Here is a 57,671-nt window from a genome sequence, read left to right as displayed (position 1 = left end):
AAATAAAGCAGTTGGGAGATTAGTTTCATTGTTCATCTGTGAGGCATTTTGCTAAATCCTTAAAGTTAAATAGATTACTGCAAATGTCTGACAGCCTGAAATCAGAACAAGCTACTATAAAATGAATTTGAATGGGAATTGACTGGAAAGGATTTGAAGAATGCTGTGAGGTCGATTGCTACAAACGCTAATAAATACAACAAAAACATGAACCATTCAGTATTATCAGCAGGATTATTGCTTTGTACGGGTGTAGCAGCGGTAGCTGCTCCTGCTAATAAAAAGAAGCCCAATGTCATCGTTATTTTAACTGATGATCAGGGAAGTGTCGATGTCAACTGTTATGGAGCCAAAGATTTGACGACTCCTAACATGGATAAGTTGGCGAAAACCGGTATTAAATTTACACAGTTTTATGTGGCGGCACCTGTTTGTTCGCCTTCAAGAGCATCCATGCTCACGGGAATGAATCCGCATGCTGCTGGCTTGCCGGGCAATGCTTCTTCGCAAGAAGGGAGTTCGGGTATGCCAACTGACCGGGTTACCATTGCCGAAGTCATGAAACAAGCTGGCTACGCGACAGCCCACATTGGTAAATGGCACGTTGGCTATACGCCGGAAACCATGCCTTTGGGACAAGGTTTCGACTATTCATTTGGACACATGGGCGGATGTATCGATAACTATTCGCACTTCTTCTACTGGAATGGCCCAAACCGTCATGACCTTTGGGAAAACGGCAAGGAAGTTTACCGTGAAGGAGAATATTTTGGCGATCTGATGGAACAGAAAGCCAAGGATTATATTGAAAATCATCAGGATGAGCCATTCTTTATGTATTATGCGATCAACATGCCGCATTATCCGTTGCAGCCCAAGGCAAAGTGGCGGGAGCATTATAAAGATTTGGATATGCCTCGGAGAGATTATGCCGCTTTTGTTTCAACGGTTGATGACCATATCGGACAGTTGGTAAACAAGCTTGAAGAGTTGAAAATGCGGGACAACACCATCATCATCTTCCAGTCCGATCATGGACACTCGACCGAGGTGAGAACCTTTGGAGGTGGAGGTAGTGCAGGCCCATTCCGTGGCTGTAAATTTTCCTTATTTGAAGGAGGAATCCGTGTTCCGGCTATTATCAGTTGGCCTGGTCACCTTCCTCAAAACGAAGAGCGCCATCAAATGGCTTTCAACATTGACTGGTTGCCAACCATTGCTGAATATTGTGGAATTAAAGAGCTGCCTGAAGGCGTTGAAGGACACAGCCTTTCACGGGTGATTGAAAAGAAGAAAGAATCACCTCATCAGCTTTTCTTTTGGAAGAGTGGCCCCGGTTGGGCCGTCCGGAAAGGCGATTGGAAATTGATCGGTTACCCACAGGATCCATCGAATGAAACAAAGTTGGACTTTGACAAAGATTTGTTGTTCCTGGTGAACCTGAAAATGGATTCTACGGAGATGACCAACCTGGCAACTCAGTATCCAGAGAAAGTAGAAGAATTAAAGAGTGACTATTTGAATTGGGAGTATGCCAGTCCGGAAGACATTCCAACCAAGCGCTTGCAGATAAAGCACAAAGCGAATGGTAAGAAGGTAACAATTGAGTCGGCTCCTCATGCGAAGTATAAAGCCAATGGTGCAGCATCGCTGGTTGATGGCGAAACCGGAATCCGATTTTTTAGCGATGGCTTTTGGTTGGGCTTCGAAGGAAATGACCTTGTTGCAACAATTGATATGGGCAAAACAGAAGTCATCAATGAAATCTCAGTTGGTTCCATTCAGGATGCAGAATCATGGATTTTCTTCCCGGAATACATTGAAGTGGCCTGGTCAGCTGATGGAAAACAGTACAGTAAGCCGGTGCGGAAAATGGTAGAGCCTCTGAAAAGTGCAGGCCAAAAGTCCATCCGGAGAATTACACTTCAGCAAGAGGATATCAACGCTCGCTTTTTGAAAGTGACAGTTAAAAGTTACGGGAAAGTTCCAGAGTGGCATTCCGGAAAAGGTGGAAAAGCCTGGCTGTTTGTCGATGAAATTGCTATTCAATAAAAGCTACAGTAATGAGTTGGCAGTTTACAATTAAGCACCTAGGGTTGATTCAGATTTCAGAGTTGTTTCAACCCTAGGTGACTTATTTAAAGATTAAGGCACTCCAACCATATGAATATCTATTGTCTAACATCTGAAGTTTAAAAAGATAACTTTAAGTTCTGGCTGGTTTATGGTGTACATGAACCAGCTTTTTTATGTTTTAAAACAATTTAATACGATGTACCTTGTAATACTAGGTAATAGTTTTTAAGTTTGTTCAGAGAAGAAAATTGCGAATGGATACCTATTTTATTTCCAGGTGGAAATCTCAGATCAAGAAAGGGCTGTTGGAGTACATTATCATGCTGATTTTGAAAACGAAGCCCTGTTATGGCTATGAGTTGATTGCTGATATAAATCGCTTGGCCGGAATGGAAATAGCAGAGGGGACGATTTACCCACTTTTGAATCGGTTGAAGAAGGAGAATTTGCTGAAATCGGAATGGATTGAAAAAGAAGTGGGCATTCCTCGAAAATACTATCAATTAACTCCGGAAGGAATTGAGCAGCTAAAAGTGATGCAAAACTATATGGAATCGTTGAATGAATCAATCACTCAATTAATGAACATCAAGTAAGTAGGAGAAAAGGCGATCGAAGTTGCAGGAATGATGGAAGGAAGAGAATCGCCGGAAGCGTAAGTCAAATGTAATCTGTTTGAGCGGTTAGCATTCAACTGGTAAAAATAAGAAAAATTGTTTACTAAGTTGATTTGCAATGAATACGGAAAGAGAAAAATATATCCTGGCCCTTGATCTTGGTACTTCGGTAACAAGTGCAATGGTTTTTAATCATGCTGGTGAAATTTTTTCCCAAGCCTCAAAAGAGTTTGAACAGTTTTTCCCAAAACCAGGATGGATTGAACAGGATGCCGAGGAGTTGTGGTTCTCTATCGTTTCTGTTGCTCAAGTAGCTTTGCGCAAAGTTGGCCTGACAGGAAGTGACTTAGCTGGGATCGGAATTACCAATCAACGAGAAACCACAATTCTGTGGAATAAAGAAAGCGGAAAACCAGTTGGAAATGCCATTGTTTGGCAAGATCGGAGAACCTCTCGTATCTGCGACCAGCTCAAGGATAAGGGCTTGCAAGAGAAGATAAAATCTAAAACCGGTTTGGAAATTGATGCTTACTTTTCAGCAACTAAAATTATGTGGTTGCTGGATCATAATGCCGAAGCAAGAGAATTGGCTGATCAGGAAAAACTGGCGTTTGGTACCGTCGATTCCTGGGTATTGTGGAAGTTTACCAAAGGTGCCTGCCATTATACCGATGTGAGCAACGCAAGCCGGACCATGTTGTTCAATATCAATACCCTGACTTGGGATGAAGAACTCTTGGAGCTTTTAAACATTCCTTCCAGTATATTGCCTGAAGTACGTTCATCCAGTGAGATTTACGCTAGGACTCATCCTTCGATATTTGGTTGTGACGTTCCCATCGCTTCTTTGATAGGCGATCAGCAAGCAGCTCTTTTTGGGCAGCAATGCTTTGAACGCGGGACAGTCAAGAACACCTACAACACCGGTTGCTTTATTTTGATGAACACCGGAAAGGAACCCATATTTTCAAATCATAAGCTAATTACAACGATTGCCTGGCAGATTGGAGATGAAGTTACTTATGCCTTGGAGGGTAGTGTGTTTAATGCCGGAACGGTGATTCAGTGGCTTCGGGATGTGTTGAACCTGATTGACTCGCTTGATGAGGTTGAAGAGCTGGCAAAATCGGAGAAAGACAATGGCGGCGTATTTATTGTTCCTTCATTTACCGGCTTGGGAGCTCCTTACTGGGACCAGTATGCCCGTGGAACATTTTGGGGACTGAATATGGGAACGACTCCCGGACATTTGGCGAGAGCTGCTTTGGAGTCAATTGCCATGCGATCGGCCGATGTAATTAAGGCCATGGAGGCTGATCTGGAGATGGAAATTCCGGAAGTAAGAGTTGGTGGAACGATCCTGAATGACACAATGTTGCAGTTTCAGTCTGATATCCTGAACTTACCAGTTGTTCAGCCGGTGCGAATTGAAATGACTTTGTTGGGAGCCGCTTATTTAGCTGGTTTAGCTGTCGGGTTTTGGGAAAATAAAGAAGAGTTACAAGCACAATACAAAATAGCGAAACAGTTTAAGTGTTTGGCTGATCCGAAAGATATAGATCATGTGTTGAAGTATTGGAACCGGGCGGTAAACAGCTCTTTGGCTTGGCTTGATCCGATGGACTAATACCAACGAATGAAAATAGCAATGGATGCGCATGGCTATTTTTTTGCCGCCAATACATCGTATAACAATGTATCTTTTAAAAGAAAGTACATGCTATTATTAAATACATTATAGATCCATTAATCTTAAATTAGTTTAGCGATGCAACGCGAAAAAATGTTAGAACAACTGGAAAACCGGCAAGAAGCATGGGATCTGGTCATTATCGGAGGGGGAGCTACCGGCTTGGGGGCAGCAATCGAGGCGGTTAGCAGGGGATTGAAAACTCTGTTGGTTGAACAGTATGACTATGCCAAAGGAACTTCAAGCAGAAGTACCAAGTTGGTGCACGGAGGCGTGCGGTATTTAGCTCAAGGGAATGTCGCTCTGGTTAAAGAGGCTTTGCGGGAGCGGGGACGTTTAAAGAAGAATGCGCCGCACTTGGTCAAAGATCAGTCTTTTATTATTCCGAATTATTCATGGTGGGGAGTACCTTTCTACACCATTGGCTTGGTGCTTTATGATTTGTTGGCCGGGCGCTTAAGTCTTGGAAAGTCCAGACCATTCTCTAAGTCAAAAACGTTACAAAAGGTACCCACCTTGGTGGCTGACAACTTGTACGGTGGAGTTGTTTATCACGATGGGCAGTTTGATGATTCCAGGCTGGCGATTAATATGGTACAGACTTTCGCAGATATGGGGGGAGTCGCTGTCAATTACATGAAAGTGGATGGATTGCTAAAGCAGGCTGGGCAGGTAAATGGAGTTAAAGTTGTTGATCAGGAAACGGGTAAAACTTATGAAATCCATAGCCGGGCAGTGCTGAATGCCACTGGCGTTTTTGTGGATGACATTTGTAAAATGGATGATCCTCAAGCGCGGGAATTGGTGCGTGTTAGCCAGGGGGTGCACTTGGTATTGGACAAGAGCTTTATTCCTGGCGACTATGCGATCATGATTCCGAAAACACGGGATGGACGTGTCCTTTTTGCTGTTCCTTGGCATGATAAAGTAGTGGTTGGCACAACCGACATTCAGAAAGAAAGAGCGGAGCTGGAACCCATGGCTTTGGATGAAGAGATCGATTTTATATTGGAAACGGCAGGACGTTTTCTGGTTAAACCACCAACACGAAAAGATGTGAAGAGTGTATTTGCTGGCCTACGTCCGCTGGCAGCTCCTCAGCAAGATGGGAAAAATACCAAAGAGATTTCCCGGGGGCATATTATCAAGGTGGCCGACTCTGGTTTGGTAACAATTACCGGAGGAAAATGGACAACTTACCGCCAAATGGCTCAGGATGTTATCGATTTGGTTGGGGCAAAGTTTAATTTCAACCTGCAGGGATCAAAAACAGTGAACTACAAGTTGCATGGCTACAAGGAAAATGTTGATCTGAGCAATCCTTTTTATTATTATGGGGCTGATGAGGAAAGTATGTTGGCTTTGGCTAAAGAGAATAAAGCATTGGCCGAACCAATCAGTTCAAATTTAAGCATTATCAAGGCACAAGTTGTATGGGCAGTACGTCATGAAATGGCCCGGACTGTTGAAGATTTTTTGGCGAGAAGAACCAGGGCTTTGTTACTTGACGCTCGGGAAAGTGTTGAAATCGCTCCGGTTGTTGCCGAACTGATGGCTTCTGAGTTGCATAAAAATGGCGAGTGGACTCAACAGCAGCTCAAGGATTATGAAGAGCTCGCGAAAAACTATATTTTAGACTCAAACTAACAATTGATTAATAAACTTGATTTGTAACCTAACTAATTATACTGATGTCAAATCGTTTTATCTTGTCCTTGGATCAGGGAACGACCAGTTCAAGGTCCATTCTTTTTAATCATGCCGGGCAGATTATTGCTTCAAGTCAGAAAGAGTATACGCAACACTACCCAAAGCCCGGCTGGGTTGAGCATGATCCGATTGAAATTTGGAATACGCAGTTTGAAACAGCCAAGGAGGTTTTGGCTCAGGTTGAGAATGACAATGCCGCTATTGAAGCAATCGGCATTACCAACCAACGGGAAACCGTAGTTGTTTGGGACCGGGCTACCGGAAAGCCGATTTACAATGCCATTGTTTGGCAAGACCGGCGAACTTCAAAGTACTGCGACGAACTTAAGGCCGGAAAGTGGGCAGAAACTATTCAGTACAAAACAGGGCTGGTAATCGATTCTTATTTTTCGGGAACGAAACTGCGCTGGATTCTTAATCAGGTTGATGGGGCGATGGAGAAGGCTCAAAAAGGTGAATTGGCCTTTGGAACCATTGATAGTTGGTTGATTTGGAATCTGACCGGCGGAAAATTGCATGTAACTGACGTGACGAATGCTAGCCGGACCATGTTGTACAATATTCGCACGCTTTCATGGGATGAGGAATTGCTCAATTTGATGGGCATACCTGCCAGCGTTTTACCGGTTGTTAAGTCTTCTTCCGAAGTTTACGGATATAGCAATGGAGAACTTGCTTCAACCCCGATTCCAATTGCGGGGATTGCAGGCGATCAGCAGGCTGCCACCTTTGGGCAAATGTGTCTTGATGTAGGTAGTGTGAAAAATACCTATGGAACAGGCTGTTTCATGCTGTGCAATACGGGGCAAGAGGTCATCGAATCTAAAAACAACATGGTGAGTACCATTGCCTGGCAAATTAATGGTGAAACCACCTATGCGCTTGAGGGAAGTATTTTTACCGCCGGTTCAATTGTTCAGTGGTTGCGTGATGAGCTGGGCATTATCCGGTCATCGGCAGAAGTGGAGGATCTTGCGCGAAAGGTTGAAGATAACGGAGAGGTGTATTTAGTGCCGGCCTTGACGGGTTTGGGAGCTCCGTATTGGGACCAGTATGCTCGTGGTGCTATTATTGGATTGACCCGCGGATCAAACGCCAGCCATATTGCACGGGCGGCGCTGGAGAGTATTGCTTTTCAAACTTATGATGTGCTGAAAGCAATGGAGGCAGATATTGGTCATCCCATCAAAGAGTTGCGAGTGGATGGTGGTGCTGTAGTGAATAATTTGCTCATGCAGTTTCAGGCGGATGTGCTTGGCGTACCGGTTTATCGCCCTACCATTTTGGAAACAACCGCTCTGGGAGCTGCCTACCTGGCAGGTTTAGCTGTTGGTTTTTGGAAAGATGTGGATGAAATCAAAAAGCAATGGGCTGTTGATGAGTGTTTTCAGAAAGAACTGAATCCGGATCGGGTGGAGAAATTGCTGGCCGGATGGGAAAAAGCAATTTCCAGAGCCATGAAATGGGAAGAGGAATAATACGAAACACATTCAAAATCAAACAACATGAACGAATTATTTGCTGAATTCATCGGAACAATGATATTGATCCTTCTCGGAAATGGGGTGGTTGCGAATGTTGTGCTGAACCATACCAAAGGAAGTAATGGCGGCTGGATTGTCATCACACTGGGGTGGGGACTGGCTGTTTTTGCAGGTGTGATTATTGCCGGGCCATATTCTGGAGCTCATATCAACCCCGCGGTAACACTAGGTTTGGCCATTGCCGGAAAATTTGCGTGGATGAAAGTCGTCGGTTTTATTCTTGCCCAATTGGCCGGTGCTGCAACCGGAGCATTACTCGTGTGGCTATTTTATCGCCATCATTACAATGCCACAACAGATCAAGGCGCTATTCTGGCTACTTTTGCCACATCGCCTGCAATCCGGAAATTACCTAACAACTTCTTCAGCGAAGTGGTCGGAACCTTTGTTTTGGTGTTTGTCATTTTATACATCGAAGGGCCAAGCATCTTATCCAACGGTTTACCCGAGATGAAAATTGGCTTGGGGAGCGTTGGAGCTCTGCCGGTTGCCCTGTTGGTTACCGCCATCGGTTTGTCGTTAGGCGGAACAACGGGCTATGCAATCAATCCAGCTCGCGATCTCGGGCCTCGCCTGATGCATGCGATTTTACCCATAAAGGAAAAGGGGACAAGCGACTGGAATTATGCATTTGTTCCGGTAGCTGCGCCTATTGTTGGCGGAGCAATTGCTGCAGTCCTTTTTATGACTTGCTGCTGATATTTATGATTTTTGCCTCAAGTAAAGAGCAAAAAATACTTATGAACTAATCTAAATCAACAGGGAAGAGAAGCTGTTTTGATGGCTTCTGATTCCTTCCTTTAAGTTTCAAACCAGTAATTTGCAAGGTCATTCTGTCTTTTTTGGGCAGAATGACTTTCGTTTTTTATAAGGAGGTGAGTAAATAAATAACAGATGGAAGTACAATCGATTGCACTATTGCTGTAAATTCTCTAGTTTTACACCATTGAATAAAGAATGAATTAGCAACTCTCAGTTTGAAGATGAACTTATGAAGAATCGATTTATAACATTTCTGGCTTTGGCTTCTTTGTTTTCGTCTTGTGTGAAAATGCAAGCGGAAGATGAGCGCAAAGCTTCACCAAACCTGTTATTTATTTTTGCAGACCAGTATCGTCGAGCCTCTTTAGGTTTTTTGAATGAAGATCCGGTCAACACTCCCAACCTGGATGGTTTGGCCTCAAAAGGAGTGTTTTTTAGCAAGGCGGTGGCTAATCATCCCTTGTGCAGTCCTTACCGAGGCATGTTACTTACCGGGAAGTATCCGCTTTCAAATGGCGTTATTTCGAACTGTAATTCTGCAAGAACGGAGTATGGAAATTACCTGAAAAAAGAGGAAACCTGTTTCTCGGATGTGTTGGTCGAAAATGGTTACAGTGCCGGGTATGTGGGTAAGTGGCATTTGGACGGACCAGCTCCGGCAGCCAAAGGTGAACCGGTTATTTGGGATACCTGGTGTCCGCCAGACCATCGGCATGGATTTAGCTTTTGGTATGCTTACGGAACGCATGGGCGGCACAATCAACCGTATTATTGGGCAACCAATTCTCCGGAGGACGAGCCAGTGGTGGTTGATCAGTGGTCGCCAGAACATGAGGCGGATGTTTTGATTAATTATTTGAGGAATAACCAGCAAGAGCGCGATTCGGACAAGCCTTTTGCAATGTTTTGGTCCATTAATCCGCCACATACGCCTTTCGACGAGGTGCCAGAGAATTACAAAAAGGCCTATGGCGAACGGAATTATCGTGAAGTACTGAATCGGGAGAATGTCGAATTTACATCAAATCGCGATGTAAAAGGAGGTGATCGTGGAGTTGAGCAAAAAATTCATTTAGCTCCGGACTATTTTGCCATGGTTGAAGGTGTTGATGACCAAATCGGACGGGTGATTGCAGAGTTGAAACGCTTGGACTTATACGAAAATACCATCATTGTTTTTTCGGCTGATCACGGCGAAATGATGGGCAGCCATGGCTTAATGCACAAAAATGTATGGTTTAAAGAAGCCTACGAAATTCCGCTCATTGTTCATTACCCCAAAGCGCTGAAAGCAAAAACAGACGATTTGCTGATCAGCGTTCCGGATTACATGCCAACCATGCTGGGACTGCTGGGCTTAGGTGAGTCAATTCCAAAGGAGGTTGAAGGTAAAGATTATTCCGGCGTGTTTACCGGTGAAGAGATTTCTCGGCCTGATAAGCAGCTCTATTTTGGTGCCAATCCGGACAATCCGGGAGGTGGCAAAAGAGGATTCCGGAATAAAGAATACACATTTGCGGTATCTAAAGGAAAAGATGGCGAGAAGTACTATTACTTGTATCACGACAAAGAAGATCCGTACCAGTTGACGAATATCTGGGGTCAGAATTCGGAGCTGGATCAACAAATGGAACAAGAACTGGAAGCTTTGCTAAAAGACATGAATGATCCTTGGCTTTAGGGCTAAAACGAGTATGTTAAAATGGAAACAGGCAGTCAACTAAAATGGAGTTGGCTGCCTGTTTTTGTTTGGTTGGGTGTCAAAGTCATTTTCTATTTTGATTTGGATAATTTTTGCAAATTGAACTGGAACAATTTTGTATATTGGCCCTCACAAAATCAGCTAAACATCATCTCTTTGAGCCTGACACTAACCCATAAAAAACTATTCTTCGATGTTTCTTCCGGCAATGAACAAGCTTTTGAAAGTCTGTATAACCTGTATTTCCCTCGTTTATATGCTTTTTCCTTAAAAATTATTGGTGATCAAGGATTAGCAAAAGATATCGTTCAGAATGTTTTTATAAAACTATGGGAAAATCATGCTTCTCTGAAGCACGAAAATCCGGAAGCTTATCTGTATCGCATGGTTCGGAATGCCAGTCTGAATTATATCCGGCACCTTAAGGTTGTGGATAAGCTGAATATGAACTGGAAGGATCAAATGCTTGGCGAAGAGCTTTACTACATTGATATGGTAGGTGATGAACCCTATGTTCTAATTGCTCGTGAACTGCAGGATGAAGTGATCAGGGTGCTTGATTCACTTCCTGATAAATGCCGACAGGTTTTTAAGATGAGTCGAATTGAAGGGAAAAAAAATCAGGAGATTGCGGAATACCTTAATGTAAGTATAAAAACTGTTGAGAAGCACATTTCTAAAGCACTTTCCATTTACCGGACACATTTTTCGGACTATCTTCCGATGCACCTTTTACTGCTGATTCTGAGTGGGATTGAATAGCACTTGTTTTCCAAATTGTTATTTCTGTCAATTTTTTCTCTTCAAAAAGGTAGGGTAGGGTCTGATTCGAGGTGTTATTGAGGTAAACACGGTAATATGAACCCAACAGACTCAATACATCGCAAAATTCTTAGTTACTTCAATGGTCAGCTTACGGATGAGGAAGAGGCCGAACTTTTGGAGTGGATAAAGCAGAGTGAGAAGAACAAGCAGTACTTTTTTAAAGTGAAAGAGGAGCTTGATCCGGACAAGATGTCCAACGAATTTGTGAAAAGCTCTTATGCTGAACTGAAAAGCAGGTTAGTTATCAACAATGAATTTAAACGTTCGGTCTCCAGTGGCTTCCGCCATCTAAGAATTTCCCTGCCCCGAGTTGCGGCAATGTTGGTACTGGCTATTGCTTTGGGCTTTTCCTTGGCTTATCTGCTTACCAATACACAATTTCAGAAAGAAGAGATTGTTTGGTTTGAGTCTCAAACACCACGCGGCGAAAAATCCCGGGTATTGTTACCCGATGGCTCGTTAGTATGGCTTAACTCCGAATCCAGTATTTCATATCCTGCTGATTTCATGAAAGGAAACAGGATCATTAAATTGACCGGAGAAGCTTATTTTGATGTGGCCAAGTTACCTTCTCATGCGCCATTTATTGTACAAACACCAAGTTATGCGATACGGGTGCTTGGAACTCAGTTTAATGTTATGGCTTATGCCGATTTTGACCGGACAGAAACCACCTTGATTGAAGGTAAGATTGAGATTCAATATGCCAACCAAGTCATTGATGTTGCCCCGGGAGAGAGCTTTGTATACAAAAACAATAAGTATCAGTTGAAGAAGACCAATGCCGCACAATCGGCCATGTGGAAAGATGATGTGTTTGATTTTGATCAGATTACATTCGAAGAACTGGTTCGCCGTTTGGAGCGTTGGTACGATGTTGATATTGAAATTAAAAGTGAGCAGTTGAAAAGTACCACCTATTCCGGAGCATTTAAAAATGAAGAAACTCTGGAGGAGGTGTTAACCACTTTTGAACTGAGTATGCCTGTTCGTTTCGAGCGGGAGGATTTCAGAAAATTCAGTATTGATTTGAAAAAATAAGAGATAAACAAATAATGGGGAATGCCCACCATTCCCCATTAAAACAGTTTGTATTAACGCAATATTAATGACAAAACTTAAAACAAAAGTATGAAAAAAAACAGATGCATCAATGGGAGAGGAATGCCTTTCCTGCGATGGAAAATTTTTCTGATTATGAAATTCCAACTGGTTCTTATTTTGGGGCTTTTAATGAACTCCTATGCCTCCGTTTCTCATGCGCAAACGAAGCGATTAAACTTTCAATTTGAAGATAAAACCTTGAAAGAAGTACTCCAAACTTTGGAAGAACAGAGTGAGTTTTCATTTATTTACCAGGATAAATTGGTGAGTACGAAAAGTCGGATCTCTGGAAGTTTTAAAGAGGAGCTGGTTACCGAAATTCTAGGGAAAGTTCTTTACAATGAGGGATTAACTTACACGGTAAAAGGGAAGGCAATCGTAATCCTTTCGGACGACCAGAATGCAGATGCCACTCAGCAGGTCAGAAGGGTCTCGGGTCAGGTAACCGATGCCTCGGGACAGCCACTGCCGGGAGTGACCATCGTTATTGAAGGAACAACCAAAGGAGCCATAACCGACACCGAAGGAAATTTCTCTTTGAATGAGGTTCCATCCAAAGCTCACCTGTTGTTTTCGTTTGTGGGGATGGAAAGCCAGCGTGTTGCTGTTTCAGGGAAAACATCGATCAATGTGGTGTTGAAAGAAGAGGCCATTGGAATTGAAGAGGTGATTGCCGTGGGCTACGGAACCATGAAAAAAAGTGACCTGACGGGAAGTGTTGCTTCCATTAAGGCCGATGATATTAAGGTGACGCCTTCCGGTTCTGTTGAAAAACTTTTGCAGGGGAAAATTGCAGGGGTTCAAATTATCAACCCGTCGGATGATAATCCTCAAGGGGGAGCAACGGTTCGTGTACGTGGAGCCAGTTCAATCAACGGATCCAAAGCGCCATTGGTGGTGGTTGACGGTTTTCCGATGGGCGATGCAGGAAGCCTGAATATGATCAACCCAAACAATATTGCCAGCATTGAAGTTTTGAAAGATGCTTCGGCAACAGCGATCTATGGCTCAAAAGGGGCAAACGGAGTCATTTTGGTTTCAACAAAAAGAGGCCGCGTTGGAGGAACCAATGTCTTTTTCAATACAAAAACAAGTATTTCGCAATTCAGCGATGAGCTGGATTATTGGAAAGACCCGGTGAAAATGGCGAAGCTTGAGAATGAGGCGTTTATCAACCAAGGGCTTGAGCCACTTTATCGTGGTGCGAGAAACACGCTGGGGATTTATTATCCGTCTGTTGAGCAGTTGGAAAGTGGTGCCTGGCCTTATTACACCGATTGGACCGATTACGTTTTTCGTACGCCTTTGAACCAGGAATACAATGTTGGCGTGGAAAGCTCAAACGATAAAACCAGCTTTTTCCTCAATGTTGGGTACTACCAGGGAGAAGGGATGCAGGTAAAAGATGACTACAATAAATTCAGTGCCGATGTGGTGGTCGAGCATCAGTTGCTTGATAATCTAAAAGTTCAAACGAAGTTTGGAATGGTGTCAGGCAATCGGAACCGAAATGGCGGTCTGAATTATGGCCGAAATCCAATCTTCCCGGTTTATACAGGGGATGGTTCTTATTTTAAAAGCTATTCCAAAGATTATGGCAACGTAGTGGCTTTGCTCAATGAGCGCACTAGTTACAATAAGACCAAAGAGCAGTTTGCTCAGCTTAAGTTTGATTGGGAGATCAGTCGAAAATTCCGGCATACCACTCAGCTAAATTACCGTCATGTGAGTTATATGGCAACATCTTTTTACCCGATTATTTATACCGAAGAAGGAGATCAGAATCATGGGCGGGGAACTTTGACTATGACGACAAATGATGCCGTGGTTGGTGATACTTACCTGACTTACGAAGAGGCTATTGGAAAGCACAACTTTTCGGTAATGGCTGGAGTATCGTACGAAAATGATACCTATCGAAGTTCATTTTTAGAGAGCCGCGAATTTACCAACGATATTTTGCGTGAAGAAAACTTGTCGGCCGGGTCAATCAAATACTTGGGCAATGGCTACGGTTCACCTAAACTATTGTCTGGAATCAACCGGATCAACTATTCCTACAACAACAAATACCTGTTTACATTTACTTCTCGATTAGATGGTTCTTCAAAGTTTGGCGGAAACCATCGCTGGGCGTATTTCCCATCGGGGGCTTTTAGTTGGAGAGCTTCAGAGGAGGACATGATTAAAGCATTGGGCGTTTTTGATAACCTGAAGTTTCGTGCAAGCTATGGTATTTCCGGAAACCAGGGAATTCCTTCAGGCTTAACTTATGAGCGTTTTGGAGAGAGTTATTACTACACCGATGGTGAAGAAAAGATCATCAACGGAATCGGTTACATTGCATCGCGCGGGCGTTTTGCCGAGTGGGGCGGAATTGCGAATAAAAGTCTAGGTTGGGAGCAAACAGCTCAGGCAAACCTTGGGGTGGACATGTCCTTTTTCGATCAACGTTTGAATGTGGTGATGGATGTGTACAGCAAGAAAACAACCGACCTTTTGCGGAAGAAGTTTTTGCCACCAAACACCGGGTTCGATGAAATCTGGATAAATGATGGAGAGGTTCAAAACAAAGGGATTGAATTGTCATTGTCCGGCGACATTATTCGTGGAAAAGATTTCAACTTTTCAGCCGATCTGATTTTCTACAAGAACAAGAATAAGGTGGTTAACATAGGAACCAAAGAAGGTGCCGGCTACAATGTTGACGAGTATGGTAATCAATATACATTCTACGGCTCACGAAGAGTGCTCGGAACTGACCAGGTGGTGAATGTGCTGGCTATTGGCAAACCCATCAACGTGTTTTATGGCTATAAGGTCGATGGCATTATTCAGGATGGCACTAAAGAAAGTGAGCTGCTTCAACCCGGAGAATACAACTATGTGGATTTGAATAACGATGGTGAGATTACTTCAGCCGACCGGACGATTATTGGCGATCCGAATCCGGATTTTACGGGAAGTTTAAACCTGAATTTAAGTCATAAGTCGGGACTTTCGTTAAGTATGATGTTCTACGGCGTGTATGGCAATGATATCTTTTCACTTCGTAAATTAACCACTCCAAGATTAGTGGAAGGGCGCTGGACTCCTACTAACCCCAATAACGATCGTCCAAGCTTGCGTTCCGGAAGACAATATAAAATTTCGGACTGGTTTGTTGAGGACGGTTCTTTGTTGCGTCTTCAAAATGTGACGCTGGGCTATGATTTTAAACGGAACTTTCTGGGTTTCTTTAAGGAAGCTAAAATTTATACCAATGCAACCAACTTGTTTACCATTTCAAATACAAGTGAATATGATCCCGAAGTGGGCGAAAATGGTATTGGCGGAAATCCTTATCCAAGGGTAAGTGCTTTTACTTTAGGAATCAATGCTAAATTCTAAAACAACGAAACAATGAGAAATAAAATAGTCATTCTAATTCTTGGAATCGTGTTTTTTTCATCTTGCGAAAGCTGGGTGGAAGAGAATCCCTACGGAGTTTACTCCAACGACAATTTTTTCGAATCGGCAGATGATGCGCTTTCCGCTTTGCTTTATGCGTATGATCCACTGAACTACATTGAATATGGATCGCGGTTCATTTTTGATATTGCCGATGCGACTACCGACCAGATGATTACTTATGGAAAAGGAGAGCAGGCTTATCGTATTGAGATGTTCAACTGGACGTTTACCTCTTCGAATACGGTTATCTCAGGCTTCTTTAAATATTGCTATTTGTCCATTGCCCGGTCCAACTCTGTCTTGGAGAATATTCCAAAAATTGAGTCCATCCAGGATGGTGTAAGGGATCAATACATGGGAGAAGCTTATTTCTTGAGAGCTTTTAACTACTTCTATCTGGTTCGAACTTATGGCGAAGTGCCAGTGAGAACTAAAGTTGTGGCTGACATCAATGACGTTAAAGTTGATTTTTCTTCGATTGAAGAGGTGTATGCTCTCATTATTGAAGACTTGGAAAAAGCCGCTGATTTGATGAGTGTGCGCAAGCAACAGGGGCGGGCCGACCGGGTGGCTGCTCAGGCTTTGCTGACAAAGGTATATGCTACTTTGGCTTCGTCTAAAATGACCGGAGCAGAAGGCTATGACTGGGTTGCGGACTATGAGACCATGTATGCCGAAGCAAAGAAATACGGACAGCTGGTTGTTGAAGGGCAGGGTGATTATCGACTTGACCCGGATTTATTGGGACTGTACGAAGTTGATAACCATGAAACGAGTCCGGAGCATATTTTTATGCTTTCGCAAAAACGGTTTTTAAGTGGTGAAGAAGGCAACTTTTCGCAGATGCCTCAAATGTTTGTCATTAGTTTGCCCAAGGTGTATGTAAGCAGTGAGCTGGATATGGTGGGGAATGTGTACCCCATGGTAAACAATCAAAGCTGGGCCGTTTTCCGGACCGATTCAACCTTTTATAAAAGTTATGCTGAAAACGATAAACGTCAGGATTTGTTCGTATCAAAAATATACGATGCCAATGGTTCATTACTGGCTGAATATCATCCCTCGAATATCGATAGCGAAGATCAGATTTTGAGCGCTTTCTATTATCCGTTTTGCCGGAAGTATTCCGATCCTGAATCAGACGGAACAAAAACCAGTGCCAATCCTTACTTCATTCGTTTTGCTGATGTGGCCTTATTGTATGCCGAGGCTTGTGGCAATACCGAAGAGGGCTACCATTGGGTTAACCAGGTGCGCTCGCGGGCCGGACTCGACGAGTTGGATACGGGTTTGTCGTTGGATGATTTTAGAAAAGCAGTGTGGAACGAACGGAAGTATGAGTTGGCTTTTGAAGGACACCGTTTGTACGATTTGAGACGAACCAACCGCGTGGTTGAAGAAATCACGAATAAGACTGTTGATGCTAACTATGCCAACTTTTTCCCGATACCACAAAGAGAAACTGATTTAAACCAATAACACAAGAACCAATGAAAAACAAGATAATAAGTGGCCTGCTGCTTTTGGCATTTGTGGTGGGGCAATACAGTTGTAAAGAAGATGAATTTTCGCAAGGAACTCAGGTTTCCTTAACCAGTCAGGAAGAGGTGAATAGCTTTAATTATCCTCGGGAGATTGATGTGCTGAAAATATCAGGAGAAGGAATTACCGATCTTTCTGCGGTCTCTGTTCAGGTTGTGAACACGTTAATTGTTGAAAATACAAGTATTACCAATGTTGATTTGCCGAATTTAAGTGCTGTGCGGGTGGCTTTAGTAGTTAAAGATAACCCTGCATTGACTCGGTTTACCGAAGTTCCGTCCTTGAAATTTTTAGGCGGAAGTGTTGAGTTTGATAACAACGACAACCTGGAAGATATCTCAGGATTTGACTCGTTCGAGTTTGTGAAGGGAGAACTGATCATTCGCAATAATGACAAGCTTGGTGAGGATAAAGATTGTGCCATTGAGGAAGGAAGCTTTTGCGGATTGTTGAATCTATACAATGCGGGAGTGCTCGAAGGAAAAGTTACGTTGAGTAACAACCATCCGAGTTCAGTTTCAGATGTCAGCATGATTGGTTCCATTGCTCGTCAGAGCGGTTACATCGATTATGTTTTGACTTCGCAGGCTGCGATTGATCAATTTACACCCGCCAAGGATACCATTGGTAACCTGACCATCCGAGGAATTGATATTGGCTACATCGGCTCGATTGCACAAAAAGTGAAGGTGGTTAAAGGAACAATTACCATTCAAAATACTTCGGTGCCAACAACAGAAGGCTTCTTCGATGTTGTTCGGGCAGATAGCAGTGTTTACCTGTTGGACAACCCGGAACTGAACAACCCGAATGGCTTTAAAAATACCAAGCGAATTAATGGAGATTTGGTGGTGGATAATTGTCCTAAGCTGCCGTTTGCATGGGCTCCTGATGCCTTTACAAAAATCGATTCAGTTTACGGAGACCTGATTATCCGCGACTGTCCTCAGTTTATTTCCGGAGCTATTGGTTTGCAAAGCTTGGTTTATGTGGCTGGCGATTTTGAAATTTCTGGCAGTGGGGGTGATCTTTGGAACTTAGGCTCCATGAATCCTGGAATTAAATACATTGGTGGCGACCTGACTTTCACAGGAAACCAAGTGGTCAATAGCCTCGATGGATTCCAAAATCTGGAGTATTTGGGCGGTGATAGCATTACCATTGTGGACAATGGCGGTATTCCTAATTACTCCGGTGATGATGGCCCCGGCTTCTGCCTGTTGCGAGAAAAGTGGGCTGAAGGCAAGATTGCCGCTTCGGTTATTCAACTGAAACGCTCGGGAGAAGAGAATTACATCGATTTTAATGCCTTGCAAATGTGTGATGGAAGTGATGTGCCTCAGTTTACTTCGTATAGTTTGAGTAGTCAGGGAGAAGTTGATACGTTTCAACCGGCCAATGATACCATTCAGGATTTGATCATTGAGGGAGGAAGCATTGACTACATTGGCTCAATCGCCGAGAAAGTAAAAGTGGTGATGGGGGATGTTCGGATTGAGAATACGGCACTCACGACCACCGAAAATTTCTTTGAGTTAATAGAATTTAAAGGGAATATTGAATTGCGTAACAATGCGAGCATGAATAATCCCAATGGCTTTAAACACATGGACGTGATCCATGGTGACTTGGTTCTTGAAAATTTACCACAAATGCCTTTCAATTGGGCACCTGATGCCTTGACTAAAATTGATTCCGTTTACGGAAGTGTCGTCGTCAAGGACTGTCCTCAGTTTATTGACGGAGGAATTGGTTTGCAAAGCCTGGTTTATGTCGGTGGTGATTTTCATGTTGAAAATAGCGGAAGTGAAGGCAATAAGCTGTGGAATTTTACGACAATGAATCCGGGACTGGATTACATTGGAGGAAACTTGATAATCAAGTATAATCCGTTTGTCAATAGCCTTGGAGGATTGGATCAGCTGAGCTTTATTGGAGGCGACCGGATTGAGATTGTAGAGAATGGATGGATTGCCAATGAAACAAATGGCAATGGGCCTGGAATGTGTAGAATAAGAGAATACTATGATGATGGCGTAATTCAGAATGACGAAGTGGTAATTGTATTAAAACGAAGCAACGAAGATGCCGTTGATTTCGAAAGCTTAGTTCGTTGTAACTGATGAAGTCATTTTCTTTCGATTTTAATGAAAGAGTAGCGTAGTCGATTATGCACCAACACATCTGGTTTGGTGCATAATCTTTAACAAAGACTTGTGGCAGAAGCAAGTCTCAAATGAAAGGTATTTATGAAAAAACATTGGAAATATTTACTGTTGCTGTTATTGGTTCCTGGATTCCTGGCTTGTGGTGACGATCCAAGTCCGCTGCCCGATGATCCGGATGATGAAAATCCAACAACTTTTGAACGAAGCTATGCCTTTTCCGGAAGTATGCCCGAGAATGTGCTTCGAAGTTATTTAAGTCGTTCGATCACCATGGCGGAGTTCCTCACAGCTGATGAGTTTATCTACGACTCTGCAATTCCCCAGCGGGAAGACGATGAACGCATGCTTATTGACATGGGCGCTAAGTTTGTTGGGCGGTCAATATTTATGTGGGGCTCGGAGGATAAAGCAGCCAATCCGGATTTTTTTGCGAAAGCCAAACAGCGTTTGGAGCAGATGCATGCATTGGATGGTGATTTGATTTTCCAGGCTTGTATTTTCGAAATTATTACCACAAAGGTGAATGAAATTGCCATTCCGGCGTGGGTTTTTGAAGCCTTCAATTTGGATGTTGAGGATCGCATGTTTGATTATTCAAAGATGATCAACACATCGGGCAAGTTTGTGAATCAATGGGCTGATGGGGCTAGCGTCCCGGATGTGAGTCGGTTGGAAACCCGGATGTGGTTCTATTTTTTAGCGAAAAACTACATCGATATCGGAATTGAAGCTATTCATTGGGGGCAAGTTGAACTGGATGCCATGGCTGACAAAAACAACAACTACGAAGGTTGGAACGATGTGCTGACCCGTGTACGTGATTACGCATCGGAAAATGCACGTCGAAAGTTTATTCTTTCTGATGGGCATGTGCCAAGTGGTGGGCTTGTTGTAGATGGAAACTTGTTGTTGGACTTTCACAGTTTTCCACTTCGGATGCGGGAGATCTACGGAAAGCCGCAGGAGGCCGAGCTGGTGCTTTACTACGAAGATGCTTTTTATCGCCGAAGCAAAGGAGGAACAACTCCAAGTGGTTGGGAGAGTGAAAACTTGCCCTATTTGGTGGAGTTCGATAATTTTGGAATTTCCAGCTTTCCGGGAGAGGCAAAGTTAAGTTCTACCTGGGTGTGGGGCTACGATGAAATTACCTGGTTTAGCCTCCAGCCAGAAGATTACCGAAATGAATTCTTAAAGTATGCCTGGGATTGGATTGAAGAATATGATCCCATCGGCAACCTGCAAATGCCTGGAAACCGAAAGGTGGTTCCTTATGCCGGTTCATGGAATGAACGTTATCGTGCCAATAGGAAGACGGCCGGTTTTGAGCATGGTTACAGTCAGGAGGAAACAATCAAACAAATTTGGAGTGACGATGAATAAGTTGGTAGGATTGCTGGCGATTTTGCTGTTGATGGGCTGCGCAGGAGCTGAAAAACAGGCTGATCCCTATTTTTTTGAAGGAAGTATTTCTGAACCTGTTCTGCGAAACTACTTAGCCAGAGCAGTAACCATGTCTGAATTTTGTGTAAAAGCAGAGCTGGCACAAGATGGTTATAATCCCTGTAAAGACGATGATGTCCGGTTTTTGGAGAGCATTGGCGCGAAGTTTGTCGGACGGGCTGCTTTTCGCTGGGGAAACGAGGATCAATTAAACAAGCCTGAGTTTCAGAATTACATGAAGGAGACGATTGAGCGGGTTCACGAGAAGGATGGTGATGTCATTTTTCAGGCAGCTATTTTTGAGGCTGTATCCCGGCAAGTGAATCAGGTCCCGATTCCAGTTCGTGTGTTTGAAGCTTTTGGGCATGAAGCTGTGCATCGGAATTTCAATTATGATGCGATGTTGGACGATTCCGGCCGTTATGTCGATTTATGGGGAGCAGGCTGCAGTGTGCCTGATTTAACCAAATTGGAAACTCAATATTGGTTTTACTTTTTAGCAACCATGTATATCGATGCCGGATTTGAAGCGATTCATTGGGGACAGATTGCCTTGATTGGAATGAATGATACGAACCATGCTCAGTTTCAGCAATTGTTGGATCAGGTTCGAACCTATGCGTCGACTCATGCCCGAAGAAAATACCTGTTGTTTGATGCGCACACTCCCAATAAGGGCGTGGTGGTTGATGGTCGTCTGCTACTGGATTTCCATTCTTTTCCGTTACGGGTGAAGGAGCTTGCAGGAAAACCCATGGAAGGCATTTTGGAAGTAGGGCATTTAGATGCTTTGTACACCAAAAGCAAAGGGGGAATAGCGCCCAGTGGTTGGCACTCTGAGAGCTTGCCTTACCTCGTTGAGTTCGATAATTTTGGAATTAGTCGGGCGCCCGGAATTGCGGATACCACGTCGCACTTTGTGTGGGGGTATGACGAAATTACCTGGTTTAGCATGCTGTCGCTTGAAGATCAGTCAGCGTGGATGGCTTATGCTTATCAGTGGCTTCAGAAGAATGCTCCCAATGGTTATTTACAGATGCCCGGCGTTCGAGTGTTGACACCAGGAGATGGTTCCCGACGAATTTTTAAAGCAAATGATCGGGAGTTTTGCCCAAAAGGTGCTAATTTGGAAGCTCCAATAAAGCAAGTCTGGAATAACTAAGCCCAAAGATTAAACCGATGAGAAAAATTTTTAACCTTATAGCCTTGGCCGTTTTGGCCTTTGGTGTGTCGTGTTCAATTCCGAACAATGGGGATGAGTCAGAAAATTCCCCCGTTGACTATGTCAATCCGTACATGGGGAATATCAGTCACCTGTTGGTGCCTACCTTCCCAACCATTCATTTGCCCAACAGTATGCTGCGTGTGTATCCTGAACGTCGTGATTATACCGAAATCAGGTTGAAGGGATTGCCTTTGGTGGTGACCAGCCATCGGGGCAGTTCGGCGTTTAACCTGAGCCCTTTTCAGGGAGAGGAGAAGGATTTAGCTCCGGTGATCAACTTTAGTTACGATCAGGAAAAGCTGACTCCTTATTCTTATTCAGTTTTTTTGGATGAACAGCAAGTACAAGTTGACTTTGGCTTGTCACATCAGTCGGCGGCCTACGAGTTCAAGTTTATGAAGGATGCACCGGCTTATCTGATTCTGAACTCGGGCAATGGAGCTATGAGCTGGGATGGAAAAGCTTTAAGCGGCTATCAACTTATCGAGAATAATACAAAAGTGTATCTCTATTTAGAGCCGGAGGTTATGCCTCAAATAGTGGGATCGCTGGTTGATGGCAGCTTGCATGCCGGGAAAGAAGTGGAAGGCCGGGATGCTTGTTTGGTGCTGAAGTACCCTCGGGGAACCAAGCAGCTTCGAATGCACTATGGAATTTCGTTTATTGATGAAGCGCAGGCTAAGGCCAATTTAACCCGTGAGGTGGCCGGCAAAACGGTGGCTCAATTGCAGGAGCAAGGACGCGACGTTTGGAACAAAGCTCTAGGTAAAATACAGGTTTCCGGGGGCACAGAAGATGATCGGACTGTCTTTTACACGTCGCTGTATTGTTGCTACGAGCGTCCGGTGTGCATTTCAGAAGATGGCCGTTACTACAGTGCTTTTGATGGTGAGGTGCATGCTGATGCCGGTCGGCCATTTTATACCGACGACTGGATTTGGGACTCGTATCGGGCACACCATCCTTTGCGGATTTTGCTCGATCCGAAAGTGGAAGAAGATATTTTGCATTCTTTTGTATTGATGTCGGAGCAGATGGATAACTTTTGGTGGCCTACTTTCCCTGAGATCACGGGTGATAGCCGTCGGATGAATTCAAATCATGGCGTTGCTTCGGTAATTGATGCCTATCAAAAAGGATTGCGGAACTTCGATTTAGAGAAAGCTTACCTGGCCTGCAAAGGAGCAATAACCGAGAAAACTTTGGCTCCGTGGTCGGGCATGCCGGGCGGAGAACTCGACCAGTTTTATAAAGATCACGGCTATATTCCAGCCTTGTACGAAGGGGAGGAGGAAACAATTCCGGAGGTGCATGACTTTGAGAGTCGTCAGCCGGTTGCGGTTACCCTGGGAACTTCGTATGATGAATGGTGTTTGTCTGAGATCGCCCGGATCCTGGGAAAAGAAGAAGATGCCCAAAAATTTAAAGAAGCTTCCTTCAATTACCGTAATCTGTTCAATTCCCAAACCGACTTCTTTCATCCGAAAGATAAGGTTGGGAAGTTTATTGAGCCATTTGATTATAAATTTTCGGGGGGTATGGGAGCCCGGAAGTATTATGGCGAGAATAATGCCTGGGTTTATCGCTGGGATGTTCAGCACAATATCCCCGACTTGATTGAACTGATGGGCGGAAAAACGAATTTCATCAATCGTTTGGATGAAATGTTTACTGAGCCTTTAGGACGAAGTAAGTATGCATTTTATGCGCAATTGCCCGATCATACCGGGAATGTTGGACAGTTTTCGATGGCGAATGAGCCTTCGCTGCATGTTCCTTACCTGTACAACTATGCCGGTGAACCTTGGAAAACCCAAAAGCGCTTGCGTAAGCTGTTGCACGAGTGGTTTCGCAATGACCTGATGGGCGTTCCGGGCGATGAAGATGGGGGAGGCATGTCGGCCTTCGTTGTTTTCTCAGCCATGGGCTTTTATCCGGTAACCCCCGGATTGACTACTTACTCGATTGGTAGCCCGGTGTTTGAACAGGTGACAATTGATTTAGGAAATGGTAAAACATTTGAGATAAGTGCACCTCAGGCATCATCGGAGAATAAGTATATTCAGTCAGCTAGTTTGGATGGGCAGGCCTTGGTGAAGCCCGAAATTCTACACGAGGCTATTTTGAGTGGAGGGAAGTTGGTCTTCGAAATGGGTCCAAAAGCGAACCGTTCGTGGGGAGTTGAATAAACGATTTTATGTCCTTCTGAAGTGTTTTAAATGATAATACTTTTTAAAGTGGCATGCTTTAAATTTTAAAGAGACCGCCTTTCGCGGTCTTTTTACATTTTATGCCTTCCTGCTATTCCGGGACCATCCAGGAGTCGGTTAGGCCAGGCTTTTGGATCCAGGAAGTTGGTATTGGAATATTAACCGAATATAATTAGTTGCTGGCGAGGAGAAGTTATATTCGGTTAATATTTGTTTTAAAATGAGTAAAATACATGGAGTTTTTTTGGGTCGTATATCCTTGTTTTGTTAGTATGAGTGATAAAGACATTTGACACGATTAAAAACTAACGACACCATCTATGAAAAGGCTTAACTCTTTTTTTGGGCATCTTCTTATTGCCGGACTTATAACTTGGGGATTGTTTTCTTGTTCCAGTCCGGAGTATCCACTTACTTCCAAAGTTGAAAACCTCAATGCTAACTGGACCATGCAGTCCAGCGAAAAGTTGACAGAAGCAGATGAAAGCCTGATTTCTCAAAACAACTACGATGACGACAATTGGCTGGAAGCTATTGTGCCAGGAACGGTTTTAGGAAGCATGGCCACAACCGGGAAAATTAAAGATCCTTATTTTGGAATTAATATGCAACAGGTTGATCCGACGCAGTTTCAAAAACCGTGGTGGTTTCGAACTTCGTTTGAGCTGTACGGCGATGATTTGGAAAAGCTGATTTCTCTTCGGTTTAACGGAATCAATTACCGGGCTGATCTTTGGGTGAACGGGCAGAAGGTGGCTGGGAAGGATGAATTTGCCGGCACTTACCGCATGTTTACTTTCAACATAAATGACTATGTGCAGCCGGGAAAAAATACGCTTGCCTTGAAAATGTGGCAACATGCTGATGGTGAATATTCAATTGGCTTTGTTGATTGGAATCCTTTGCCACGCGATCGAAACCTGGGAATTTTCCGTGAGGTTTTTCTGGAAGTGAATGAAGGCGTGAAAATTCGCAGTCCTTTTGTGTATGCCAAGGTTGATAAGGAAAGTTTGGATGCAGCCGATCTTTTCATCCAAGTGGAGCTGGAAAATGGCTCGGAGAAGGATCAGCAAGGCGTTTTGCGGGTTGATTATGAGCTGGGAGTCGTTGAGCAGGCGGTCACGGTTAAGGCGGGTGAAAGTCGTTCGTGCCGTTTTAGCCCGGAAGACTTTCAGCAACTGGCTGTTCAAGATGTAAAGTTGTGGTGGCCCAATGGCATGGGCGATCCCAACTTGTATCGGTTGAAAGTTGATTTTATTTCCGACAAGTCCTTGGTGGATCAGGTGAGTAGTCGTTACGGCATTCGGGAAATTGATAGCTATTTGAATGATGATCAGAACCGGGTGTTTGAGGTGAACGGAAAGTTTGTGTTGCCCAAAGGGGGCGGTTGGGTCGATGACCTTCTGCTGCAAGATACGAAAGAGTCGGTGGAAGCCCAGCTTAAGTATGTTCACCATATGAACCTGAACAGCATTCGTTGCGAAGGTTTCTGGGGAAAGACCGAAGGGCTTTATGACCTATGTGATGAGTATGGTATTTTGGTGATGATTGGCTGGAATTGCCATTGGGAGTGGGAGGAGTACTTGCTTAAACCAACACACGAGAAGTATGGCGGAGCAGTGTCGGATGAGGATATTGAATTGATGGCGGCCATGTGGAAAGATCAACTATTGTGGTTGCGCAATCATCCGAGTATATACGTGTGGATGTTGGGAAGCGATAAGCTACCTGCACCTAAACTGGAACACCAATACATCGAATTATTCAAGAAATATGATCCCTCGCGGACGTATGTCACTTCGGCTGGAGGGGCCGGAACCGAGGATAACAACATTGTTGCTGAAGTCCCCTTGGTGAGTGACATCAGCGGTCCCACAGGCATGAAGATGTTGGGCCCCTATGCGTATACGCCTCCTGTTTATTGGTTTACCGATAGCTTGCTGGGTGGTGGTTATGGGTTCAATTCCGAAACCTGTCCCGGGCCAAGCATTCCGCCTTTGTCTTCTTTAAAAAGAATGTTGCCAGAGGAAAGTTTGTGGCCCATTGACACCACGTACTGGGAATACCATACCGGGCGAAATGCGTTTAAAACGCTGGATCGTTTCCGCAAGGCCATGAACGAGCGCTATGGCGAGTCGCACAGTGTTGAGGAATTCGCATTTAAATCGCAGGTAAGTAACTATGAATTGATGCGGCCGATGTTTGAAGCTTTTATTGCGCACAAACCTAAAAGTACCGGCTTGGTACAGTGGATGTTGAATTCGGCCTGGCCGGAGCTGTACTGGCAATTGTATGATACCTATTTGCAGCCAAATGGTTCGTTTTATGGTGTGCGGAAAGCTTGTAATCCGCTGCATGCCATTTACCGCTATGGTTTCGACGATATTTACCTGGCAAATGAGCAGTTGAATGCCGCTGAAGAGGTGACCGTAAAAATACGCGCCTTTGATATTCAGTCGAAGGAGATTTTCTCCGATAGCTGGACCGGATCCATTGCGACGAATACGTCGAAGCAGATTTACCAGTTGCCGGAAATTAAAAGCCGGACGGACGTTTGGTTCCTTGATCTGCGAGTTTACAACAAGGATCAGGAGGAAGTGGATAACAACTTGTATTGGTTGTCGCTCAAAGAAGATGAGCTGGATTATGAGGCGGCCAAAAAGTTGGAATGGCCTTACTACACGCCTCCCAAAGGCTACGCCGATTTCACTGCGCTTGACCAGCTGGGAAAGGTGCAGCTGAAGTACGATTACCTGTACACCAAAGAGGGCAAAAACGGTGTGGTGAAGCTAACCCTTAAAAATCCGGGCAACACGATTGCTTTCTTTACTTATTTCGATCTGTTGGATCCGCAGTCGGAGCAACCGATACTGCCTGTGTACTGGAGCGACAATTATTGCACCTTGCTTCCGGGAGAAGAACGTACCTACACGGCTCGTTATTCACTGAGCAATTCCAATGCGGGCAAGCCCACTTTAAAGGTGAAGGCGTGGAATGTCGATGAAGTAAGTCTCTAACGCCTTCGGTCTGGAAAGAATATAAATGGATGAAAATCTAACGTCTGAAAGTCTAACGGATCAATAATAAATGGTAAAACCCAAATATTGAAAGATCATGGAACAAAATAGAGCGTATAAAAAGTGGATGTTTATTCTATTGCCGGCCTTGGCCATGTCGCTGGGATGGGGCCTGCGCGGACATATTGGTGGTGGCCCTTATGGAGCAATGATTCCCGGGGCTATGGTAGCCCTCAGCATTTGTTTACTGCTTGAACTGCCCAGAACCTTTTCGGCGTTGGTGGTCGTGTTTGGCGTGGCTGGCGTGGGGATTGGTGGCGAGATGACCTATGGCCAAACACTCGGTTTTTTGCGAAACATGGACACGGTTTGGTGGGGGACCTTTGGCACCACGGTGAAAGGAGCTACCTGGGGATTCCTTGGCGGTATGATCCTTTCCTTGGGATTTTTACACCGGCAAATTCCCTTGAAAACGCTGCTTTATGCCTACCTGTGGCTGTTTGTCGGAATGGTAATTGGCTTTAAACTGATTAACGATCCCATGGTTTTGTATTTTTCTTATCCGGAGAAACCACGCCCCGAGTCGTGGGCTGCCCTGTTGGTGGGTGGAATCGCCATGTTTATTTACCTGCGTTTCAAACTGCCAACGGTAAGCCGTCAGTTGGTAACCCGCTTTAGTTTGTGGGGACTCTTAGGCGGTGGTTTAGGTTTTGGCCTCGGAGGTTTCTGGTTTGTTATTGGTGGCAAGTTGGGAGACACTGTGGTTTACCATGATTGGTGGAAAGCCATGGAGTTTTCGTTTGGTGCTTTGCTTGGGGCAGCTTTGGGCTTTGCAGCTTGGTTAAGTCGCACGATGATTCAGGAGCTTGCCCAGGAAAAGTCAACCTTTGAAAATCAACATGGACGGGTTTACCAGGAGCTGTTGATTGGCTTGGGGGCTGGTTTGCTGATCTATTGGCTGGTGCCTTATACCTTGGAACCCTTTGCAGATGGAGCTTCCAGCACAGATTCTTTTGTGATGGTTGGTTTGAGAACCATCGCCACGATTTTGGTCAACTATGCTTTCTTTGGATTGATTCTGATTCTTATTGCTTTAAAGTTCCCGTGGGCAGCTTGGCAACTCGGAATTACCTTGACCTTTTGCCATGCCGCAATCGACTTGATACGGGACTTTTACCCGGATACCAATATGTGGACGCCATTCACCATGTACTTCTTGTTTGTATTTTTACTGACTGCCAATGTTGGTTTGTTGGTGAGCTATTACAAGCAAAACGAACGACTTGTCCGCAACCTGTTGCTGCTGTTGATCTGGGCGTGTATGCTGATTTCATTTGGACGCTGGGCACTTCATCCTGAACGCTTAAATATTGACGGGCTATCGTTTATGCAGGTTGTGTTTGGACGATTTGCCGTTGACCTGATTTTCTTTTCGGAGGCTGTGGTTTTGACGGTCTTATTGAAAAGGTGGTTTGGTGATGCCAAGCTTGAGCGCTCCAAGGTAGCGAGCTATTCCTAGCGATGACTTTGCTTTTAATTCTTCTTTAATGATTACGCCAAAAACAGGGGTTAACCCTCGCTTTTTATTATTCGTATATCGAATTGGTGTTTAATCGACTCCTTTTTTGGCATGAAGAATTTTTGGGTAAAACGGATGTTTAAGGTGGTACTTACGCTGGTGCTGCTGTTTGTTTTCATGATGAGTTCGCCGCGTTTGTTGGGCTGGCTGTATCCTGATCGAGCGCCGGTTGGTTATCATTTTGAACGACTCGACTACCTGGCCGTAGGGGTTGGTTTGGAAAGTTTGGTTGAACGAAAGCCGACGGTGCCCCATGCCGTTCACGAAATCAAAAACATTGAATACAAGCGGGTGGGAGAGCGCTCATTGCAACTCGACCTGTACTTGCCCAAACAGCTGAACGAGCAAGCTCCGCTCCTGGTCTTTATTCATGGCGGGGGATGGCGCACCGGAAAACGAGCCGATTATTTGCCTTACCTGATCGACTTCGCCGAGAAAGGTTACGCCACGGCAAGCGTTTCTTACCGCTTGGTGAAAGACAGCATTTATCCGGCCTGCGTGGAAGATATTCAGGATGCCATGCAGTGGGTTTTTCAGAATGGGGAAAGCTACGGGTACGATACTTCGCGGGTGGCCTTGATTGGCGGATCGGCTGGTGCCCACCTGGCTATGCTGGCGGCTTATGGCTGGCATCGGGAAGGGGACAAGCCGGCTAAATTTCCGATCAAAGCCGTGGTTGACATCTATGGGCCTGTCGACTTCCGGATTGAGTATGCCCAAACGCAGCCCTTGGTAACCGGTTTTATCGGGCACGCTTATGCCGACAAGCCCGAACTGTATTGGGAGGCATCGCCAGCACGCTACCTGAGTGCCGACGACCCGCCAACCCTTATTTTGCAAGGAACCTCTGATCAGTTGTTACCACCCAGCCAGTCGGACATGCTGAAAGAAGAGCTTGATCGCTTGGGGGTGCCTTGCGAGTACTACCGCTTTCCACTTTGGCCGCACGCCATGGATGTGGTTCAACGCGTAAATGACTATGCGCAACTAAAAATGGACACCTTCTTTGAGAAATACTTGCATTGAAAAGTCAATGATCTGGCTATTGAGCTTCCAGCCCCGCTGTTTGAATGACTTTAGATTATGCCATCAGTGGATGGATGGATGGATGGATGGATGGATGGATGGATGGATGGATGGATGGATGGATGGATGGATGGATGGATGGATGGAAAATACGGCTGTTAACCTCTTCCAATTTTCGTGTTGAAATTACCACAGCCTTCTCCTCGTTTCCGCTGCGCCTAAACAAAAGGTAGGCCGGGGGCTGATTTTTATCGGCACAGGCACAAACAACAAAAGCACCCAGCCCGAAGGAAGGATGCTTCTGTTAACCTTTTAAAACAAAATTTAGAAATGAAATCGTTTTTAATCCACTTCCGATGAGATCGGTTCTTCTTTTTCGCTATCGGCTCTACCTTCACGGGTAGCCAAAGTATGCTCCATGGTTTTAATTTTTTGGTTAAGCTCTTTAATGAAATTCTCAATTTCAGGCGTTTGCATGTTTAAGCTTACCAAGGCGTTTACCCGTTCAACCATCAGTTTATACAGCGGATCAATTTCGAGACGAATTAACTTGGCGCTTCCACTGCTTTTATAGGCCAGCTCCGTATCGCGTTCATTTTGTTTCGCCTTAAAAGCTCCATTTAATTCGTTTAAGCGTGTCACCCAAGTGTCGAGCCCACAGGTGGTCACAAAACCGGCATTTCCCGGCTTGGCCAAATCGCCCAGCAAATTCGTTAAACCTGCTGTTTCTTCGTTATACGAAATGCGGCGAAGGTCGCCATACAGATCAAACAGGCGCCTTAGGCGCTTGGCAGCCTCCACTTCCTCAGCAATGGTGCACAACAAGGTCGCATTGATGCGCATATCGATGGCCCGCCAGATATTGTCGCGGTCCTGATCTATGTTTTGTAATTCTTTGGTTAATACGCTGCCCTGGTCCACCCGCAATTCTTCGTCGAGTTTGGTAAAGGCCGTGTTAAAGTCAGTAAATTCGGCCTCCGAATGGAAGGCTGCGGGGCTAAGTTTCAGGAGCAACTTTTTAAAGTCGCTCATAAATTGAAAGTATTCTCCGTTGCGGAGTTTGTACAATAAAAGTGTTAGAATTTTAGCCATGTGGTTTAATTAAAGGATGAATAGATGGGTTTTAAAAGGTTGTTTAAATTTTGGTGTTGGAAAGCGTTTTGCTAATTCCGGTTTTGTTAAATAAAATTACGGCAAATGGCTACCTGAGTCAATACCTAAAATTATGCTACACAGCATTTTGCTTTACGACACCTTTTAGGCACTATTCGGCATGCTGTACGATTTACACGCAGAGCACTGCGGAAGCCCTGCCAGGAGATTTTCAGCCTTGCCGCACGGCTGCGTCAAGCAATCCACATTAATTTTTCCCATGTCGCAGCGCTGCGGGAGGCAATCCAACAAGTTTGAAAGGGTGTTACACGGCTGCGGCAGGCCAGCCACAACATTCTTTCCTTGTCGCAGTACTGCGGGAAGCTATTCAACAAGTTTGAAAGGCTGTCGCAGGGCTGCACCAAGCCATCCACAACATTTGTTCCCTTGTCGCACGGCTGCGGCAAGCCATCCAACAGGTTTGAAAGGCTGTCGCACGGCTGCGGGAAGGTTTCAAATTAGTCAGTTATGAGTATTTGCCCATGGAGCTGGCTGCGACAAGCCGCTGTTTACGAGGCTTGCAGGCGAAAGCACTTGATTGGGTTCCCTCCGTTTAAGCGTTAGCGGATATCAGGAGTAGCACGATTCAATCCAATCCGAAATTCAGCGGATCAAATGCCTGCTTTAAAACAATAAATTCCTACATTTAAACAAACGTATTTATAAACCGACAAACCAAGGAAAAATGAAAGAACCGGTCTACACGCATTAACCACCCCTAAGCAGTCTATTAACCAACAAACATACATCCAACTAAAGCAAATAGATCCACAAGACTGTGGATATAAGTGTTATGCAAAATATTAAACAAACCAAGAATTAGCTAAAACATATGAGTCAATTAAAAATCTTTCTTAGTTCTACTTGTTATGATTTAAAACAGATTAGGGCAGATTTGTTTGATTATTTCTATAACCAAGGATACACACCTTATTTGTCAGAAAATCACGATTTTCCAATCAATCCACAAAAAGATACTATTGAGAATTGTATTGAAAATGTTAAAAAGAATACAGATATTTTCGTTTTAGTAGTCGGTAATCGTTATGGCTATCAAATTGAAAATGGGAAATCCATAACAAATACTGAATATTTATATGCCAAAAAACTTGGAATACCAATCTATATTTTCATTTACAGACAAATAATTTCAATCTTACCAATTTGGAAAAAGAATCAAAATGGAGATTTTTCTGATAGTGTAGATTCAACCAAAATATTTGAATTTGTTCAAGACTTAAGGGAAACAGATAATAATTGGTGCTTTGAGTTTGAAAAAGCCCAAGATATTATTAAAGTCCTCAAAACACAGTTCTCTTATCTTTTTAAAGAAGCTCTTAATCTAAAGACTCAATTTAAATCTAATCTTCCTGATTTTTATAAAAAGCTATCCACAGATGCTATAAATATTCTTCTAAATCGTGAAGATATGTTTGAAGTTTTATTCTTTGCACAAGCATTGGAGGATGAACTTACAAAATTTGAAGAATTAAAATATGACCTAGAATATCACATTCTATTTAAATCTAAAACTAGAATTGATAATGACATTGAACTTCAGAAGTGGTTAACTCAAAACTTACAGTCCCTAGACAACATTATTGATTCTGGGAATAATCTTTTTAATAAAGCATTTAAAACATATTATGGAGAACCTGGTGTACCATCAGATTTAAAAGGACTATTTTATGTTGCAGGAGCTTTAGCCAGACTATACGGCGAGATGATAAACTGGTACAATGACATAAAATCAACCTCAGTTGAAGACGAATATAAAATACTACGAGACAGTTTTGCTCAATATACAATAAAGGCTGCCGAACAAATATGGAAATATCCAAAAAAAATAAAAGATGACATTCATAATGGACTTGAAAGAATTAAAAATGGAGAAGAATCTGTAAATGTTGAGTCAATATTAAAATTGGAAATAGATGATGATTCGATGGAAATCTTTCATAGAGAAATGGACAAACTAACAAGAAAATACAATTAAAATACTTTGCATAACAAATTGTAAATTGCATTGCGGGGTTCGTGCGGTGTCGTTCGCTGGATTCTCGCAACGACAACTTACAAGTGACCGTTGTGTGGCATATGGAATAACTGCAAATCATAATAATTCAAGCAATTTCCCAAAAAAATGTGAGACAAAATAATCTAAGCATAATGCATGATAAATACGCGCCATATTGGGCAATAGCCCTAATTCTTTTGTTGGGAACTGGTCTATCAACAATTTGGTTTGACCTTGGTGCTTTTTGGAAAGGATATGTACTGGATATGGTAGGCCCTGCTTGGGCATATGTTTTATTTAGGGGTTTATATACAACAACAGTAGATAACATATGGACACGTTTTTTCACACCAAATAGAACTTTGATAATTTTTTTTATCGTATGTTTTGGAATTGAAACCTTGCAGTATTTTAAGATATATGATTCAACCTTTGACTTTTGGGATTTACTGGCCTATATCTCGATTCTTACTCCATTGTTTGTAATTGACAGCAGAATAATTCGAAAAATTAAAAATACGCCACAGAATAATTAAGTGTTCGGCCAGTGCGCAGCATAGTGGCTGAACGCGGTGTTGACGTAACCCCACCTATCCCTCGTCTGAGCGTTAACGGTGGCGAGGGATAAGCTGGCAGTCGTTTTAAACGACAATACTCCAGGCTATGGCATTGAACAAGAATTCTGAATGTCTTCTCCATTAAAAAAATAGCTGCCGGTAATTCATTCATCACCGAGTAAAGCCCTGCTTTTCGGAGTTATAGGGGGGGCTTTTGAGTTTGTAACTCGGTTCACCATGTTGTTTGAGCAGGCCCAAATTAGGATTCTTATTCAATGATTGCCACAACCCTTGCCGGGGCGGCAGAAGCACCAACTATCTTCAAGGGAAAAACAGCCAGTTTAAAGCCCTGGTAAGGAAGCTGATCCAGGTTAACCAATTGCTCCATGTGGCAATACTCTTTGTTGGCACCCACCAAATGCGCTTCCCAAAACAAGTTTGGATTGTTGGTTTCTTTGGCCTTTTGGATCATGTAAGGCAAGGGCAAATCCCATCCCCATGCATCAATGCCCATCACTTTTATACCTTGGTCGATGAGCCACTCGGTGGCCGCGGCACTCATGCCTGTTCCTGTTTTATGGAAATCTTTGGTTCCGTTCAACTTGTCTCTTCCGGTTTTAATAAGCACAATCATTCCCGCTTTTAACTGCAGGTCATTGGTCTCCAGAAAAGCTTGAATGTCTTCCACCGTAATCGGGTCAAAGTCGGCTTTGTGCTTCATGTCAATCACAAGACCATCGCCAAAGCACCATTCCAGAGGAATCTCGTCAATGGTTTTGGCTTTCTTGCCGTTCACAGTGGGGGAGTAATGCCAGGGAGCATCGATATGGGTAGTGGAATGAACCCCTATTTTTTGAATGGTATCGTCAGCCCAACCGGTAAATCCTTTGGGAAACAGGCGTAAAGGAAGTCCCAAAATCCGGAGCAACCATTTGGCTTTTTGATGTGGCTTGTGCTTTATTTTTACTTTCATAAACCACGGATCAGACTCGTTGTACTGAATGGGCTTTGACAAATCAATTATTTTCATGTTTAGGTTTATTTTATTGTTAGCGGTTGGTATATAATGTCGGGGCGGTCAGACGAAAGTCTGAGTGGCCGACCGAATCCGCACAAACCCAGCCATGCCTTATACCACGTGTTGTATACCGTTTTTATTATCTGCTTAATATATTGCCTATGATTTTCATAACCATTTTTACTCGGATTATCTAAATCAATCATTTCTCCTAATCCTGTATCGAAGATCTGCCAACCATGTTTTTTTGCTAATTCAATCAATTCAAAAAGTCCATTCTCACCGTAAAGACTAATCATTGTATTACTCACTCGTTCATTGCCAATGAAAAATTCAATAGAGAAGTCTTTTCCTTTTATTTCTCTATGATTATTATCCTTGATAATCTCACTGAATGAACTCTCAAGAATTTGGGAGAAATCAATTGGTTCGAGTTTGTCTTCGTCCAATTCCTCAATAGATGCAATCGTCTCTTTTGAGTTAAATAATACAATGTCCCAACCCATTTTTCTTGTTTTTAAATTTCCTATAACTAGTTTATATGCTCATCAATTGATTATAGATCTTCCATGTCTTTGGGTTTATGGAATATATCCCTCTAAATATAGAAAATATAGTTAGTTATCATTGGTTTATGGATAACATATTATCAATCTGATTTTTAGATTTTCCCCAGGCTACTCCTAGGCATCGCTAGCATTAAGACGAGGCGGAGCCGTTCGTTTCTCCTTCCGCTGCTCATTGCCTTACCCCCTGCGCCTTTCAGAATAACCACCCAGCTTCAAGATGTGCTAACTTTCTGAATTAGAAAGCTCCCCATTGGCCACTGGCAAGCTTTCAAAACTACCACCTCCCTTTCGCCTTGAGCGAAAGTACTCCTCCTGGCCTGGAGGAGAAAGGGCAATTAGCCGCGCATGAATACATACAACGCAACAGGATATGTCGGTTTCAAAAAATAATTTTACTTTTAAAAACTAACATGATGATATCCTTTAACCGTCAATATGTAGCATTTGCTCTCAATCTGCGAGGAGATGGCGACAAAACAAGTGCATTGACGTAATAGCCATAGGTTGGCAGCGAGAATGAAAACAAAGAAGCAGATATGACAACACAAATAATAATCGTACTAATTCTGGTCTTCCTGATTAACTTGATAACCACTTTATCATATTCTGTAAGAATCGTTGGGATCAGGACCGGGCGCATTGCAGTTTCCTTTGCATTATTCAATATTTTGGTTCTAGTTTCAAGGACTGCTTATGGTTTTCAGGCACCACTACTGGCAAAAACAATTGAAAACAATATTAACTCAGGCGCAGGCGATAATCTGTTTGAATTTCGGCTAATAATTCTTGTGTGTTCAGTGGCTACCATAATTGGTGGTTTTTTGATCCCTACTTTTCAACGAATTCTTTCCATTGCAGTTGACAAATTCAGCATATATAAATCTGTACCATCTTTACTTTTACATAGTTTCTCCAAAGGTGGAATTAGCTCAATTAAAGAAAGTGTTGTAATTCCAAGCTCAAAAAATATTGCAGAAATTGATTTATCAAGGCAGTTCCCCTGGAAAGTTTTCATTATGAATATTGTTGCGGTTGCTATCATCACCGTTGGGGTATTGTCTTCCTTATACGCAGGGTACCTGAACCCGGAATATCGAACAACTGCGAGTAATCTATCTGCAATCATTAATGGAGGAGCAACCATTCTAATGTTCATCTTCATTGACCCCTATTTATCGGTAATGACTGATGATGTGGTTTTAGGCAAAACAAAAGAGAGTTTATTCAGGAAGTATATTGTTTACATGGTTCTAGCCAGATTATTGGGAACAATCTTAGCTCAACTAATATTTTTACCAGCAGCCCAATTCGTTGCATGGACAGCAGAATTGATATAATGAAATACGAATAATCCCGAAGCTGTTTCATAGGATAATACTCCAGGGGAGTGCCGGCCAGCATGGTTCGTGATACTCACCCGGTGCTGGCGCCGATTTGTAATCGGTGTCTTACCTGCAAACTTTTGCTTTTTCAAAGCAAGACACGGGACACAGACCTGCACCAGCGGTCAGGAAACAGGGTTTACTCAAATACGACGGGGATAGTAGCCATATGTGTAACAAGGGGAAGAGTAGAATGGTATTAGTTCGAATAATATTCTCATAAACTACCGGTTAGTTTACTGACAAAAAACATTAACTTTTATTAGTTTAGGGGAGCTTTTTTAACATCAAACCCCGATATGATGAATAGTTGGTTAAGGCAAGCATTAGGAGAATATGTGTCGTTTAAAGATGAGGAATGGGAATTCTTTATGCATCGCTGTAAATGTGTAAAATTGAAACCTAAGGATATTTTTTTTAGATCAGGAGAAATAGCCAATAAGGTTGGTTTTTTAAGAAAAGGAATTTTAAGAGCTTGTCAGGAAAATGAAAAGGGGGAAATAGTGACTTGTTACTTTTATTATTTACCGCACAACAATGTAGTTTCATTACAAACTTCTTTTGCGTTAAAAATACCAAGTGAACACTCTGTTGAAGCGATAACTGATTGTGAAATTCTATATCTTGAAAGAAACCACTTCAATAATTGTTTGCACAAATATCCTGTTTTTGAAACAATGGTTCGGAAAATTGCAGAAAAGCACTATTTGGATAGTTCTAAAAGAATAAATGATTTTCAAACAAAAGATGCTAAAGAAATTTATAATGATTTTGTAAAAGAATGTGGAGATCTTGCTTCCGAAGTTCCACAGTATATGATAGCTAGTTATTTAGGCATGTCCCAATTTACCTTAAGTAAAATAAAAAAAATAACCTTTCAATTGTGACGGCTTTTCCGTTAACTTCTGTTGCCCTATTGGGCTGATTGCAAACCAAAAAACAGGATGATAAGCTAACATACCCAAAAGAACTGCCCTGTAGAACACTACAGGGCAGTTTACAGTCTATTTTAGGGAATACTATTCATTTTCAAGCTCAGCATAAGTTTGACAAAAGATATTTATATGAGAGCCATCTGATACCGTCAAGGGAGAAGACAAATAGGCATCATTCAGAAACAATATATACCTGTTTTCATAGAAAGATTTTAAATTGTCGTATGTGTCTTTAATTTGGTACGTTCCGTTTGGAAGGTTATTGAATATGAAACGTTTTATTTCCCATTGGTAAGATGATTGTGACTGATCCAGATAATGAGCTAAGCTTACACTTACATCCTTTTCTCCAGATGAATACTCTTCACCTGTGTCTTTGTTTACAAGAGTAACTGAAGTCTCTTCGATTATGGAAGGGCCATATGAGGAGTATTGGTCAACAAACCTGATCGTTATGCTATTTTCCCATCCCATTGCCTGACCCACAAGTTCATCTGCAAAAGCGAGGTAATCGGATTGATAAGTAACTAATTTTTTGAGTTTGCCATATTGTGCCAAGTGCCAATCTTCTCTGAAATTAAAATCATTCTCCATATAGTTTGCAAAGTGTGTTATAATACTTTCAGCCTGATTCAGAAATATTGCGGCTTGTTTCAGCATTTCTTTTCGGTATTGAGCTAAGGCAGGTAGCGCTTTTGTATCAGGGTTTTCATACACTTTGTGGGCTTTTTCGATGATAAAGAAAAGAAGGTCGGCCTGAACAAGATAATAGTGCTGGAAATGGTTCATTACAGAAAGGAAACAATCATCGGCATTTGATTTTTTCATGTTTTCAAGAGTAAGTTCACCCCACAGTTTAATTGCGCCATCAAGACTACCTATTGTCATTGAATTTTGTATTGTGGCTAACTGGGTCTCCAGCGTATGTATATCAAGTTCAGTATCTATTTGTTTTGCAAGAACTCCCCAGTCATTTGAAGATGTTGACACCTGAGTGGAAAGATTGATAAAATCATTACGAATTGTTTGAACATTGGCGAAAATCTCTTCCAACCCACTTACCTGCGTTGTGTATTGGTTTTTAATCCCCTGCACATAAATAACTTGTAGCGAATGCTCAACATCCTTTTTGAAATTCTCGATTTGCTTTGATAAGTTGTCAAGTTTTGTTCCTATTTCTTGAATTTCGTCAGCTAGTTCCTCGTTTGAGATACTTGGTTCGCTGGATTCTCCAAAAATATTCTTAAGAACCCAACCTGTTGCTTCGTCGCCAACTTTACCGCCAGCACCCTTGGCAATTCCAAGAACAAAACTTTTTGCAATCTCAGTCTGAAATGAGTGGAGTTGCCCTCCATTGGCGTCATCGAATTCGTCATTTTGTGAGCAACTGATTGGCAAGGCTAACGCAATAAGCAAGGAAAAATAGAATGTTAGTTTTTTCATAGTTGATTTTTAGTAATTAAGATTATCAAATAATAACATAAGAAGACTGAAAGAAAGTAGTATCTCTTTTTTCGATAAAAATAAAGACAGTAATTGGATATGATTTTGGCATTTGCCAAAATAAGTGGATTATACAAATAGTTTATTTGCTGCTATTCGCCTGCATCGATCTGTGATCAGAATATTCAGGGAAATCCCTTAGACTATCACGCTTGTCTCGTTCCTGCAGCCATCTCTCGTTTGAGCGTTAGTGGTGACGATGGATAAACTGAAAGCTGTTTCATAGGACAATGCACCAGGGGAGGAGTGCCTGAACAACATGGTTCGTGATGCTCACGAAAATTCGGAGGGATCAATGACTGTTTTCAATCCGGAAGATTACTTTTGCGGTTTTGTTGGAGAATTGTAGCGGAAAACTGCACTCTGGCGTGAGATAACCGGATGTGGCAACAGGTATAAAATGAATAAAGAACGGATCGAACAGCTGATTAAGTCATTAAAAAAGAATCGAATTGAAGCCAGCTATTTCCTTACGAAACAAGAATTGGTTGATTTCTTTGTGGAGAACTTAAAACCTGACATGATAGTTGGCACGGGTGATTCTCTGACGCTCGAACAAATGGGGATATTCGATCTTTTGAGAACAAGCAACATTCGCTTCTCGATAAATACCGAAAAGACCTGACAAGAGAAGAAAAGGATCAACTCTACCGGGATAATTTTTCGACAGACCTCTTTCTGAGTGGGATTAATGCCATTATGCTGGAAGGTAAAATCTTCAATTTGGATGGAAACGGAAGCCGGGTGGCTCCAATTATTTTTGGCGCTAAAAAAGTGTTTCTTGTCGTTGGAACCAATAAAAATGTTGAGAATGACGAAGAGGCCATCGCGCGAATAAAAAACATTGCGGCTCCGATTGACGCCCAACGACTGAATAAAAAGACACCGTGTACTAAAACTGGGGAATGTATGGATTGCAAATCGGTGGATGAAATCTGTAACTACTACACCATCATCCAGGGGCAATTTGACCAGCAACGAATAAAAGTACTTCTCGTTAATGGTCAATACGGATTTTAGAATGCGCTTCTCAGGGGGATTGACGGATGGAACGGGGCTTAAAAGCAAGCCTTATTTTACGGCTACCAGGCGAATGATATGAGCTGTTCCCTGGTGAAATTCGCCTTCGTCCAGCTCCACTTCGGCTTCGCTGATTTTCAGGCTTGAAAACCCGGCAAAATCGGCTTGCAGTTCTTCTTTCGAGAAGAGCATATCCACATTTTTAGGGCCGCCGGTGTTGTTCTGAATTTGGGCCTTGGAGAAGCCTTCCAGAATCAGGGTGCCACCTTTTTTGAGATACGAGCTTAGCTTGTGGTGGTAGGCCTGCCGGTTAGCCGGAGGCATGTGGGTATAAATCAGGGCCAGGCAATCGAAGGATTCGGTCTGCAGCTCAATGCTGTCATACGAATCAATCCGGTAATCCAGTTCAACCTGTTGGCGGGCCGCCAGCTGTTCCGCCTTCTTTTGGCCTTCACTGCTCGAATCAAAGGCGGTTACCTGCCAGCCCATACGGGCGGCAAAAACAGCGTTTCGGCCTTCGCCCTCACCCGGGAGTACCAATTTCCCGGGTGAAAGCTTTTCCAGTTCCTCGCTGAAAAATTGATTGGGCGCAGTGCCGTAAACATATTCCTTGGTTGCAAAACGTTCGTTCCAAAAATTACTCATACGCTTGTTTTGGCTATTCAAACAGGGTAGGAGCGCAAAAGTTTAGTAACGCCATTTGTTGGCCAGAGCCACCAGGGAAAGCATTACCGGAACTTCGACCAAAACACCGACCACGGTAACCAAAGCCGCTGGCGACTGCAGGCCAAACAGCGCAATGGCTACTGCCACGGCCAGCTCGAAAAAGTTGCTGGCACCAATCATGGCAGCCGGCGAACAGATGGCGTGAGGCAGCTTTAACTTGCGTCCGCCAAGCCAGGCCACAAAAAAGATAAAGTACGTTTGAATGATCAGCGGAATGGCGACCAGCAAAATGATTAGCGGGTTAGCCGTAATGGTTTCTCCCTGAAAAGCAAAAAGCAAAATCAAGGTGAGCAGTAAGGCCACAATGGAAACCGGTTTGAACTGAGGCAGAAGCACCGATTTAAACCAGGCTTCTCCTTTCCGGCGGATGAGAACCTTGTGCGTAAGATAACCGGCAAGCAGCGGAATAACCACAAAGATGAGGACACTGGCTACCAGCGTGTCGTAGGGAACCTGCACATTGGTAATGCCCAGCAAAAAGCCCACAATCGGGACAAAGGCCACCAAAATAATCAGGTCGTTGACCGATACCTGTACCAGGGTGTAGTTGGGATCGCCATCGGTGAGGTAGCTCCACACAAAAACCATGGCGGTGCACGGTGCAGCACCCAGCAAAATGGCTCCGGCAATGTACTCGCCGGCCAGCTCGGGACTGATAAAGGCTGCATAGATTTTGGAAAAGAAAATCCAGGCAAAAAAGGCCATCGTAAAAGGCTTAATCAGCCAGTTGATCACCAATGTCAGCAGCAGGCCCTTGGGGCGTCTCCCCACATTTTTGATGCTCGAAAAGTCCACCTGCAGCATCATGGGGTAAATCATCAGCCAAACCAGGATAGCCACCGGAATATTCACTTTAAACACTTCCCACCGGCTTAAAACAGCCACACTTTCGCCTGCAAAATTTCCAATAAGAATGCCGGCTCCGATGCATAAGGCCACCCAGATGGTGAGGTATTTTTCGAAGAAGCCGATTTGTTTTTTCGTTTGCGTCATGAATGTTGTTCTTGTGCTTTATTTTGAAGCGTTAAGGGTAATGCTGAATATTCCATGGTTGCCCGATTGGTAGTCTTCCAACTCCTCCTTGCTGAGGTATTTCAACAGGACGTCTTCCGGAATTTCAATTTTCTTTTGTTTTTTCACCTCCGGCTGGCTAAAACCTTGCTGGCGGATGATGGTCAGGTAATCGTCGAATGGCAAAGCGCCAGCAACGCAGCCGGCATAAAGCTCAGCGGCTTCCTTTAACTTGTCGGGCAGCGTGCCGGTGATCACCACATCTGAAATGCAGAAATGGCCTCCAGGCTTTAAAACCCGGTAAATTTCGGAGAAGGCTTTAAACTTGTCCGGCACCAGGTTAAGCACACAGTTGCTGATGACCACATCGAAGGTATTGGCTTCCAGTGGCATGTTTTCGATATCGCCCAGGATGAAGTCAATGTTTTTAAATCCGGTTTTGGCCAGGTTCTGACGGGCCTTTTGGATCATGGCTTCCGTGAAGTCGATTCCGGTAACCGTACCTTCTTCGCCCACCAGGCTGCGGGCAACAAAGCAGTCGTTTCCTGCTCCGGAACCCAGGTCGAGCACCCGGTTGCCTTTTTCGATACCGGCAAATTCCGTTGGAAGACCACAGCCCAGGCCCAGGTCTGCCTCCTGGTTGTAGCCGGAAACGTTTTGGTATTCATCCCCAATCATGCTGAATTCGAGTTCGCCACAGCAGCTTGTTCCGCTGCAGCAACCCGTTTGAGTGGTCAGAAGGCTTTGGTTGGCAATGCTGCCGTATTTTTCCTTCACCACGCGTTTTAAATCTTCGGCTTTCATAATCTCAATTTGATAATTTGTCGATTGAAATGTTTTGAAAATGACTTAATCAGCTTCTTTTGCTGCAATTTTCATTTCCCATAATCTTCAAATTATTTCATTTTCAAATTTTCCTCATAAAATTTCCAAAAACGTTCTTTGATCTCATCCCGCACCCGGATAAATTCGCTCCAAATAAATTCGTCGGTGCCCACCGCGTGTGAAGGGTCGTCGAAGCCAATGTGTAGTCGGTGTTTGACTTTGCCCGTAAAGGCCGGGCAGCTTTCGTTGGCGCCACCGCAAACGGTAATGACATAGTCCCACTCATCATTCAGGTATTTTTCAACCGAATCGGACGTGTGGTGACTGATGTCCAGTCCGATCTCTTTCATGGCGGCTACGGCCTGCTGGTTCAGTTTTCCGGAAGCTTCAGTTCCGGCAGAACATACTGTCAGTTCGGGGTTAAACGATTGTAAAAAGCCATGAGCCATTTGGCTCCGGCAGCTATTGCCTGTGCACAGAATTAATACTTTCATACCTTTAAAATTGGACCCTGGATTTATGCGTCAGACCTTGCATTGGGGTTTATCGGCTACGCTTTTGTCCGGGTATTCTACTATTTATCTTTATTGATGTTCGTTTACTTGTTGTATGTTTTTTGTTTATGGCCCTTCCATTGGTGTCGGTTCCTTTGGTTGGCAATTGGGAGCCGAGCAACTGCCAAGTTCGTCAAGAAAGCCATTGAGCTTTTCTCGTACATGTTGAATTTTTTTGGTATTCAGGCAGTAACTGGTTTTTACGCCTTGAATTTCACCTTGAATGAGCCCCAGCTTTTTCAGCTCCTTTAAATGCTGATGAACGGTTGTGCGGCTTAGGGGCAGTTCATCCGAAATATCGCCGGAGATGCATTGCCTCGTTTCGGCCAGATAGTTTAAAATGGCCAAGCGGGCAGGGTGTCCCAGCGCCTTATAGATGGCTGCGGTTTCCTGAAGTTCCTGATCAAACAAAGTAACTTTTGTCATTGCTGCATGATTTTAATGACGCAAATATACGACGTAATGAGGTTGGTCGTATTTTTACGTCATTAAGTTTCGATTAAACTTTTCGGCTTCAGGATTTGATCTTTTCAAACAACCCCACGAGTTTGGTTTGATACATCGATTTGATTGCGGCTTCGTGCTCGCCAAGCGGTTTCACCGGAATCAGATCCATCACTTCTTCGGGCGTCAATCCGGCATCGAAATACAAGCGGAGCGCCTTTTTCAACGAAGCGCGAATAGCCCGGTTGGCTTCCTCTTTCGACAGGCCGGTTTGTTCGGCGATGTCCTGCATGGTTTGCCATTGAAACCAGAAGTAGGTGGGCAGCATGGCCGAAACCACGGCATAACTTTCGAGCTTGCTTTCTTCGGTTATAAAGATTTTCCCGAGGATATTCAGAAATCGCTTGATCTTTTTGCGGTCTGCTTTTTCAAGGGGTTCCTCAAAGGCGATGGGGTTAAACCCATCGTTGTTGTAGGAGGTGGCATTGGGAATCATCCGCGCCAGCAGTCGGGTATTCAGCTTTGAAGCCAGTTGGGCAAGGGTGATTTTGGGAGCCAGCGAAATGACTACCGTGTTCTTGCCAACAACTTCTTTGATTTGCTCCAGGGTTTCCATAATTGCTGGTGGATGAAGGGCGATAAAAACAATGGGCTGACTTGCCGCCTGCAGTAAATCGCCGTCATGAACAAAGTGAAATTGTTCTCTCAATTTCTCGACCGCTTCCGGTTGGGTGTCATAAACGACCACCTCGTCAAAAACTTCGTCGAAATTGGTAAAGGCTCTCAGGATAATGTTGGTGATCCGGCCACCACCGATAAAACCCAATGACTTTGTTTTCATGATGAATTGATTTTATGGTTTTTAAATAACTTACAAAATCCAGTTAAACAGATAGCCAAGTGCAATAATGAATACGGTAATTGTTCCAAAGAAGATGCCAATAAGCTTCCACTTCATGACTTTTTTGAGCAAGGTGGCTTCGGGCAGCGACAGGCCAACCACAGCCATCATAAAGGCAATGCCGGTTCCCAGCGGAACACCTTTGGCCACAAACACCTGAATGACCGGAACAATGCCAGCCGCATTGGCATACATGGGCACCGCAAATATAACGGCTAAGGGCACCGCATACCACTTGTCGGCCGACAGGAATTCGGTGAAGAAATTCTCCGGCACATAACCATGCATGCCGGCTCCAATGGCAATACCAATCAGAACATACACCAGCACCTTGCGCACAATGTCCCAGCCTTCGTGGATAATGCTTGGCAGCCTGTCGATGAAAGGTGTTTGGTCTTCTTCCCACTGGGCTGCTTCCTGCTTCGAAGTGGCTTGAATTTCCCTCACCCAGTCGCTGAGGTAAGCATCCAGCTTGAGTTTGCCCAGGATAAAACCGCCAACCGTTCCCAACAGAATCCCACTGATGGCATAAATCAGGGTGGCTTTAATGCCGAACAGGCCCAAAAACATTGCTACAGCAACTTCGTTGACCAACGGTGAAGTAATTAAAAAAGCCAGGGTAACACCCAGCGGAATGCCTCCCTTTACAAATCCAATGAACAGCGGGATGGAAGAGCAGGAGCAAAAGGGCGTGATGGCTCCAAAAACAGAGGCCAGCAGGTATTGAAGCCCATATAGCTTTTTGGTCGTCAGATAATCGCGCAGGCGTTCGATGGGGAAATAGGCATTGACTAAGCCCATGAGGGAGCTGATCAGAAATAAGAGGATCAGTATTTTGATGGTGTCGTAAATGAAAAAGTTGATGGCTGCCCCAAGGTGCGTTTTAGCCTGCAAGCCGAATAAATCGTAAGTCAGGTAATTGACAAGGGGTTGAAGAAAGTAATACAGCCCTCCCAGCAGCGGCAGGATGAGTACGATAGCAGCAATCAGCTTTATTTTTTTATTTGTTTGCATTGAAATTAACGTATAAGTAGTTCGCCGATCTACGAACAATAGATTCAAATTTTTTTATAGAAACAGTGCCCAGGTATAGTAGCTACCCACGCCAATGAATAAGACGGCTACCAGGCGGCGAAACCAGGTCTCAACGATCTTCATTCTGTTGTAAACACTTCCGAGCGAGCCTATGGAAAAGGCAATGAGCCAGGCAAAGATAATGACCGGAATCCCTGTCCCCAGAGCAAATATTAATGGCAGATACAGCCCGGAGGCACTGCTGATGGTCATGGGAATAAGCATGCCGAAATAAAGCACACCACTGTAAGGACAAAAAGCCAGGGCAAAGACCATTCCGAGCAGCAAAACGCTCCAAAAACCGTTGTGCACTTTGTTTTCCATACGGTCAGAAAGAGCTCCAAGCCCCGGAATACGGATGAAGTTGAACACACCAAGCATCACTAAGCCAATAAGAACGAGCAGGGGACCCAGAAGCTTTTCGCCCCAGCTCTGAAAGAAGCCTTCCAGCTGAAACTGTTCGGCACCAATGAATAAAAGCAGTCCAAGGGCGGAGTAGGAGATGGCTCGTCCAAGGGTGTAGATGAGCCCGTTGTAAAAAACGGTTTTCCGGTTCTCCAAATCCTTACTGATATACCCAATAGCTGTAATGTTTGTCGCCAAAGGGCAGGGGCTGATGGCTGTCATCAGTCCCAACAGAAAGGCCGACAGCAAGGGGAATTGTGCGTTTTCCAGCAGATTTTGCAATAATTCCATGAGCTTAATTCATTGAGTCGATGGTCTCCTTGAGCTTGGCTTTCAGTTTCTCCGGCTTGGTGCGCGCATTCAAAAAAGCCGTGTTGGTCAGGTTTTCCACCTGGTCGCCTTTCACGATCAGCAAGGTTTGTCCGCTTACCTTGTATTTTTTGAGTAAGGGGTTTTTGTTGTCTTTCTCGCGATCGATGGATTGAAGTTTCACCTGGTCGCCATAATAGGCTTTCAATGCTTCCCGGGTAACTTTTTCAACCGCTTCGCAGGTGGCGCATCGCCGGGTAGCATGAAAGTAATAGGCTTTCACTTCGCTTTTGTCAACTTGTGGTGTCACTGCCGTTTGCTGATTGGCTTTTTCAGCCAGTTGAGGTTTGCAACATTGCGCATTGGCGACCAGCAGTCCGCCTCCCAGGGAGATAAGTAGAATAAGGGCTAGTTGTTTCATTTTGTTTGTATTTGTTGTTCCAATAAGGTTTTTAGTTCAGAAACACCGGGCACCTTTCCTTTGATTTTGACGATACCATTAATCATTAAAGCAGGGGTTCTCATGACACCCAGATTCATGATCTCTACAATATCTTCTACTTTGGTTACCGTAGCGTTGATGCCGCTTTCAGCAACGGCTTCGCGGGTTGCTTTTTCCAGGGCTCTGCACTTAGCGCAACCTGTTCCCAGCACTTTAATTTCCAGTTGAACTGGTTTTAAACTTTGAAAATCCATTTGTTCTAATTGTTAATGTCTGGGTTTCGTGGAAATACGAACGATCAGACTAAATTTTTTATCGATTCATTAATTTTTGAAACAAGTCCTGCGCTTTGAGCCAGTTTTCCCGGTTGATGCAATACTTCACCTTGGGTGCTTCGGTTTCGCCTTGAATGAGGCCGGCCTCTTTCAGCTCTTTCAAATGTTGCGAAAGGGTTGATTTGGCAATGGGCAACACTTCGGATAAATCGCCACTGTAACAACAGGCTTGGCTGTTCAGCAATTCCAGTACATAAAGTCTTACCGGATGCCCCATGGCTTTGGCAAAGCGGGCAAGCTGCACTTGCTCATCGGTAAATACCTGGTTCTCTTTCATGATTTCATGTTCGTAGATTGACGAACAAAGGTAATGTGTTTGCTTGAAACGGAAAACCGTTAGACCAAAAAAATCATTGTCGCATCAACTTTTTTGTTATTTGTCAGGTAGCTAGCGTTTGATGTTTTGTCCCACAAAGGGAACGAGGAAACAAGTGATTATGGGTTTGCCAGGCGCAGGAGCGATAGCTGGCAACAGGCTATGACTTTAACCGGACCCTAAAGAATAGCTCTTTCTTTTTTACTCTGAATAATTGTAATATTTTTGTCGATGGCTTTTCTCGGATTAAAATTCTGTTCAAGAGAATTGGACGCTGGGAATTTTGAACGCGATTAAAGCCTGGAAACCAAAAAGAACTCTAATTTTTAGCAGATAATTAAAATGGAAACAAGAAAACTTATTACAAGTGTTGAGATTGCGGTGGGCAGTCTGCTGCTTATTTTTATTGCTTATGGGTATTACCTGGGGCACTTTGTTAGTCATGAAGCTTTCTGGGACTTTGTTCGGGAAGATGGCCCGGTAGAGTATCCTACGGCAATATTTTTGCTTTTCTGCAGCTTCATTGGCATTTACCGCGTTTATCAGTACCGCACGCTGAAAAAACCACTTTGGCTGTTAACCTGGGGAGCAATGGCTTTCTTATTTTTCTTTGCAGCGGGTGAAGAGATTAGCTGGGGACAGCGTATTTTCGGCATTGAAAGCAGTGAGTTCTTTTTAGAGCACAACAAACAGGCAGAAACCAACTTGCACAACCTGATTGTTGGCGGACAAAATATTAACATCCTGATTTTCTCACGCTTGATGTTTGTGGTGCTGATCGTTTACTTTGTTTTCTCGCACCTGTTGGTCAAAAAAGTGGCCTTTGTCAGAAGACTGGTCAACCAGTTTCGTGTACCGCTACCTAAAACACAGCACCTTGTTTTGATGGCTGTATCAACGGTAATGGTTCTTTTAATTGCGCTGAAGAAGGAAAGTGAGTTGCATGAATTGTCGTTCGCTTTTGTATTTTTCCTGATTTTCCTGAATCCGTACAAAGTGAAAGAAGACTAAGAATAGTCACGAATGTGTAAGCATTCTTACAATACTATATCATGCGAAAGCACCTCACAACGAGGTGCTTTTGTGTTTTTAGCAGGTTTGACCCAGCGCTTCAGGCTTTGCGTCTGATCTAAGTGAAGCTTTATCATTCGATTAGGAAGATGCCTTTTCCAGCTGGTGAATAATCTTGTTGATGCAAGCCAGGCACAAGCAACCGTCAAAGCTGGCTGCAATAAAGTCCTGCGCTGTCTCCGGAATCGTTATTTGCTGACACTGGCACGAGAGGCTTCGGGTGCATTCAATCAGCTGCCCACAGTTGGCACATGCGTGTTTTTCGTACTTGTTGTTCATGTTGAGCGTTTCAATGACTATTCGGCCGCAAAAATGCATTAAAAACGAATAGAATGGAAATAAGTTTTCAATTCCGAAAGTTGAAGAAACAAAAAGGCCGGCTCCTTTCGGAATTCCGGCCTTTGTTGTTATTTAATGAAGTTTGAATCGTAGTCCGAAATAGGTTTTCCGGCCAAAGATGGGCCCCCAGACCAGTGAGCTGTCAAAGTACGGACTGAAGGGTTGATCGCTGGCCAGAATCGGGTTGGGCTGTTTGTAGCCCGCCAGATTTTCCATACCCACATAAAGCTCGAATCGCTCATTCCAGGTTTTGCTTATCTGAGCATTCATCAGGAAGAAATCAGGCGAATGGCCCGCCAATCGGTAGTTTTCAGGATTTGAACCGGTGTAGGGAATCCGCTTTTCCCCTTGCCAATTCAGCGTGTAATCCAGCTTCCAGTGGTTTTGGGTTTCATAGCCAAAATTCAGAAAAGCCCGGTGTGTGGCTTGCAAAGGCTTCTGAAGCAACTGATCGCCATAGGTGGTTTGGACATCGAACCAGCGGTAAGCCAGTCGCATATCGAGGCGCCTGAGCACTTCATAGTCCAGTTGCGCCTGAAAACTGTTGGAGTAGGACTCTCCATTCAGCTCGTAAAACAAGGCTTCTTGGGGGCTTTGCTCCAGGTCAAGAATCACCTGCTTGCTAAAGTCAGTCCGGTAAAAGTCAATGCTGACGGCGCCTTCGCGGTAATCCAGCATAAATTTTTGGGTGAGATTAAGCCCCAGGTTCCAGGCTACCTCTGGTCCAAAACCGTAAGGGTTTCCGTTGTTTTGCCCTTGGAAAATCAACTGACGTGAGCTGGCTAAAACCCCGGTATTTTCAGCCAGGATGCTTGCGGTGCGTTGCCCGCGCCCTGCAGCCAAACGAATAACCGTTTGCTCAAACGGAGCATAGCGAATGTGCAGGCGAGGGGTGACAAAAACGCCGAACAGGTTGTGGTAATCGGCGCGCAGTCCGGCCACCACCGTAAGTTGTTCCGAAGGAAGGTAACTGTATTCAAAATAAGCTCCGGGTACCGTTTCTTCTCGATTGAAGGTGGTATCATTCAGCTGCTCATCAAAGTGATCGTACTGAAAGGATAGGCCGGTTTTAAACTCATGCCTGGTGTTTCCCAGAATGCTTTGATACACGAAATTCGCATAGCCTGATTGCTGTCTGGCATCGTAGCGGTTTAAGCCAAGGTAGCTGTCTTGCTTGTGCGTGCTTCCGGCCAGCTGCAGGCCCGCTGACCGCCAGGGATAGGCTTCAAAAACCTTTCCCAGTTTGGCCCAGCCTTCCAGACGACGTATTTTCATGTCCATGCCCCAGGCGTTGGTGGTCAGGGCATCTTCCGGACGAAATTCCATCTGACCGCCCTGGTTGTTCATCGTGGTTCCTTTTACCCCGGCCTGAAAGCGCAATCCGTCATCCCCGAAATATTTCCACCGGTTCAAAAGGGTGTAGGTGTCGCCAATGGGCATATCCATAAACCCATCGTGGTTATGATCCAGCTTGCTGGAGTTGTCTTTACCATGCAACAGCAAGGCCGTTGACCATTTCTCGTTTTTAAACCGGTGCGCCAGGTTCAGGTTGGCTTCCAGCCGGCTTTCGGTGTTGGCAAACAAGTTTAGGTACAGGCGCTCGGCCTCTTCCGGCTTGCGCAACTCTACGTTAATTTGTCCGGCAATGCTTTCATAACCATTCACCACCGATCCGGTTCCCTTGTTCAGCTGAATGCTTTCAATCCAGGTTCCCGGAATAAACTGCAAGCCATACAAGGACGACAAACCCCGCATATCGGGGATGTTCTCGCGGGTCATTTGCACGTAAGGGCCTGCCAGACCCAACATTTGAATTTGACGGGTGCCGGTTACCGCATCGGTAAACGAAACATCAATGCTTGGGCTGGTTTCAAAGCTCTCGCTGAGGTTGCAGCAAGCCGCTTTCAGCAACTCTTTTTCGCCAACCTGCTCTACCTTAATGGAGCTGAGCATGGAAACCGTGGTGGTCTTTTGGCGTTTCACCACATCCACACCAGCCAGCTCCACCGAGGCGCTCAAAACAACCACCGGCTCTTCTCCCGGCACAATGGTCAGGGTATCGTTTTGGTAACCCACATAGCTAAACACCAATTGGTTGGTTTGCGTGGTGCGTTCGAGTTGAAAATGTCCTTCCGCATTCGAACTGGTGCCCATCGTGGTTCCGGCCCAGTATACATTCACACCAACAAGCGGTTCTTTTTTTCCGTCTTCGCTGTTTTCCACTACCTGCCCGCTTACCTGGTTGGGAGCCGCTTGTGCCCATCCCCAGTAAGGAGCGAAAAGTAGCAGAAAAAGCAACCATTTTCTCTGCTTCATGTCCTCTGTTGTTAGTGAATTGCTTGTCCTTCACGATATTTACAGCAATCATGCAGCTTTTGGTAAGCTTCGTCAGTTGCCTTTACCTTTTGGGTGTCGTGTCCCGCTTTGGCAATGGCTTTGTGAATGCTTAACTCATCGGTTTTATCCGGACGATAAATGACTTTAATTTTTTGCTTTTTCTTGTCCCACTGGGCTAGCTTTACCCCTTTGATTAAAGCGGCTTTTTCAATGCGCTTTTCGCACATCTGGCATACGCCGGACACCGTAAATTCCAGAGTGGTTACCTTCTTTTTGGCGGTTTCGTTGGCGGATAAGCTGAGTGTGCACAAAACGGCAACAACGAATAAGGATGTTTTTATGATCAGTTTCATTTATTTTGACTTTGAACCAAGGTATAGACCATCAATTTATCCGATGTATGGGGGCTTTTCAGCAGGGGTGTTACCCGTTTAAAAGCGCCGGCTCGGCTGCCTGGTAACAGAAAATTCTACCTGAAGAAATACCCAATAATTGGATGTTCGATGCCTTGGTTGTTTGTAATACGATTAATTTGAATCCGCTGTCAATCCTTCCGGATGACAGCACGTTGAAGGGTTCAATTTCGAATTACCCGTAGTAAATGAGTGAGCAAAAGAGCAGCCAGGCTGGTTGCTCCAAAGGGGGAGTGGGCGTGAGTGCCCGACTGTGGGTTGGGGCTGGTGCGGTCGTCAATGCCTGATCGGTCTCTTCCGCAGGCAACAGGCTCAATACCAGCGGCTGCATGTCTAATCGCGGGCTGGAAACAAGCCGGAGCTCATTGTCGAGCTTTAAAAATTGGGCCTCGTCCTGGCAGCACGATTGATCGGGGCCGGTATCGCCACAGCAGCATGAATCGTTGGCGGCATATAAATCGACTGATTCCAACGCTCCCTGGCAATAATGCACATTGACCGCCAGCCCTATGGTTAGCGTCAAATAGAAGATGGAGAATACGATGGATACCAGTTTTTTCATGCAATCGCTTTTAGCCTCTAATAACAGAAACTTGCTTTTTATGTTCGCCAAATATATAAATAACACCTCTTTATTCAAGCTTCCCGGAAAGAGGGAATGCTCCGCAGGTATAGAATTGGAGAACCCGAACGGCTTACGTGTTGTTATAGTCAGATAAAAAATACAAATGCCCTTTTGGACATACCCTGTGGTTTGATTTTACTCGTATAGTTTTGGGTGAAGCCGGAAAGGGCGTGTGCGATTAGTTTGAAAGAAGCGATTAATGAGAAATATATATTATCAGTTATCAGATCCCAAAGAGTGGTATGAGCTTTTGGCCCAGAAACTTCCTTCGGTTATCGAGGGGAATCAGATAACCTTGGATCCGAAGATGGGCGATGGCCGGTCAATTTATTTTAAGGTTCAGGAGGGCTTGTGGGCGCAACAAATGGATTTTAAGTTGAATGAAGACCTGCAGTTGAACCGAATTCCTCATCAGAAAAACGAATTGTTTCTGGTTGATTTTTACCTGTCGAACTCACAAATTCAGCATAAATCGAAAGAGCACAACTTTACTTTGGGCTTTGATAACATGAATGTGTTGCTGACTTCGGCAACAACAGAATCGCAAATTCTGGTCAAAGCGCATGAGCCGGTTCGGATTTTCAATTTGCTGTTCACCCATAAATGGTTGGACGAAAATGTTCTGGTAGATGAAACAGGGATGTGCAATTTTTTTGAATGTAACAGCCCCATTTACATCTCTGAAAATCTGGATTACCGTTTTTCAGACCTGATTAAATCAATTGACTTGCGGCATTCTGATCGCTTAACTTCAATTTCTGTCATCTTGCAGATTTTGGATTACCTGTTTGTGAAGCTGAAGCGGAGACGTTTAAATACACCGCCGAAGGCAAACATTCATCACAAAGATTTGGAGCAATTGATGAAAGTGCGTGAGTCGATCGATGCCAACCCGATTACGGAAGTGTCGCTGGAGCAACTTTCGGAGCAGGCCGGCATGAGCCTGACAAAGTTCAAACGACTTTTTAAAGAGGTGTTTGGCACGTCTCCGTATCAATACTACCTGCAAAACAAAATGGGCAAAGCGATGGAAATTTTGACTAAGGGAACCTACACGGTTTCCGAGACCGGGTTCATCTTGGGCTATGCTAACTTAAGTCAGTTTTCCAAAGCGTTTAAAAATCATTTTGGCATCCTCCCAAGCCAGGTTGAGCCTTAGCACAAACTTGATCAACTTTAGCGGGACATCGTTGTTAATCTTCTTTTTAAACAAGGGGTATTCGATGATTTGATCCCTTTGAACGACGAGGAATACGTTAGTCTATCCCATGAAGTATTGGCTCCATTTGAGCTTTTAGGAGTAGCAAGTGGTCTTTCAGGAGTAACAAGATGCATTACCAATGAGGTACTTTTGTCGGGTCGATGAAAGTTCAGTTAATTCGTTAAGCAATGAAAACAATTCAAAACCTATTAGGAACGGCTCCAACACGTAGTGGAGACAACCGGTATACGCCATCCAGCTTAGCCAGGAGGCTGTCGGTTAAGCGTACGACGGATTATCAACCGGTGAGGTATAAAAACCGGAATGAGGATCAGAATCGGAAGATACTGGTAATCGGAACAGAAGAGGGGCTTCTGCCCATGCAGAATGGCAAGCAGTTTGAAACCGGAAATCATCCGGTTGAATTATTTGTTCCTTTGTTGCACTGGGAGCAGGCTGGCTTTGGTTTCGACTTGGCGACGCCAACGGGGAAGCTGTTGCAGCTGGAACACTGGGCCATGCCCGAAGAGGATGAGCATGTGATGCGTATCTATCGGCAAAACAAGGCCCAATTGGCTCGTCCGCTTGACCTGCGCGATGTTGTGGAGTCTGGCTTGTTCGAAGATTCGCCTTACCTGGGCGTATTTATTCCCGGAGGACATGGAGCTGTTTTGGGATTGCCGCAAAATACCGATGTCAAACGGGTCATTGAGTGGGCCTTGGCGGAAGATAAATACCTGATCTCCATTTGTCATGGTTCGGCAGCTTTGTTGGCAGCCGGCATGCAGGAGCCTCAGGGAAACTTTGCCTTAAAGGGATACCAATTGGCTGCTTTCCCGGATTCGATGGATAAACTGTTGCCAGCTTTAGGTTATTTGCCGGGAAAAATGCCCTGGTTGTTTGGCGAAAAGTTAAAGGAACGAGGAATGAAGATAGTCAATCGCACGGCCAGCGGAAAGGTCTGTCAGGATCGCAAGTTGCTGACTGGCGATAGCCCGATGGCTGCGAATAAATTGGGGCAATTAACAGCTGAAGTATTGCTTCAGGAAATTAATTCAAAGTAATTCATTTTAAGAGATGAAACTGGAATCAATCAACAAAATTTTACTGTTTTTTTCGTCAGCTGTATTGCTGCTTATTGCCTTATCATTTGGAGGTAATCCCCAAGCATGGGTACCGCAGTTTTATGGTGTAGAAGTAGCTAACGTGCAGGCTGCCCATACCTTTCGATCGGTGATGGGCTTGCTGCTGGGTGTGATTGGATTTTTACTCTACGGAGCAATCAATAAGCGGTATACCATGGCTGCCTTGCATGTTTTAATGTTTGCCATGTTTGGCTTGGTTGCCGGCCGTGTAATTAGCTTACTCCTTGACGGAACTCAGCTGGGGTTAATCTTCTATGTGTATGTGAGCATGGAGCTGATGACAGGAATAATAACTGCCCTTTTAATACGATATCATATTAACAACAATAGCAATAAATAAAACGATGAAGAATACAGATTTTTTAGACCAATTAAGTACGCGTTATGCTACTAAAGCGATGAACGGGGAGAAAGTAGCAGAAGACAAAATCGAACGCATTTTGGAAGCCGCCCGATTGGCTCCAACTTCCAGCGGATTGCAACCCTTTGAGATATTGGTGATCACCAATGAGGAGATGAAGCAAAAGATTCGGGCGATAGCCTTTGATCAGCCTCAAGTTACTTCGGGCTCACACCTGCTGGTTTTTGCCGCCTGGGACAGCTACACACCCGAACGCATCAATCGTATGTTTGACCTGACGAATGAAGTTCGTGGTACACGCAACGAAGGTTGGGAAAATTACCGCCAGTTCTTGCTAAACATGTATGGCCAGCAAACCGAGGAGCAGCATTTCACACATACGGCTCGTCAAACGTACATTGCCTTTATGGCGGCTATTACCCAGGCCAGCTACGAGCAGGTGGACCACACGCCGATGGAAGGTTTTGATCCGGCGGCCTTGGATGAATTGCTTGGGCTGCGCGAAAAAGGCTTGCGAAGCACGCTTATGCTGCCGCTTGGCTATCGCGATGTAGAAAAGGATTGGTTGGTTAACCTGGTGAAAGTCAGAAAACCGCTAACGGAATTGGTAACTGTTATTGATTAAGGAGCTAAGCATGAAACTCTCCGCATTGGATTTATCCGTTGTTCCACCATCGGGTGATCGGCATCAGGCCTTAATGAACACCCTGGATACGGCAAAGAAGGTGGATGAATGGGGTTACACCCGTTTTTGGATGGCCGAACATCATGCGACAGGGACAGCAGCCGGAAGAAGCCCGGAAGTGCTGATTCCGCTTGTTGCGTCACAAACCAGCCAGCTCAAAGTTGGCTCGGGAGCGGTGCTGTTGAACCATTACAGTCCTTTTAAAGTGGCCGAAGTGTTCAATACCCTGGAGGATTTATTTCCCGGGCGTATTGACATGGGAATTGGCCGGGCAACCACCGGGCCGGTGAGCGATTTGGCTTTGCAGCGACATCGGTCAGCTTACCGGCCCAGTGCCGATGACTCGGCAGAGCAGCTTCAGGAATTAGTGCAATGGATGAACAACAGTTTTGAGGGGGATAGCCCGTTTTCCCAAATTCAGTCGTATAACAATGGGAGTAGCCCGAACTTTTGGCTGCTGGGCTCGAGTTCGTGGAGTGCCATGGCGGCTGCGAAACTGGGCTTGCGCTATGCCTTTTCGGGCTTCATCAATCCTATGCAGTCGTATGGTATTTCACAGATCTACCACCAGCAGTTTACTCCGGCAAAAAAGGCTTCGGGCTTGCAAAAGCCGGAATTAATGTTGGCGCTCAATGTGTTTGTAGCCGAAACGGAAGAAGAAGCCAACCGCTTGTCGGCACCTTTTCAGCTGTTTGAGCATCGCTTGCGCAGTACGGGCGATATTCAGAGCTTGCTGGAGGATGAAGATACGGCCATTCGCCTGCTTGGCGGACTTCGCGAACCGGAAATGCTGACTAATCCACAACAGCCGCCGCGTGTTTTAATTGGAACGCCGGATCAAGTGCACGATTGGTTGATGCAGATCGGTGAAGCGTATGAAACGAACGAGCTAATGGTACACACCTTAAGCTCGAACCACGAAGCACGGCTGCGTTCCTACCAATTGCTGGCAGATGCCTTTAAGCTTAAGTAGCGCAGGAATTGCTGATTGCTAAGGATTCGCTAGCCCGGTACTTTTTGCGCTTTGGGCAAAAGCATCGCAAAAACTTCCCCTTAAGATGGACTCAGCTTTCATCTTAAGGGGATTTTTGTTGTCGCATGTTGACAGCCCGTTCATCGGAGCGGGAAGGGGCTCCTGACTTTTCGGGCCAAAAAAAGCCCCGTTTCCGGAGCTTTTTACCATGAGTTATCTCAATCCTAGTTATTCTGCCGATTCTTCGGCCTCGGTTTCTTCATCTTCTTCAATGGCTTCCTTCGAGCCGTAGATCACGTAGTCGTTGTAATAGGCCTCGTTTCTTTCTTCCCAAATCTTTTTGCCCACCTCGCAAATCTCGGCTATCTGCGTGTAAATGGCATTGGCTTTCTCTTCGCGCTCAAATGTCTTGGCTTCCCGGTTCGAAATCATTTTCTTTTGCTCATCAATGGCATCGTCCAGCTGCCGGGTGGTCGTATCCAGGTTGGTAAGCATCTCTTCGGTAATGTTTGGGCGTTCCAGTTTATCCAGCATCTGGCGGCAGGTGGTACTTACATGGTGTGCAAAAATAATCAGGTCTTGCTCCTTCATGGTTTGGATTTTGCCAAAGCGCAGCGCCCGGTAATCCACCGATTGCTCGCCCAAAGCCAGTTTGGCCCGGAAACGCAGGTTAATCAACTGGTCGGTCAGGCTTTCCAGGGCTTTCTTCTTAGCCTCGGTTTGCAGCATTTGCTGCCCCAGCCAGTAGTCGTCCGAAGGCAACTGGCGAAAGACGTCTACATTGGCCTTCAGATCGGCACGGTAGCTATCCTCGTAGCCCAGCGCGGCAAATTCGGCGGCATCGCGCAGCAGCAGGCTGTCAATGCGGTCGGCACGTTGTGTCAGTGTGCCAAAGCTAAAATTAAATTTGGTGGTCATCGTTGTACGTTTTAATTGTTTAATCAGGTTGATAATTATGATACAAATTACGGCTCTTCACTTAAAATTAAAAGGCATAATTCAATCCCTGAGCCTGTTATCGAACATATTTTATGGCGAGGTAGCCGTGTTGATAGACCGCCATTTAGGGCTTGTAGAAAGCAATTTTGATGGGGTAGCAGCCCATTTGAAGGGGGTAGACCCCCAAAATAACCTATAAAACAGCTTTTTTGCTCTTTTTTTAGTCAAAAACCTCCTTTTCTGACAAGTTTAGTTGGTAAATGACCCTACCAGACAGGTAAATGACCTTACCAGAGAGGTAAATGAGTCTACCAGAGAGGTGGAGTTGCTACATTTGAACGGACAGTAGGTTAAGATATGATTGTTATGAAAATTGTATCTTAGAATTATGAGTAGA

At 44.3% G+C, this 57,671-nt stretch carries 49 protein-coding genes and 2 pseudogenes (1 of these 51 running past the window's edge); 31 read left to right on the top strand and 20 right to left on the bottom strand.

Going from position 1 to position 57,671, the window contains the following annotated elements; genetic code table 11:
* From ACRD6K_RS16500 to ACRD6K_RS16405, 20 genes and pseudogenes are all read left to right on the top strand, one after another.
* Window positions 1-23, top strand: the 3' portion of a protein-coding gene (locus ACRD6K_RS16500) for an arylsulfatase (protein WP_430974166.1). It extends 1,540 nt beyond the left edge of the window; 23 of the gene's 1,563 nt are visible here — the last part of the coding sequence; its start codon lies off the left edge, out of view; it ends in the stop codon at window positions 21-23.
* A gap of 184 nt (window positions 24-207) precedes the next feature.
* On the top strand, window positions 208-2,052 hold the full coding sequence (locus ACRD6K_RS16495; protein WP_430974165.1) for a sulfatase family protein: 1,845 nt from the start codon (window positions 208-210) through the stop codon (window positions 2,050-2,052).
* Between the two features lie 278 nt (window positions 2,053-2,330).
* Window positions 2,331-2,672, top strand: coding sequence for a PadR family transcriptional regulator (locus ACRD6K_RS16490; protein WP_093919379.1), 342 nt, complete (start codon window positions 2,331-2,333; stop codon window positions 2,670-2,672).
* 139 nt (window positions 2,673-2,811) lie between these two features.
* On the top strand, window positions 2,812-4,320 hold the full coding sequence (gene glpK, locus ACRD6K_RS16485; RefSeq protein ID WP_430974164.1) for a glycerol kinase GlpK: 1,509 nt from the start codon (window positions 2,812-2,814) through the stop codon (window positions 4,318-4,320).
* Window positions 4,321-4,461: 141 nt separating this feature from the next.
* On the top strand, window positions 4,462-6,030 hold the full coding sequence (locus ACRD6K_RS16480; protein WP_430974163.1) for a glycerol-3-phosphate dehydrogenase/oxidase: 1,569 nt from the start codon (window positions 4,462-4,464) through the stop codon (window positions 6,028-6,030).
* 44 nt (window positions 6,031-6,074) lie between these two features.
* Window positions 6,075-7,571, top strand: a complete 1,497-nt coding sequence (gene glpK, locus ACRD6K_RS16475) for a glycerol kinase GlpK (RefSeq protein WP_430974162.1) — start codon at window positions 6,075-6,077, stop codon at window positions 7,569-7,571.
* Between the two features lie 24 nt (window positions 7,572-7,595).
* Window positions 7,596-8,336: pseudogene (locus ACRD6K_RS16470) on the top strand (MIP/aquaporin family protein); the annotation flags it as partial.
* Between the two features lie 292 nt (window positions 8,337-8,628).
* Entirely contained in the window at window positions 8,629-10,080 is a 1,452-nt protein-coding gene (locus tag ACRD6K_RS16465) for a sulfatase family protein (protein ID WP_430974161.1), read from the top strand.
* Between the two features lie 177 nt (window positions 10,081-10,257).
* On the top strand, window positions 10,258-10,863 hold the full coding sequence (locus ACRD6K_RS16460) for an RNA polymerase sigma-70 factor (protein WP_430974160.1): 606 nt from the start codon (window positions 10,258-10,260) through the stop codon (window positions 10,861-10,863).
* 96 nt (window positions 10,864-10,959) lie between these two features.
* A complete protein-coding gene (locus tag ACRD6K_RS16455; protein ID WP_299583020.1) occupies window positions 10,960-11,967 on the top strand; it encodes a FecR family protein in 1,008 nt (335 codons plus the stop codon).
* A 90-nt stretch (window positions 11,968-12,057) separates the two neighbouring features.
* Entirely contained in the window at window positions 12,058-15,420 is a 3,363-nt protein-coding gene (locus ACRD6K_RS16450) for a SusC/RagA family TonB-linked outer membrane protein (protein ID WP_430974159.1), read from the top strand.
* Between the two features lie 12 nt (window positions 15,421-15,432).
* The gene (locus ACRD6K_RS16445; protein WP_430974158.1) at window positions 15,433-16,962 is read left to right on the top strand and encodes a RagB/SusD family nutrient uptake outer membrane protein; all 1,530 of its coding nucleotides are present in this window, start codon (window positions 15,433-15,435) and stop codon (window positions 16,960-16,962) included.
* 11 nt (window positions 16,963-16,973) lie between these two features.
* Complete coding sequence (locus ACRD6K_RS16440; RefSeq protein ID WP_430974157.1) at window positions 16,974-19,148, top strand: hypothetical protein; 2,175 nt, start codon at window positions 16,974-16,976, stop codon at window positions 19,146-19,148.
* Between the two features lie 126 nt (window positions 19,149-19,274).
* The gene (locus ACRD6K_RS16435; RefSeq protein ID WP_430974156.1) at window positions 19,275-20,573 is read left to right on the top strand and encodes a hypothetical protein; all 1,299 of its coding nucleotides are present in this window, start codon (window positions 19,275-19,277) and stop codon (window positions 20,571-20,573) included.
* Complete coding sequence (locus ACRD6K_RS16430) at window positions 20,566-21,795, top strand: hypothetical protein (RefSeq protein WP_430974155.1); 1,230 nt, start codon at window positions 20,566-20,568, stop codon at window positions 21,793-21,795. The genes ACRD6K_RS16435 and ACRD6K_RS16430 overlap by 8 nt, the downstream gene beginning before the upstream one ends.
* Window positions 21,796-21,812: 17 nt before the next feature.
* Window positions 21,813-24,047 (top strand): GH92 family glycosyl hydrolase, encoded by a 2,235-nt coding sequence (locus ACRD6K_RS16425; protein ID WP_430974154.1) that lies wholly within the window; start codon window positions 21,813-21,815, stop codon window positions 24,045-24,047.
* 341 nt (window positions 24,048-24,388) lie between these two features.
* Window positions 24,389-27,085, top strand: coding sequence for a glycoside hydrolase family 2 protein (locus tag ACRD6K_RS16420; RefSeq protein ID WP_430974153.1), 2,697 nt, complete (start codon window positions 24,389-24,391; stop codon window positions 27,083-27,085).
* A gap of 97 nt (window positions 27,086-27,182) precedes the next feature.
* Complete coding sequence (locus ACRD6K_RS16415) at window positions 27,183-28,604, top strand: hypothetical protein (protein ID WP_430974152.1); 1,422 nt, start codon at window positions 27,183-27,185, stop codon at window positions 28,602-28,604.
* A 111-nt stretch (window positions 28,605-28,715) separates the two neighbouring features.
* Window positions 28,716-29,690: an alpha/beta hydrolase fold domain-containing protein gene (locus tag ACRD6K_RS16410; RefSeq protein ID WP_430974151.1), complete on the top strand. Its 975-nt coding sequence runs from the start codon at window positions 28,716-28,718 to the stop codon at window positions 29,688-29,690.
* A 44-nt stretch (window positions 29,691-29,734) separates the two neighbouring features.
* Window positions 29,735-29,923: a hypothetical protein gene (locus tag ACRD6K_RS16405; RefSeq protein WP_430974150.1), complete on the top strand. Its 189-nt coding sequence runs from the start codon at window positions 29,735-29,737 to the stop codon at window positions 29,921-29,923.
* A gap of 109 nt (window positions 29,924-30,032) precedes the next feature.
* Here ACRD6K_RS16405 and ACRD6K_RS16400 read toward each other — a convergent pair whose 3' ends face one another.
* Entirely contained in the window at window positions 30,033-30,782 is a 750-nt protein-coding gene (locus ACRD6K_RS16400; protein ID WP_430974149.1) for a DUF6261 family protein, read from the bottom strand.
* An 892-nt stretch (window positions 30,783-31,674) separates the two neighbouring features.
* On the opposite strand from ACRD6K_RS16400, the gene ACRD6K_RS16395 reads away from it, so the two are divergent.
* Window positions 31,675-32,838, top strand: a complete 1,164-nt coding sequence (locus ACRD6K_RS16395; RefSeq protein WP_299582979.1) for a DUF4062 domain-containing protein — start codon at window positions 31,675-31,677, stop codon at window positions 32,836-32,838.
* Between the two features lie 173 nt (window positions 32,839-33,011).
* Window positions 33,012-33,395 carry a hypothetical protein gene (locus tag ACRD6K_RS16390; RefSeq protein ID WP_299582976.1) on the top strand — a complete coding sequence of 128 codons (384 nt, stop codon included), beginning with the start codon at window positions 33,012-33,014 and terminating at the stop codon, window positions 33,393-33,395.
* Window positions 33,396-33,684: 289 nt separating this feature from the next.
* Here the strand turns inward: ACRD6K_RS16390 and ACRD6K_RS16385 are convergent, their stop codons facing one another.
* A complete protein-coding gene (locus ACRD6K_RS16385; protein ID WP_430974148.1) occupies window positions 33,685-34,446 on the bottom strand; it encodes a cyclase family protein in 762 nt (253 codons plus the stop codon).
* Window positions 34,447-34,454: 8 nt separating this feature from the next.
* A complete protein-coding gene (locus ACRD6K_RS16380; protein WP_430974147.1) occupies window positions 34,455-34,940 on the bottom strand; it encodes a hypothetical protein in 486 nt (161 codons plus the stop codon).
* Between the two features lie 599 nt (window positions 34,941-35,539).
* On the opposite strand from ACRD6K_RS16380, the gene ACRD6K_RS16375 reads away from it, so the two are divergent.
* A complete protein-coding gene (locus tag ACRD6K_RS16375; protein WP_430974146.1) occupies window positions 35,540-36,340 on the top strand; it encodes a lipid II flippase Amj family protein in 801 nt (266 codons plus the stop codon).
* A gap of 344 nt (window positions 36,341-36,684) precedes the next feature.
* Complete coding sequence (locus ACRD6K_RS16370) at window positions 36,685-37,272, top strand: Crp/Fnr family transcriptional regulator (protein ID WP_430974145.1); 588 nt, start codon at window positions 36,685-36,687, stop codon at window positions 37,270-37,272.
* 132 nt (window positions 37,273-37,404) lie between these two features.
* Here ACRD6K_RS16370 and ACRD6K_RS16365 read toward each other — a convergent pair whose 3' ends face one another.
* Complete coding sequence (locus ACRD6K_RS16365) at window positions 37,405-38,763, bottom strand: hypothetical protein (protein WP_430974144.1); 1,359 nt, start codon at window positions 38,761-38,763, stop codon at window positions 37,405-37,407.
* A gap of 460 nt (window positions 38,764-39,223) precedes the next feature.
* On the opposite strand from ACRD6K_RS16365, the pseudogene ACRD6K_RS16360 reads away from it, so the two are divergent.
* Window positions 39,224-39,843, top strand: a pseudogene (locus ACRD6K_RS16360) (lactate utilization protein).
* A 51-nt stretch (window positions 39,844-39,894) separates the two neighbouring features.
* Here the strand turns inward: ACRD6K_RS16360 and ACRD6K_RS16355 are convergent.
* The 11 genes from ACRD6K_RS16355 to ACRD6K_RS16305 form a co-directional block, all read right to left on the bottom strand.
* A complete protein-coding gene (locus ACRD6K_RS16355; protein ID WP_430974143.1) occupies window positions 39,895-40,488 on the bottom strand; it encodes a class I SAM-dependent methyltransferase in 594 nt (197 codons plus the stop codon).
* Window positions 40,489-40,530: 42 nt separating this feature from the next.
* Complete coding sequence (gene arsB, locus ACRD6K_RS16350; protein WP_299582967.1) at window positions 40,531-41,562, bottom strand: ACR3 family arsenite efflux transporter; 1,032 nt, start codon at window positions 41,560-41,562, stop codon at window positions 40,531-40,533.
* Between the two features lie 18 nt (window positions 41,563-41,580).
* Window positions 41,581-42,384 (bottom strand): arsenite methyltransferase, encoded by an 804-nt coding sequence (gene arsM, locus ACRD6K_RS16345; protein ID WP_430974142.1) that lies wholly within the window; start codon window positions 42,382-42,384, stop codon window positions 41,581-41,583.
* Window positions 42,385-42,476: 92 nt separating this feature from the next.
* The gene (locus ACRD6K_RS16340; RefSeq protein ID WP_430974141.1) at window positions 42,477-42,899 is read right to left on the bottom strand and encodes an arsenate reductase ArsC; all 423 of its coding nucleotides are present in this window, start codon (window positions 42,897-42,899) and stop codon (window positions 42,477-42,479) included.
* 126 nt (window positions 42,900-43,025) lie between these two features.
* Window positions 43,026-43,385: an ArsR/SmtB family transcription factor gene (locus ACRD6K_RS16335; protein ID WP_430974140.1), complete on the bottom strand. Its 360-nt coding sequence runs from the start codon at window positions 43,383-43,385 to the stop codon at window positions 43,026-43,028.
* A gap of 88 nt (window positions 43,386-43,473) precedes the next feature.
* Window positions 43,474-44,244, bottom strand: a complete 771-nt coding sequence (locus ACRD6K_RS16330; RefSeq protein ID WP_430974139.1) for a pyrroline-5-carboxylate reductase family protein — start codon at window positions 44,242-44,244, stop codon at window positions 43,474-43,476.
* A gap of 30 nt (window positions 44,245-44,274) precedes the next feature.
* Complete coding sequence (locus ACRD6K_RS16325; protein ID WP_430974138.1) at window positions 44,275-45,318, bottom strand: permease; 1,044 nt, start codon at window positions 45,316-45,318, stop codon at window positions 44,275-44,277.
* Between the two features lie 54 nt (window positions 45,319-45,372).
* On the bottom strand, window positions 45,373-46,074 hold the full coding sequence (locus ACRD6K_RS16320) for an aromatic aminobenezylarsenical efflux permease ArsG family transporter (RefSeq protein ID WP_430974137.1): 702 nt from the start codon (window positions 46,072-46,074) through the stop codon (window positions 45,373-45,375).
* A 4-nt stretch (window positions 46,075-46,078) separates the two neighbouring features.
* Entirely contained in the window at window positions 46,079-46,513 is a 435-nt protein-coding gene (locus tag ACRD6K_RS16315) for a nitrophenyl compound nitroreductase subunit ArsF family protein (protein WP_430974136.1), read from the bottom strand.
* Window positions 46,510-46,788 carry a thioredoxin family protein gene (locus ACRD6K_RS16310; protein ID WP_299582943.1) on the bottom strand — a complete coding sequence of 93 codons (279 nt, stop codon included), beginning with the start codon at window positions 46,786-46,788 and terminating at the stop codon, window positions 46,510-46,512. Before ACRD6K_RS16310 ends, ACRD6K_RS16315 begins: the two co-directional genes overlap by 4 nt.
* 58 nt (window positions 46,789-46,846) lie before the next feature.
* Window positions 46,847-47,146 (bottom strand): ArsR/SmtB family transcription factor, encoded by a 300-nt coding sequence (locus tag ACRD6K_RS16305; protein WP_299582940.1) that lies wholly within the window; start codon window positions 47,144-47,146, stop codon window positions 46,847-46,849.
* 381 nt (window positions 47,147-47,527) lie between these two features.
* Between ACRD6K_RS16305 and ACRD6K_RS16300 the strand changes: the two genes are divergently transcribed.
* Complete coding sequence (locus ACRD6K_RS16300) at window positions 47,528-48,196, top strand: hypothetical protein (RefSeq protein ID WP_299582937.1); 669 nt, start codon at window positions 47,528-47,530, stop codon at window positions 48,194-48,196.
* Window positions 48,197-48,337: 141 nt separating this feature from the next.
* On the opposite strand, the gene ACRD6K_RS16295 is transcribed toward ACRD6K_RS16300, so the two are convergent.
* The 4 genes from ACRD6K_RS16295 to ACRD6K_RS16280 form a co-directional block, all read right to left on the bottom strand.
* Window positions 48,338-48,535: a cysteine-rich CWC family protein gene (locus ACRD6K_RS16295; RefSeq protein WP_430974135.1), complete on the bottom strand. Its 198-nt coding sequence runs from the start codon at window positions 48,533-48,535 to the stop codon at window positions 48,338-48,340.
* A 132-nt stretch (window positions 48,536-48,667) separates the two neighbouring features.
* Window positions 48,668-50,911 carry a TonB-dependent receptor gene (locus ACRD6K_RS16290; RefSeq protein ID WP_430974134.1) on the bottom strand — a complete coding sequence of 748 codons (2,244 nt, stop codon included), beginning with the start codon at window positions 50,909-50,911 and terminating at the stop codon, window positions 48,668-48,670.
* Between the two features lie 11 nt (window positions 50,912-50,922).
* The gene (locus ACRD6K_RS16285) at window positions 50,923-51,285 is read right to left on the bottom strand and encodes a heavy-metal-associated domain-containing protein (protein ID WP_430974133.1); all 363 of its coding nucleotides are present in this window, start codon (window positions 51,283-51,285) and stop codon (window positions 50,923-50,925) included.
* 235 nt (window positions 51,286-51,520) lie between these two features.
* Entirely contained in the window at window positions 51,521-51,958 is a 438-nt protein-coding gene (locus tag ACRD6K_RS16280; protein WP_430974132.1) for an HYC_CC_PP family protein, read from the bottom strand.
* A gap of 211 nt (window positions 51,959-52,169) precedes the next feature.
* Here ACRD6K_RS16280 and ACRD6K_RS16275 point away from each other — a divergent pair, with 211 nt between their 5' ends.
* The 5 genes from ACRD6K_RS16275 to ACRD6K_RS16255 all read left to right on the top strand — a co-directional run bounded on the left by ACRD6K_RS16275 (window position 52,170) and on the right by ACRD6K_RS16255 (window position 56,335).
* Complete coding sequence (locus ACRD6K_RS16275) at window positions 52,170-53,129, top strand: helix-turn-helix domain-containing protein (protein WP_430974131.1); 960 nt, start codon at window positions 52,170-52,172, stop codon at window positions 53,127-53,129.
* A 230-nt stretch (window positions 53,130-53,359) separates the two neighbouring features.
* Window positions 53,360-54,235 carry a type 1 glutamine amidotransferase family protein gene (locus ACRD6K_RS16270; RefSeq protein WP_430974130.1) on the top strand — a complete coding sequence of 292 codons (876 nt, stop codon included), beginning with the start codon at window positions 53,360-53,362 and terminating at the stop codon, window positions 54,233-54,235.
* 13 nt (window positions 54,236-54,248) lie between these two features.
* Window positions 54,249-54,656: a DUF4345 domain-containing protein gene (locus ACRD6K_RS16265; RefSeq protein ID WP_430974129.1), complete on the top strand. Its 408-nt coding sequence runs from the start codon at window positions 54,249-54,251 to the stop codon at window positions 54,654-54,656.
* Between the two features lie 4 nt (window positions 54,657-54,660).
* Window positions 54,661-55,302 carry an NAD(P)H-dependent oxidoreductase gene (locus ACRD6K_RS16260; RefSeq protein ID WP_299582916.1) on the top strand — a complete coding sequence of 214 codons (642 nt, stop codon included), beginning with the start codon at window positions 54,661-54,663 and terminating at the stop codon, window positions 55,300-55,302.
* A 10-nt stretch (window positions 55,303-55,312) separates the two neighbouring features.
* Window positions 55,313-56,335: an MsnO8 family LLM class oxidoreductase gene (locus ACRD6K_RS16255; RefSeq protein ID WP_430974127.1), complete on the top strand. Its 1,023-nt coding sequence runs from the start codon at window positions 55,313-55,315 to the stop codon at window positions 56,333-56,335.
* 228 nt (window positions 56,336-56,563) lie between these two features.
* Here ACRD6K_RS16255 and ACRD6K_RS16250 read toward each other — a convergent pair whose 3' ends face one another.
* The gene (locus ACRD6K_RS16250) at window positions 56,564-57,253 is read right to left on the bottom strand and encodes a hypothetical protein (RefSeq protein WP_430974126.1); all 690 of its coding nucleotides are present in this window, start codon (window positions 57,251-57,253) and stop codon (window positions 56,564-56,566) included.
* Window positions 57,254-57,671 lie beyond the last annotated feature (418 nt).

Source organism: Sunxiuqinia rutila, from assembly GCF_050589705.1.
In the GTDB taxonomy this organism is placed as follows: domain Bacteria; phylum Bacteroidota; class Bacteroidia; order Bacteroidales; family Prolixibacteraceae; genus Sunxiuqinia; species Sunxiuqinia rutila.
This window is presented reverse-complemented; position numbering and strand designations above follow the sequence as displayed.

Excerpts from the sequence above, each read along its gene's own strand:
- ACRD6K_RS16495 (WP_430974165.1), top strand. The coding sequence starts at position 208 with ATGAACCATTCAGTATTATCAGCAGGATTATTGCTTTGTACGGGTGTA.
- ACRD6K_RS16490 (WP_093919379.1), top strand. The coding sequence starts at position 2,331 with ATGGATACCTATTTTATTTCCAGGTGGAAATCTCAGATCAAGAAAGGG.
- glpK (WP_430974164.1), top strand. The coding sequence starts at position 2,812 with ATGAATACGGAAAGAGAAAAATATATCCTGGCCCTTGATCTTGGTACT.
- ACRD6K_RS16480 (WP_430974163.1), top strand. The coding sequence starts at position 4,462 with ATGCAACGCGAAAAAATGTTAGAACAACTGGAAAACCGGCAAGAAGCA.
- glpK (WP_430974162.1), top strand. The coding sequence starts at position 6,075 with ATGTCAAATCGTTTTATCTTGTCCTTGGATCAGGGAACGACCAGTTCA.
- ACRD6K_RS16465 (WP_430974161.1), top strand. The coding sequence starts at position 8,629 with ATGAAGAATCGATTTATAACATTTCTGGCTTTGGCTTCTTTGTTTTCG.
- ACRD6K_RS16455 (WP_299583020.1), top strand. The coding sequence starts at position 10,960 with ATGAACCCAACAGACTCAATACATCGCAAAATTCTTAGTTACTTCAAT.
- ACRD6K_RS16450 (WP_430974159.1), top strand. The coding sequence starts at position 12,058 with ATGAAAAAAAACAGATGCATCAATGGGAGAGGAATGCCTTTCCTGCGA.
- ACRD6K_RS16445 (WP_430974158.1), top strand. The coding sequence starts at position 15,433 with ATGAGAAATAAAATAGTCATTCTAATTCTTGGAATCGTGTTTTTTTCA.
- ACRD6K_RS16440 (WP_430974157.1), top strand. The coding sequence starts at position 16,974 with ATGAAAAACAAGATAATAAGTGGCCTGCTGCTTTTGGCATTTGTGGTG.
- ACRD6K_RS16435 (WP_430974156.1), top strand. The coding sequence starts at position 19,275 with ATGAAAAAACATTGGAAATATTTACTGTTGCTGTTATTGGTTCCTGGA.
- ACRD6K_RS16430 (WP_430974155.1), top strand. The coding sequence starts at position 20,566 with ATGAATAAGTTGGTAGGATTGCTGGCGATTTTGCTGTTGATGGGCTGC.
- ACRD6K_RS16425 (WP_430974154.1), top strand. The coding sequence starts at position 21,813 with ATGAGAAAAATTTTTAACCTTATAGCCTTGGCCGTTTTGGCCTTTGGT.
- ACRD6K_RS16420 (WP_430974153.1), top strand. The coding sequence starts at position 24,389 with ATGAAAAGGCTTAACTCTTTTTTTGGGCATCTTCTTATTGCCGGACTT.
- ACRD6K_RS16415 (WP_430974152.1), top strand. The coding sequence starts at position 27,183 with ATGGAACAAAATAGAGCGTATAAAAAGTGGATGTTTATTCTATTGCCG.
- ACRD6K_RS16410 (WP_430974151.1), top strand. The coding sequence starts at position 28,716 with ATGAAGAATTTTTGGGTAAAACGGATGTTTAAGGTGGTACTTACGCTG.
- ACRD6K_RS16405 (WP_430974150.1), top strand. The coding sequence starts at position 29,735 with ATGACTTTAGATTATGCCATCAGTGGATGGATGGATGGATGGATGGAT.
- ACRD6K_RS16400 (WP_430974149.1), bottom strand. The coding sequence starts at position 30,782 with ATGGCTAAAATTCTAACACTTTTATTGTACAAACTCCGCAACGGAGAA.
- ACRD6K_RS16395 (WP_299582979.1), top strand. The coding sequence starts at position 31,675 with ATGAGTCAATTAAAAATCTTTCTTAGTTCTACTTGTTATGATTTAAAA.
- ACRD6K_RS16390 (WP_299582976.1), top strand. The coding sequence starts at position 33,012 with ATGCATGATAAATACGCGCCATATTGGGCAATAGCCCTAATTCTTTTG.
- ACRD6K_RS16385 (WP_430974148.1), bottom strand. The coding sequence starts at position 34,446 with ATGAAAATAATTGATTTGTCAAAGCCCATTCAGTACAACGAGTCTGAT.
- ACRD6K_RS16380 (WP_430974147.1), bottom strand. The coding sequence starts at position 34,940 with ATGGGTTGGGACATTGTATTATTTAACTCAAAAGAGACGATTGCATCT.
- ACRD6K_RS16375 (WP_430974146.1), top strand. The coding sequence starts at position 35,540 with ATGACAACACAAATAATAATCGTACTAATTCTGGTCTTCCTGATTAAC.
- ACRD6K_RS16370 (WP_430974145.1), top strand. The coding sequence starts at position 36,685 with ATGATGAATAGTTGGTTAAGGCAAGCATTAGGAGAATATGTGTCGTTT.
- ACRD6K_RS16365 (WP_430974144.1), bottom strand. The coding sequence starts at position 38,763 with ATGAAAAAACTAACATTCTATTTTTCCTTGCTTATTGCGTTAGCCTTG.
- ACRD6K_RS16355 (WP_430974143.1), bottom strand. The coding sequence starts at position 40,488 with ATGAGTAATTTTTGGAACGAACGTTTTGCAACCAAGGAATATGTTTAC.
- arsB (WP_299582967.1), bottom strand. The coding sequence starts at position 41,562 with ATGACGCAAACGAAAAAACAAATCGGCTTCTTCGAAAAATACCTCACC.
- arsM (WP_430974142.1), bottom strand. The coding sequence starts at position 42,384 with ATGAAAGCCGAAGATTTAAAACGCGTGGTGAAGGAAAAATACGGCAGC.
- ACRD6K_RS16340 (WP_430974141.1), bottom strand. The coding sequence starts at position 42,899 with ATGAAAGTATTAATTCTGTGCACAGGCAATAGCTGCCGGAGCCAAATG.
- ACRD6K_RS16335 (WP_430974140.1), bottom strand. The coding sequence starts at position 43,385 with ATGACAAAAGTTACTTTGTTTGATCAGGAACTTCAGGAAACCGCAGCC.
- ACRD6K_RS16330 (WP_430974139.1), bottom strand. The coding sequence starts at position 44,244 with ATGAAAACAAAGTCATTGGGTTTTATCGGTGGTGGCCGGATCACCAAC.
- ACRD6K_RS16325 (WP_430974138.1), bottom strand. The coding sequence starts at position 45,318 with ATGCAAACAAATAAAAAAATAAAGCTGATTGCTGCTATCGTACTCATC.
- ACRD6K_RS16320 (WP_430974137.1), bottom strand. The coding sequence starts at position 46,074 with ATGGAATTATTGCAAAATCTGCTGGAAAACGCACAATTCCCCTTGCTG.
- ACRD6K_RS16315 (WP_430974136.1), bottom strand. The coding sequence starts at position 46,513 with ATGAAACAACTAGCCCTTATTCTACTTATCTCCCTGGGAGGCGGACTG.
- ACRD6K_RS16310 (WP_299582943.1), bottom strand. The coding sequence starts at position 46,788 with ATGGATTTTCAAAGTTTAAAACCAGTTCAACTGGAAATTAAAGTGCTG.
- ACRD6K_RS16305 (WP_299582940.1), bottom strand. The coding sequence starts at position 47,146 with ATGAAAGAGAACCAGGTATTTACCGATGAGCAAGTGCAGCTTGCCCGC.
- ACRD6K_RS16300 (WP_299582937.1), top strand. The coding sequence starts at position 47,528 with ATGGAAACAAGAAAACTTATTACAAGTGTTGAGATTGCGGTGGGCAGT.
- ACRD6K_RS16295 (WP_430974135.1), bottom strand. The coding sequence starts at position 48,535 with ATGAACAACAAGTACGAAAAACACGCATGTGCCAACTGTGGGCAGCTG.
- ACRD6K_RS16290 (WP_430974134.1), bottom strand. The coding sequence starts at position 50,911 with ATGAAGCAGAGAAAATGGTTGCTTTTTCTGCTACTTTTCGCTCCTTAC.
- ACRD6K_RS16285 (WP_430974133.1), bottom strand. The coding sequence starts at position 51,285 with ATGAAACTGATCATAAAAACATCCTTATTCGTTGTTGCCGTTTTGTGC.
- ACRD6K_RS16275 (WP_430974131.1), top strand. The coding sequence starts at position 52,170 with ATGAGAAATATATATTATCAGTTATCAGATCCCAAAGAGTGGTATGAG.
- ACRD6K_RS16270 (WP_430974130.1), top strand. The coding sequence starts at position 53,360 with ATGAAAACAATTCAAAACCTATTAGGAACGGCTCCAACACGTAGTGGA.
- ACRD6K_RS16265 (WP_430974129.1), top strand. The coding sequence starts at position 54,249 with ATGAAACTGGAATCAATCAACAAAATTTTACTGTTTTTTTCGTCAGCT.
- ACRD6K_RS16260 (WP_299582916.1), top strand. The coding sequence starts at position 54,661 with ATGAAGAATACAGATTTTTTAGACCAATTAAGTACGCGTTATGCTACT.
- ACRD6K_RS16255 (WP_430974127.1), top strand. The coding sequence starts at position 55,313 with ATGAAACTCTCCGCATTGGATTTATCCGTTGTTCCACCATCGGGTGAT.
- ACRD6K_RS16250 (WP_430974126.1), bottom strand. The coding sequence starts at position 57,253 with ATGACCACCAAATTTAATTTTAGCTTTGGCACACTGACACAACGTGCC.